Here is a 40,499-nt window from a genome sequence, read left to right on the forward strand (position 1 = left end):
TTCAGGCGGGACAGAAAGGCGTTGGCGGTTTCTCGGGTCTCCCTGTCGTCGGGGTGTTCAAGAACGGCTCGAGCTTCGGCGGCAAGGGCAATGGATGAAGGGAGATAATGATAGCGGTCGATAATCGCGGCGAGCGTGCGATCAAAGAGGGCGAGGCGTCGTTCGGCTTGTTGGCCCGCATTGGCCATGGCTCCGTTCAGGGCCAGCTCGAACGCAAGCCAGCCCATTGCAGCCACAAGCGCCAAAGCCATTGCGCCCAAAGCGAAATGGCGACGCTTCACAAGATCACGAACTGCAAAATGCCCCGGCACTCACTCTCCCCTGGCAAGAAATTGCCCCGACCTACCGCGCCAGTTGGCAAGATCTTGCCCTGAGGTGCTAGCACGTTGCAACGAGTGTGCATACCTGCCTTGCGTTTTAGGTCTGGCATGCTGTTTGCAATGGCAAGGGATAGGTGCGGCAGAAGTCCGCGCCATTTCGTCGGGAGGACAATAATGAAGAAACTCGTATCCCTTGCCGCGGGCGTGCTGCTTGCAGGCCTGCCCTTCGCCGGCAGCGCTTTTGCGCAGGATTATCCCACAAAGCCGATCACCGTAGTTGTGCCCTTTGCAGCCGGGGGTCCAACTGATACCGTGGCGCGTCTGGTTGCCGAGGTGATGAGCCAGGATCTGGGGCAGCAGGTCGTGGTGCAGAACGTGGGCGGCGCCGGTGGCACGCTTGGCGCCGGCCAGGTCGCGACAGCCTCAAATGATGGCTATACGCTGTTGCTACACCATATCGGCATGTCGACCGCGCCAACGCTTTATCGCTCCCTGCCCTATGACCCGACGGCCGATTTCGAGCCTGTTGGCCTTATCACCGCCGTGCCCATGACCCTGGTTGCCAAAAAGGATTTCGAGCCCAACACGCTTGAAGAACTGGTGGCTTATGTGAAGGCCAACGGCGAAAACATCACCTATGCCCATGCCGGCATCGGGTCCGCCAGCCAGTTGTGCGGCATGTTGTTCATGGATGCCTTGGACACGCAGATGACCACGGTTCCCTATCAGGGTTCGGGCCCGGCCATGACGGACATCATAGGCGGACAAATCGACTTCATCTGCGACCAGACCACCAATACGACATCGCAGATTCAGGCAGGTGAAGTGAAAGCCTATGCCGTCACCTCGCCTGAGCGCCTCGGCAATCTGCCAGATTTGCCAACCACTGCCGAAAGCGGGCTCGAGCTCGAAATTGGTGTTTGGCACGGGCTTTATGCGCCGGCCGGCACGGACGCGGCCATTGTGGAACGGCTTGAAGCGGCCTTGAAGACCGCTCTTGCAAACGAAACCGTTGTCAGCCGCTTTGCGGAACTGGGCACGGTTCCGGTCAGCGAGGAAGAAGCAACGCCAGAAGCCTTGGCCGAAACACTTTCGAGCCAGATCGAGCTGTGGCGCGGCGTGATCGAAGAGGCCGGCGTTTACGCCGACTAGTCCCGCCTGCTGCGCAATCATTCTCGCCTCCCACGGTTTTCCAGCCGCGGGAGGCTCTCGGCGTGCTTCCACAGGCCGGGGCGAGATGAGCCGACTACACCACCAATCACAGCGAAAGGGGCGCCCGTGGCCGTTTCGAAATTTGAGACCAAGGATCTGGTTTCCGGCTGCATCTTTGTGGCAGCGGGGGCGTATTTCGCGCTTGAATCGCTGACCTATGAGATCGGGACGGCCTTCCGCATGGGGCCGGGCTTCATGCCGCTCATGCTGGGTACAGCCCTGTCGCTTCTGGGCCTCGCGATTGCCGCCAATGGCTGGAACAAGCCGGACAGCGAAGAGGCGCCAGTTTGGCCCTGGCGCGGCTTGATCCTGATCATCGGCGTTATCGTTTTCTTTGGTGCAACGATCCGGGGCCTTGGCTTCGTGCCGGTTGTCCTGGTGTCGAGCTTTGTGGCGGCCATGTCCAGCCGGCTCAATTCACCCGTTTTTGCAGCCATGCTCGCCGTCACCCTGACCGTGATGTGCACGCTGATCTTTGTTGTCGGGCTAGGCATGAGCGTGCCGTGGTTTGGCCCCTGGCTGCCATTGTAGGAACCCATCATGGATATCATTGCTTCGCTTGGCCTTGGGTTCTCCGTCGCGCTCGACCCGACCAACATCCTTTACTGCTTTATCGGCGTGCTGCTGGGCACGGTGGTTGGGTGCCTTCCAGGCATCGGGCCAACGGCAACTATTGCCATGTTGCTGCCCATCACCTTTTCCCTCTCGCCTGCCGGGGCGCTGATCATGCTCGCGGGCATTTATTACGGCGCGCAATATGGCGGCTCGACCACGGCGATCCTGATCAATCTGCCAGGGGAAAGCTCGTCGGCGGTGACCGCAATCGATGGCTACCAGATGGCCAAAAGAGGACGGGCAGGCCCGGCACTCGCCACCGCAGCCCTGGGCTCGTTCTTTGCCGGCACGGTCGCAACGTTGCTGCTGGCGTTTTTCGCTCCGCCCCTTGCCCGAGCGGCGCTTAATTTCGGGGCGCCGGAGTATTTCGCGCTGATCGTTCTTGGCCTGCTGGTCTCGATTGCCCTGGCGCATGGGTCCATCCTCAAGGCGCTGGCCATGATCGTGCTGGGCCTGCTGCTCGGCATGGTGGGACAGGATATCTATACCGGCCAGCCACGCTTTACCCTCGGGTTTCGCGAGCTCTATTCGGGGCTTAACTTCGTGTCAGTCGCCGTAGGCGTATTCGGCGTCGCCGAGATCCTGCGCAATCTGGAGAACGAAAAAGAACGTGACGTGATGGTGAAAGCCGTCAAGAATTTGTGGCTCTCCAAGGACGACATCAGGCGCATCGTGGCTCCGGTGCTACGTGGTACGGCACTGGGATCGTTGCTCGGTGTTCTTCCCGGCGGCGGGCACATTTTGAGTTCGTTTGCGTCTTATTCAGCCGAAAAGCGCTTGAGCAAGACGCCCGAGGAGTTCGGCCAGGGCGCCATTGAGGGGGTGGCGGGTCCGGAATCGGCCAACAATGCCGCGGCGCAAACCTCGTTTATTCCCCTTTTGACGCTCGGCATTCCTGCCCATCCCGTCATGGCGCTGATGGTGGGCGCGTTTATCCTTCAGGGCATTACGCCTGGCCCCAATGTCATCAACGATCAGCCGGCGCTGTTCTGGGGCATTATTGCCTCGATGTGGGTGGGTAATGTTCTTTTGGTTTTGCTCAATCTGCCGCTGATCGGGCTCTGGGTGAAGATGCTCTCCATCCCCTATCGGGCGCTGTTTCCGGCCATTGTGCTGTTTGCCTGTATTGGATGCTATTCCATCAACCAGAACATCTTCGATGTTTATGCGATCGGGGTTTTCGGTGTTCTTGGATATGTGCTGATCCGCTTCGGCTGCGAGCCGGCGCCACTCCTTCTTGGCTTTGTCCTTGGGCCGCTTTTGGAGGAGCATCTGCGGCGAGCAATGATCATCTCGCGCGGTGATCCGTCGGTGTTCGTGACCCGGCCCATTTCGGCGACCCTGCTGGCGCTTGCGCTGGCAGCAGTGATCATTGCTGTGCTGCCCGGCATCCGCCGCAAGCGCAAGGAAGTGTTTGTGGAGGAGGACTGATCCTTCTCTATGCCGGTTTGGATGAGATCCTACGTTACTGGCGCAGGATCTTGCTCATGGGACGGCCCTTGGCGAGTTCGTCTACCAGCTTGTCGAGGTAACGGATTTCGCGCATCGTATCTTCCGCGATCTCCTCGATGCGAACACCGCAGATCACCCCCTTGATCTCCCTGCGCGCTGGGTTGAGGCGAGGCGCCTTGCTGAAGAAATCCTCGAAATTGGTTTGCCGATCCAGCTCGCTTTGGAGCGCTGCGGAATCATAGCCTGTGAGCCAGCCAATGATCTGGTCGACCTCCTCTTTGGTTCGGCCCTTGCGCTCCGCCTTGGCGACATAATGCGGGTAAACGCTGGCGACGCTGGTGGTGTAGATCCGGTGCATGATCGCTCCTCCACTGCAATGCTTGCCAGCCATGAAGCTAGCCCAAGCGCACCTCGCAGCCTAGCGCATAGGTATTTCGCCCGAAATTGACTCCAAGCACGTCCCGGCAGCCTAGTTAACCGGCAGCTTGCGAGGGCCATATGCCGTTTGTTCGTGACCACACCGCACTCTTTTCGTCCGCATGGACCTGGAACCAGCCCGTCAATGGCGCGATAACCGCCCGGCCCGTGTTCCTCACCTATTCCTTTGCCGACGAGCGGCCGCCGCGCAATGACGGGATCGCTTACGACGATCCTGATTATTTCCGGACGCTTGATGGAGGTGAGCGCGCGCTGTTCCGGCAGGCGCTCGATGCCTGGGCTGAGGTCAGTGGGATAACTTTTCTTGAGGCGCCTTCGGGCATGGGGAACATCGAGGTCGGCGTTTATGACCTTGATGATTTTACCGCTGGGCAAGGCAGCTATCCGTTCTCCATGTTCTTCCAGGACGTGAATGGCTACCATCTCTACTCCCCCGGTGATGGGTATAATGGCATTTGGCTCGACAAGGATGGTGGTGTGGATCTCCATGTCATGCTGCATGAGATCGGCCATAGGCTTGGGCTGGAGCATCCGCATGATGGCAGCGAGCCACAATTGGCACCGGATCTAGACACCGGCGCCAACACGGTGATGACCTATAATGGCTCGCCCACTGAACTGGGCGTTTTCGATATCCGAGCCATCCAGGCGCTTTATGGCTCTCCGACTTCCGACGGCACCCAAGTGTCGAGTTGGCACTGGGATGCGAGCAGTTTCACCCTGACCCAGCGCGGCACGTCGCGCGCGGAGCCGCTGATCGGCACGGGTGCGCACGACATAATCTATGGCCTGGGTGGAGCGGACGTTGTGATTGCCGATAGCGGCAATGACCGGATCTACATCAGCGGGCAGAAATTTGCGGTGGCTGGTGGCACGGGGTTCGACATCCTGGATGTGGATTTCGGCCGGGGCGCTATCCGCTCGGTCATGGGGAGCGGGGACAATCGGTATCTGCTGGGTGCCTCCAACAATCCCAATGACATGCATATGACCGAGATCGAGCGTGTCGAGTTTATCGACTGGACCTTGGCATTCGATGTCGATGGATTTGCTGGACAGGCCTACCGGCTTTACCAGGCGGCTTTTGACCGCGCGCCTGATGTGGAAGGGCTGGGCTATTGGATCCGCGAGCTCGATGCGGGCTTGGGCGATCTGGCGTGGATGGCCAACAATTTCATTATATCGGAGGAGTTCCGCGACACTTATGGATCGCCCTCCACGGTGTCGAACCAGGCGTTTCTCGACCTGCTCTATGGCAATGTCCTTGACCGCGCGCCCGACGCGCAGGGGTATAGCTATTGGATGGCGGAACTCGAGCGCGGCTTCGGGCGCGAGCGCGTGCTGGCGAGCTTTTCGGAAAGTGTTGAAAACCAGGGCAATGTGTCAGCCCAGATCTCCGACGGCATCTGGTACGTTTGAACCGGGCGCCATGGCGCCCGGTGCTTATTCCGCGGCTTGGGCAAAGTGTGGGCCGGGTGCCGCATTAGCCAGGGTGCCGAACTTTTCGAAATTGGCGCGAAAGAGGGCAGCAAGGTGGAGGGCCTGCCGGTCATAGGCCTCAGGGTCACGCCAGGTCTGGCGCGGGGTAAGGAGCTTGTCGTCCACCCCTTGCAGGCTCAACGGCACGCTAAAGCCGAAGAGTTCATCGGTGCGCATGGGGGCATCATTCAGTTCTCCATCAAGGGCGGCGCTCAGCAGGCGCCTTGTGGAGGCGATGTCGATGCGTTTGCCAACGCCATAGCCGCCCCCGGTCCAGCCGGTATTGAGCAGCCAGGTTTCGGCACCAGTCTCTTGCAGTTTTTGGGCCAGCATTTGGCCATAGACGCTTGGGTGCAGCGGCATGAATGGGGCGCCGAAGCAGGCGGAAAAGGTTGCCTGCGGCTCGGTTACGCCGCGCTCGGTGCCGGCGATCTTTGCGGTGTATCCCGAAAGAAAATGATAGACGGCCTGTTCGGGCGTGAGCCGGGCGAGTGGCGGTAGAACACCAAAGGCGTCGGCCGTGAGGAAGATGACTGTTTTAGGGGTGCCGCCGATGCTGCCCGGAGCAATGGCGGGCAGAACATGGAGCGGATAAGCGGCGCGAGTGTTTTCGGTTAGCGAAACGTCGTCGAACATAGGCATCTTGCCATCGTCCAGAACCACGTTCTCCAGCACGGTTCCAAATCTTTGGGTCGCGGCAAAGATTTCGGGTTCAGCTTGTGCGTTCAGTTTGACGGTTTTTGCGTAGCAACCGCCTTCGAGGTTGAAGACGCCGCCCGGACCCCAGCCATGCTCATCATCGCCGATCAAGGGGCGTGCCGGATCATTGGACAGCGTCGTCTTGCCCGTGCCTGATAGGCCAAAGAACAGGGATGCCGCGCCATCCTGGCCCAGATTGGCCGAGCAATGCATTGGCAAAATGCCCTGGGCCGGTGCATGGAAGTTGAAGACGGAAAACACCGATTTCTTGATCTCGCCCGCGTAGAGCGTGCCGGCAATGACAACGATGTTGCGGCTCATATCCAGTGCGATGACTGTTTCGGTGCGGCTGCCGTGCCGCTGGGGATCGGCCTTGAACTGGGGCGCGTGCACAATGGTAAGGAGCGTGGGATTACTGCCCCGGGATATTCCCTCCCCCGGCCGGATCAGAAGATTGCGGATGAAGAGGGCATGCCAGGCGCTGGGGGTAAGGACGGTGACCCCGTATTGATGAGCGAGGTCAGCGCCGGCCAGCAGGTCCTGGCGGAACAGGGGGCCGCTTTCCAAAGCCTTTGCCGCATCGGCCAGAAGAAGATCGAACTGTTTCGGCGCAAGAGCCGAGCAATTGTCCCACCACACCTTGTTCTCGGTCAGTGCGTCACGCACGATGAACTTGTCCTTGGGCGAGCGGCCGGTAAACGCCCCGGTTCGTACCGAAAGGGCGCCGTATGCTGTGAGTTCGGATTCATCCGCCTTTAGAGATCGGGCGACAAGCGCCGGCGCTGTCTCGTTAAGCGAAAGCGAGGCAGCCCTTGCACATAATTCTTCCCGGAAGGCCTGGTGATCGAACGCATTCATGGGGCAAGCTCCGCCTGTTGCTGCAGCCATGACGGGCTGCCGATGGGCGGCAAACTTGGCGCCGCTGATGGCGCGCGGCTATCAGGAAATCGGTCTTACGACAGAAGTTGCATGCAGCGGGGGAACAAGCTGGGTCGCCCGTTGTTCTCCCCTCTGCCCTTGGCTGTGCCTTATTTAATGCGTATTTGTCGCTTGCAAGCAGGCGCCCAGCTCAAGCTGGCCCGCGTTTCGATGCGTTTTATAACAAGAAAGGCAGCTCATGCCCAAAATCGCCCTCGTAGATGACGACCGCAATATTCTGACATCCGTGTCGCTGACACTGGAAGCCGAAGGATATCAGGTCGCCACTTACACCGATGGCGCTTCTGGCCTTGAAGGCCTGACCAGCGACAAACCGGACCTTGCCATTCTCGACATCAAGATGCCGCGCATGGACGGCATGGAATTGCTGCGCCGCCTCCGGCAAAAATCCGATGTTCCCGTGATTTTCCTGACGTCTAAGGACGAGGAAATCGATGAACTGTTTGGCCTCAAGATGGGCGCCGACGACTTTATCACCAAGCCGTTCAGCCAGCGCCTGCTGGTGGAGCGTGTCAAGGCGATCCTGCGCCGTTCGGCACCGCGCGACCCTTCCGCGCCTGCCGGTGCAACGGGGGAACCCCAGCCCGGCAAGGCGCTCATCGAGCGCGGCTCGCTTGTGATGGACGAAGAGCGCCACACTTGCACCTGGAAAGGGCAGCGTGTCACCCTCACTGTCACCGAATTCCTGATCCTGCAGGCCCTCGCCTTGCGCCCCGGCGTAGTCAAGTCGCGCAATGCCCTGATGGATGCAGCGTATGACGACCAGGTCTATGTGGATGACCGCACCATCGACTCCCACATCAAGCGGCTGCGCAAGAAGTTCAAGGCTACAGATGATGATTTCGAGATGATCGAAACGCTTTACGGCGTCGGTTATCGCTTCAAGGAACAATAGAAAACCAGTGACCATTACGGATCCCGAGCGGGAGCAGAAAGGCGACGCATCTGGGGAGTGGCAGAAGCCCGGGAGGAAAGCTCCGCCCAAGGCAATGCGGCAACGGCGCCGCCGCCGGCAGATGCTGACGAAGCCCTTTTACCGGGTGGTCGAGGCGATCAATCGCTTCCTCGACCTGACGATATTTTCCAGCCTCACCAAGCGCATCATTGTGCTGAACCTGGCTGGCTTGCTGGTTCTGGTGGTCGGCATTTTGTATCTCAACCAGTGGCGCGCTGGCCTGATCGAGGCGCGCGTGCAATCACTGCGCGTGCAGGGAGAAATCATCGCCGCTGCTGTGGCGGCTTCCGCAACGGTGGATAGCGATGTGATCTCGGTCAATCCTGATCGCCTTCTCCAGTTGCAGGGGGACGGCACAGTATCCCCCCTGTCCTACTACGATCCGAGCCTCGAGTTTCCGATTAATCCTGAACGCGTGGCCCCTTTGCTGCGCAACCTGATTACCCCAACCCGCACCCGTGCCCGCATCTATGACCAGGGCGGGCTATTGATCCTTGATAGCGACAACATCTATGCCCGCGGCGAAGTCATGCGGCAGATGATCGAGACCAAGCAGCAGGACAGCTTCTTTCTGTGGGATTGGTGGAACGCTGTTTTGAGCTGGGTGCCGGGTGACAATTTCCCGCCTTACCAGGAATATGGCGTGGATGAAGGCAATCGCTATCCCGAAGTTGCCTCGGCGCTTTCCGGGGCGGCGGCTGATTTCGTGCGGGTGGATGGGCAGGGCAGGCTCGTGGTCTCTGTGGCCGTGCCGGTGCAGCGTGTCCGATCGGTCGTGGGTGCCATCCTCTTGTCCACCGCACCGGGGGATATCGACGCCATTGTTTCCCAAGAACGCTGGGGCATTTTGCGTATCGCCTTGATCGCTGCCGTGGTGCAGATCGCGCTGTCGCTGGCCCTGGCCGGAACCATTGCCGGCCCTATGCGCCGCCTGTCGGAGGCTGCCGAGCGCGTCCAGACTGCGGGCAATGCTCGTGCGGAAATCCCGGACTTTACCGACCGGCAGGACGAGATCGGCCATCTTTCGGGTGCCTTCCGCCGCATGACCGATAATCTCTATAACCGGATCGAAGCCATTGAGCGCTTTGCCGCCGATGTGGCGCATGAGCTCAAGAACCCGCTGACCTCGCTTCGCAGTGCCGTCGAAACCTTGCCCCTGGCCAAGCGCGCTGAGGACCGGGAGCGGCTCAACGACATCATCCAGCATGATGTGCGCCGGCTTGACCGGCTGATCACCGATATTTCCTCGGCCAGCCGCCTTGATGCCGAACTGGCGCGCGAGAGTGCCGAGCGCGTCGATGTTGAAAAGCTCGCAGAAACCATGGTGTCCATCCAGAAGGACATCGCTGCGGGCCGGGGCGTGCGCGTGCAACTGGAGAAGCGGAGCGGGAAAGGTCCGGCCATCATCATGGGCCATGAGAGCCGCCTGGCGCAGGTGCTCGCCAATCTTATCGACAATGCCGTCTCGTTCTCCCCTGCCAATGGCACGGTCAAGGTGGCTCTTGCGACCGATCCGGAGCACATCACGGTGACCGTGACCGATGAAGGTCCGGGGATCACTGGTGATTTCGGCAAGATCTTCCAGCGCTTCTACACCGACCGCCCGGAAACCGAGAGTTTCGGCGATCATTCGGGGCTGGGCCTGTCGATATCCAAGCAGATCGTTGACGCGCACAAAGGAACGATCAAGGCACACAATCGCGATGACCGGAGCGGCGCGGTGTTCACCGTTGTGTTGCCACGGGCGCGGAAATAAACTGCCGCGATGAGCAAGCCGCTTAATGTGCACGGAACGGGCCTGTTGCTGGGCGACACTGGCGTCCTGCTGCGCGGACCTTCGGGCGCGGGCAAATCGGTGCTGGCGCTGAGCTTGCTGGAGCGCTGGGAAAGCCGGGGCCACGCGGCATTCCTGGTGGCCGATGACCGGATCGATCTGAGCACTGCCTCGGGCGAGCTTCGCATGCAGGCCAATCCAGACTTGGCGGGCCTTATTGAACTGCGTGGCCGTGGGATCGTGCGACGACCGCACCGCAACAACGTCCTCTTGCACCTGGTGATCGACCTTGTGCCCGAACTGGTCCGGATGCTGGAAGAGGACGCTTTCGCTATCGATCTGGCCGGAGTGACAGTCGCGCGAGCGCCGGTGCCGGCCGCAAACGTGGTCAGCCTCGGCCATCAGATGCTGCTGGTAGGAGAAGCGATGGCTGGGCTTGACCAGCCGCGACAAAATGGGGCTTGAAACCCACACTCATGAGGGCAAGACTGCAGGCCTGCCATTCATTTCGGGCAGGTTCAGCCTTGCGTAAGGTTCGCAGAGGATAATACGGCGGTTGGGGCATGATGGCCGGAATGACGGCGGGGCAGCAGCACCGCCCGTTTCGGCATGCTGAGGGATTTGCATGATTGGTCTGGTTTTGGTGACGCATGGCGCGCTTGCCAATGAATTCAAGTCGGCACTGGAGCATGTGGTTGGCCCGCAGGAATATTGCGAGACCATTGCCATCGGCCCCGACGACAACATGGAAATCCGGCGCAACGATATCCTTGCGGCCGTGGACCGGGCCGATAATGGATCCGGTGTCATTATCCTCACCGACATGTTTGGCGGCACGCCCTCCAATCTCGCTATTTCTGTGATGCAGAACCGCGCTGTGGAAGTGATCGCGGGCGTTAACCTGCCCATGCTGGTCAAGCTCGGCCGGGTGCGCAGCGAAATGGAGATCCGCGATGCGGTGAATTTGGCGCAGGAAGCGGGCCGCAAATATATCACCATTGCCAATTCCATCCTTGGGGCCGGCTGATGGACGGCGCCCCGGGCAGCGGACGGGCTGTTGCCCAGCAATTGACGATAGTCAACCGCAAGGGCCTGCATGCGCGCGCCTCGGCACGCTTTGTGCGCACGGCTGAATGCTTCGACGCCAGCATCAACGTCATTAAGGATGGCCAGTCGGTTGCTGGCAATTCCATCATGGGCCTGATGATGCTGGGGGCCGGACCCGGCTCGACCATTCTTGTGCAGGCTAGCGGCAAACAGGCCCGCGAGGCGCTGGAAGCCATTGTTGAACTGGTCAACAATGGTTTTGACGAGGACAGCGACGGCGTTGCTTGAACGGCTGGCGGTTCGTGCGTCGCATTGTTGAGCAAGGGCGGAGATGGGCATGCGGCGGGCTTTGGCGAGTGTAGGCGGCCTGGGGCTGGCGCTGATCCTGAGCCAGTTCCCCGAATATGCGCAGCAATATACCCAGCGCCTGGGTGGAGCCGTGGACGAATTGCGCGTCATCACGACCGATTTTGACCATGCAGCGATTGCCGGAGGCCTCGACAGGGCGCAGGCCCTGGCCCGCTACAATGCCTCCAATGATGATTTTCTGGCTGGGCGCGGCGAGTCGATGACGGCCACTTTCCAGCGCTTCGAGCAGTTGAGCGCGGCACTGAGCCAGATCCAGAATGCCGGCCCGGTGGAGCGTTTGCAGTCCCTGCCGGTCTATTTGGATACCGATATCGGCCGGCGAACGCTGCAAAGCTACAGGCCCGCTGTTCCCGCGACCATGGAAGGCATTCTTTACGCCGGCGGCGGCTTCCTTCTTGGCTATCTCCTCCTCTCCGCTGTCTGGCGCTTTTGTGCCCTGCCCTTCAGGCGGCGTCGTCTTTACCAATACTAGGATATAAACATTTCTTTATGTCCGGTTGATGGATGGGCATGACTTGCGTATAGGTGAGCCAATCTTCACCTCTGCGCCGGAGCCTTCCATGAGCACCAATTCGACCGATTACGCGGTCAGGGACATCTCCCTTGCAGGCTTTGGCCGCAAGGAAATCGAGATTGCCGAAATCGAAATGCCGGGCCTGATGGCCATCCGGGAAGAATATGCCGCAAGGCAGCCGCTTAAGGGCGCGCGCATTGCCGGCTCGCTCCACATGACCATCCAGACAGCCGTGTTGATCGAAACGCTGGTGGCGCTGGGTGCCGAAGTGCGCTGGGTCAGCTGCAATATCTTTTCGACGCAGGACCATGCGGCGGCAGCAATCGCTGATGCGGGTATTCCGGTGTTTGCCCACAAGGGCGAAACGCTGGAAGAATATTGGGCTTTTACCGACCGCATGATGGACTGGCCTGGCCAGACGCCCAACATGATCCTCGATGATGGCGGCGATGCCACCATGTATATCCTGACCGGCGCCAAGGCGGAAAAGGACATCTCGATCCTGAATAATCCCGGCAACGAGGAAGAAGAGATCTTCTTTGCCACGATCCGCAAGCGTCTGGCGCAGTCGCCGAACTTCTTTTCGCGCATCCGCGCCTCCATCCGTGGCGTTTCGGAAGAAACCACAACGGGCGTGATGCGGCTCTATCAGCTCCATGCCAAGGGCGAGCTGCCCTTCCCAGCCATCAACGTCAACGACTCCGTCACCAAGTCCAAGTTCGACAACAAATATGGCACGCGCGAATCCCTGGTGGATGCGATCCGCCGCGGCACGGACGTGATGCTGGCCGGCAAAGTCGCGATCGTGTGCGGCTATGGCGATGTGGGCAAGGGATCGGCTGAATCGCTGCGCGGCGCCGGTGCCCGCGTGCTGGTGACCGAAGTTGATCCGATCTGCGCTCTGCAGGCGGCGATGGAAGGCTTCGAGGTCGTGACCCTGGAGGATGCTGCGCCGCGCGCTGACATCGTTGTCACGGCTACGGGCAATCGCGATGTTCTGACGCTGGATGACATGCGCAATCTCAAGGACATGGCGATTGTCTGCAATATCGGGCACTTCGACAATGAGATCGAGGTTGCGGCCCTGCGCAACTTCAAGTGGACTAATGTGAAGCCGCAGGTGGATCTGATCGAAAAGCCCGATGGCAAGCGGTTGATCCTTCTTTCCGAAGGGCGCCTGGTTAATCTGGGCAACGCCACGGGGCACCCGAGCTTTGTGATGTCGGCATCCTTTGCCAACCAGACGCTGGCGCAGATCGAGCTCTGGACCAATGGCGAAAAGCTGGAAAAGAAAGTCCATGTGCTGCCCAAGCACCTCGACGAAAAAGTTGCCGAACTGCATCTGGCCAAGCTGGGCGCAAAGCTGACCAAGCTGACCAAGGACCAGGCCGACTATATCGGCGTTTCCACCGAAGGCCCGTTCAAGTCGGCTGAATACCGCTACTAAAATCGAGCTTATGCCCGGGAGCCCTCATGATGCGTGCACACGCATTGTGAGGGCTTTTTCGTGCGGCAAAGGCCCCTGCGCGCGGTGCTCCATACAGCGCGGCCGGATGCCCGAACCTGACCCAGCCGGCAGGAGCAAAGTTTCTGCTTCGTTCCGGGTCAATCCCTGTTATGTGCCATTGCCTGCCCAGCACGGCCATTAAGACTCTTTTAGCAGTTTCACCTGGCCGGTATGGTCGGAGCGATTCGGATGCGGGGGGACACGCAACCGGCTCAGGGACAGTCGGATCCTGTTGTGATCTGCGTAAGGCCGTCTCTTGAAAGTTCAAGCGTACAAGCCCTTTGGGGGCTTGGCTCAAAGTGAAACAGACCAAGAGGGCCGCGCATGGCGCCGGATCATTTCCGGAAGCATTGGGGATTCGCAACGATTGCGGCAGCCCCTCTTACCTTGATGACGGCGGTCCCCGCCTTTGCCCAGGACATCAATACGGCAAGCTTCGCCGGTGCAGCTCCCCTGGCGATCGCCGCAGGCGCGGGCGCCTTTGCGCTCCTGGCCATGGCCGTGGTGCGCACCATGCAGTCCAGTGGGAAGCTGGCGCGGATCAGGGCCGCCGAGCAGATTTCCGGCCTCAGGGCCCTGGTTGATGAATACGAAGCGCTGCTTTCGGGCACGCGTGAAGTCACGATCCTTTGGACGCAGAACAGTGGCGGCGCCCCCAAGCTGCTGGGCCAGGCCGCCTCGGTCCTGCCGCTCGGCAAGCAACCCGAAGCGGTTCTTCATTTCCACAATTGGCTGCGCGCGGAAGATGCCGACCGCCTGGCGCGCCTGCTTGAGGATCTGCGCGTTCATGGGCACACATTTGCCGTAAGCCTCACGGCTTTGGACGGACGCTTGATCCGGGCCAATGGCTGGGTGCTGGGCGGCGGCGTGGCCATGCGATTGCGCCCGGCCTTTTTGCAGCCCAGCGCCGAACCCAACCTCGTGGCGGCAGCCGAGCACGGCGACCTCGATAGCGTACGCGCCATTCTGGCGGTTCTGACCAAGCCCGCCTTTGCCCGCGATGCGCAGGATCGGCTGGTTTATGCCAACCAGGCCTATCTGCAGCTCGCCCGGGCTTTGGGCAAGGACGGCACGGATGCGCGGCCGCCCGAATTGCTGGACGGCTCCCGGCTCAAGCAGCATCTGGTGACTTGCGCCTCGAGCGACAAGCCATCCTCGCTGTCGCTGGCCTGGCCGAGCCAGGGCGCTTTCGAGATGGTGGAATTTCCGGTGGCCGGTGGACGCGCGGGCTATCTTCGCCCGGTGGAAGACGAGGCCATCAAACCGCATGATCCGGGCATTGCCCATATCAGCGGCATTATCGATACGCTTGCCACGCCCATCGCGATCTTCAACGCCAAGCGCGAGCTGATCCAGTTCAACCAGGCCTATGCCAATCTCTGGCATCTGGACACCAAATTCCTCCAGCTGGGGCTCGACGAACGGGCGATCCTCGATAAGCTGCGCACCGAGGGCATGCTCCCCAACCAGGTGGACTACCAGACCTGGCGCACCAAGCACCTCGAATCCTATGGGCGCAAAGAGCCCTACGAGAACGAGCCCTGGCATTTGCCGGATGGGCGTACCATCAAGGTGATTTCGGCGCCGGCGAGCCCGGCCGGTGGCGTGATCTATGTGTTTGATGACATCACCGAGCGGCTCAAGCTGGAATCCACCAACAAGGCCTTCAGCAATGTGCAGCGCGAAACCATCAACGCCCTGTCCGAAGCCGTTGCGGTGTTCGGGACCAATGGACGGCTGACGCTCAGCAACCCGCGCTTGTCGGCCCTATGGAAGCTGCCGATGAACGAGCTGGGGCAGAACCCCCATATTGACCAGATTGCGGAAGCCAGCGGGCGCGCCATTCCCCAGGATGGCGCCAGCATCTGGCGGGATCTCAAACGCGGCATCATCGATCTCAACCCTACCCGCTCCGACCAGACCGGCCGCATTAACCGCTCGGACGGGCGGCTGCTGGATTATGCTATCACGCGCCTGCCGGACGGGCAGACGATGATGACATTTCTCGATGTCACTGAAAGCGCTAGCTATTCCAAGGTGCTCAAGGAGCGCAATGACGCGCTGGTCGCGGCCGATCTGCTCAAGGACGCCTTTGTTGAGAACGTGTCCTATGAACTGCGCTCGCCGCTGACCAATATTATCGGTTTTGCCGATCTGCTGGCCACCGAAGGTGGCGCGCTCAATGATCGGCAGCGCGCCTACGTGGATTATATCCGCGCCTCGTCCGTTACGCTGGGCGTGCTTATCGACAATATTCTCGACCTTGCTTCGGTCGATGCCGGCATTGCTGAGCTCAAGCCGGAACTGCAGGACGTGGCAAACCTTGTGGACAAGGCGCGCGCTGGCCTCTCGGCGACCTTCCCCGAGATCTCGGGCGAAAAGCCCATCAATCTCGTCGTGGATATCGAGGATGCGATGCCGCCCTTTATTGCGGATGGCACGCGCATCGTTCAGGTGCTGTACAACCTCTTGTCCAATGCCGCGCGGTTCTCGCCGCCGGGCGGGGAGATCCGGCTCAGCATTTCCCATCGTGCTGATCGCATGCTGTTTGTGATCGAGGATGAGGGGCCGGGGCTGACCGATGAGATGAAGTCGGCCATCCTGACGCGGCTGGACAATCCATCCACCAGTGGGCGGCAGCGCGGCGCGGGGCTGGGGCTGTCCATTGTGCGCACCTTTGTAAACCTTCATGGCGGCACGATCTCGGCGGAACAGCGCGAGCCACGGGGCAGCCGGATCATCGTCAATCTGCCGCGCGACAGCGCCATGGCCGGCGTGGCCGAGTAAATGACCACCCATCTGCCCGACGATGCCGCAACTGCCTCTTTTGGTGCGCAATTGGCAGACGGGTTGCGACCCGGTGATCTGGTTATTCTAGAGGGTGATCTTGGGGCGGGGAAAACCGCGCTGGCCCGGGCGATCATCCGCGCGCTGGCCGGGGAGGAGGCGCTCGAGGTGCCCTCCCCCACTTTTGCCCTCGTGCAGCCCTATGAAACCCCAAAGGGGCCGGTGCTGCATGCCGATCTTTACCGGCTGGGCGATCCGCAGGAGGTGGACGAGCTTGGCTTGCTCGACAATCCCGAGGCGATCGTGCTTGTGGAGTGGGCGGAGCGCTCGCCCGAGATCGTCGCGGCGGCAAGTCTTGCCATCAGCCTCCATATCCCGCCCGGCGGCGCCGGGCGCGATGTAAGCGTCGTGCGCCGCTAGCCCATGCCGGGCACGGCGCGGCGAACGTCCCCCATATCAGGCGCATCGACGTGGCGGTAAAAGGCCTGGACGATGCTGTAACCGCCAAATGCCACCAGACCCAGCGCCGCCAGGCCATAGAGCCAGCGCCCGAACGGCAGGCCATGGACATAGTCGAGGGCTTCGGAAATGCCGCCGGCATTGTCGGGCGAAACGGTGAAAGCGGCATATAAAACAAACCCACCCACAATGGCGAGGAGCGCACCGCGCGCGACAAGGCCAAACTGGCAGACCAGATTAAGCCATTTCTCGCGCTGGGGAGGAATGCGGATACGCTTTTGGTACTCTTTGCTGGCACCCTTCCAGATCTGGATGATGCCAGAAATTATGATGCCGATGGCGGCAATGCCAAGCAGGAACGGGCCGAAAGGCTGCTGCAGGAGCCAGGCGGAGGCTTGTTCCTCGCCATTGCCGCCCCCGCCGCCCGAGCTGCTGCCCAGCGCCATCCGGGCGGCGGTGAGCGCCAGAAAAACGTTGGCGCCAGCGCTGATCAGCGAGCCGACGCGGCCGGCGAAGCCTTTCCAATTGTCCTCGACGCCGTCGGCATTGAGGAGCCCTTGGGCGAGGCGCCACAGGACGTAGCCAAAGAGGCCAAGGGCAACGAGGCCCATCAGAATCCGGCCAAAGGGCAGGCCCAGTATGGTGGAGAGGGCGTCGGAGGAGCCTTGCGGGTTGCTGCCGCCGTAAAAAGCCGAGGTGACGGCAAGACCGCCAAGGAGAATGTAGACGATGCCGCGGGCGAAATAGCCGCCGCGGGCCAGGGTTTCGAACTTGTTGTGCATGGCCAGCGCCTCCGTGTTGCCCAAGCAACGGGCAGCAACAAAGCTTGTTCCCCCTTAGAGGCGGCTAAGCGTTGCGGGATCCTCCAGGCCGCCGTTGAAGCGTTCCAGCGCCTCGCGGAACAAGCGTTCCCCCGGAGCGGCTTGGCTGGAAAGCGTCATCGAGGAAACAAATTTCACATCATCGGGGCTGCCAAAGATCGCACGAAGGCTCCGGTTGGAATGGCGGAGTACCGCTTCCGTGGTTTCCCGCAGGCGCGGACCCAAGATCGGGTCCGCCAGGTAGCGGCGGGCCTCCTCGAGCCCATCCAAGGCAAAGCGCTGGGCCATGGCACTATGGCCCAGCCCCCGGATCTGGGGAAAAATGAACCACATCCAGTGGCTGGTTTTTTGTCCGGCGCGGAGCTCGGCCAGGACTTGCCCATAGACCGGCTCCTGCGCCTCGTGGAAGTGGCGGAACACGCCCTAGTCGTCGCGCTTCTTGTGGTGTTCGCTGGCCTGGTTGGCGCCGCGCTGGATGGAGCGGTCGCCATGGGAAATCTCGTATTCCCCGGCGGGCTGCTCGGTGTCGGCGCGGGCTTCGCTCAGCGGGCGCTGATCGGTATTGACGTCGATGCCCTTGGTATCGACCTGTCCGTTGATCTCAGCCTTCTGGTGCTCGCGGGTCCTGTTGCCTTGGCCCATATCGCTGTGTGGCATGATGGTCGCTCCTTTTTTTGGGGAAGGTGAGCAAGCCAAACGCCACCGTGCCCCAGCGGTTGCCCTATTGTGATCGCCCTGGGGGAACCGCTCCCTTGCGCTTGCGGTTGGCCTTTTGAGGGCAAAAGGAGTTTTACCCCATGAGCAATCATTTCAAGACGGAAAAGCCTAGCGATCTCGACCTCAAGCGCAATCCCGGCATCGGGCAAACGGCCCGCGGGATCGACCAGAAGGAAACCATCTTCGAGGATGTCGACGACGACAACACGGTGGAAGGCGATGTCATGAACGACACGGCCGGCGATGGCAGCGTCAAGCCCAACCATCTCGGGCGTACCAACAAATAGCGCGCGCACGGACGCCGGCTGGCCAATCCTGGCCGCCGGTTGGAGGAACGCATGTGGGCGAGGCGCAGCCTCGTCGCGGTTAGTCCGCATGTAAGTGAGGCCACCCCTCGCCCACATGCCGGGCGCTTGGATGGGCTTGGGAACAGGCGGGCTTATTGAAGGATCGCCCATCACCGCCAGGACCCCTGTTGCTGACGCCCCTTTCCGCTTGCGCGAGAAAGAAAGTCGGGTCCCCGCGATACGAGGCGTAACAGCACCCCGCAGCGGTTTATTCAGCCCAATGCCCACCTAAGGGAACATCGGACCCGTTCCGGCCCGGTCCGGCAGACGGCGACCCGCCTTGCCACCCGGCTCCCCCGCCAATCACTCGTCATGATCGCGCTCCTTGGCGTGGGATGGGCGGATTATGGCGCGGGTTTGCGCCGCGGGGAGAAGGGGAAGAGATTTGTTCAGGTGGGTGAACGGGTTTTGCCCCTGGGGGCGAGCGCAGATGAACGGATCGGGTTAGCAGACTGTTAGCGTTGAGATTGGCTTTCAGGTTTCCGCTTTTCCCTTCTGAGCAGAGCTGCCCCACGCACCAGATCCACCCTTCCCACCGCGGGGAGGGTTAGGTGGGGGGCGGACTGGCGGAGATATCGGGGCTCTCGGCCCCCCACCCTGACCTTCCCCGCGAAGGGGGAGGGTGTCGACTGAGCCTTCTGTGAAGGTCACAGGCGCTACCCGCCACGCTTGTTCACTTTTCGTTCTCCACTTATGCTCGCCGGAGGAGAATCGTAATGCCGTCATCTTATCGTCGCGAGCGGGCCTATCCGGGCCAGGAATATCTTTTGCGCCATGCGGCGGAGAACGACCAGATCATCATCTGCCGCTGCAATCTTTGCCGCAAGCTGGTGCGGTTCTTGGCGAGCGACCTCGTCACCATCCTCAACCCCGAACGCGATGCCCTTGAGCCCCCTTTCGTGTGCTCGGGCTGCGGGGAGACGGAATATATCTATGTGAAGCTCACCTCGGCGCTGCCGGGGGATGTGGGGAATCTGCTCATTCGTCGCCCGGGGCCGGTCCAGATCAAGCGCACCTGGCGGTGGGTGAAGCTGGGGGAGGATTAGGGCGCTACGTGCGTATACACTCGGTGTCATCCCGGCCTTGAGCCGGGATCCAGCTCGAGACTTTGGATTGTGCGATGGTTCGGACCGACCACCTTGCGGCTGTGGCGGGATCTCGGGATGGGCCCCGGGTCGAGCCCGGGGTGACATCGGGAGCGTGGGTGGTGTGGAGCAAGGGCTATGTTGCGGTGTGAAGGGCGGCGTGCTTCACCTTGTTCATGGGGCAGACTTACTTCGTCTACATGATGGCCAATCGCAAGCATGGTGCGCTGTATACCGGCGTCACCAGTGATCTGGTGCGGCGCACTTACGAGCACCGCGAAGGGCTGGCGGACGGATTCACTAAGACGCACGGATGCAAGCATCTGGTCTGGTACGAGGTACATGAGGACATCGAAGCGGCGATCCTGCACGAGAAGCGGCTCAAGAAATGGCAGCGGCACTGGAAGGAAGAACTAATCGAGACCATGAACCCCAATTGGCGGGATATGTGGTGGGAGATCATCGAGGGCGGGCCGACCACTTAGTGGATCACTCCACTCTCCACACACGCGGTGTCATCCCGGCCTTGAGCCGGGATCCATCCTGAGATTACTGGTGTGTTTAGATGGTCCACCCCATCCATCTTGCGCCCGTGGCGGGATCTCGAGATGGGCCCCGGGTCAAGCCGGGGCAACATCGTGGGTGGGGTAGGCGTGAGGACAGTTAGCGACGCCCCTAGTGCGCCTCGTCCCAATTGTGCGCCGCATGGGCATCGACCTGGATCGGCACTTCTAGTCGCACGGCCGGTTCGGCTGCCCCTTCCATCACGCGCTTGATCACCGGGATGGCCTCCATTTCCGTGCCAAGAGGCACTTCGAAGATCAGTTCGTCATGGACCTGGAGCAGCATGTCGGCTTCAATCTTTGCCTTGGCCAATTCGCCTTCCATGCGGATCATGGCGCGGCGGATGATGTCGGCGGCCGTGCCCTGAATGGGGGCGTTGATGGAGGCGCGTTCGACGAAGGCGCGTTCGCTTGGGTTATGGGAATTGGCGTTGGGGAAGTTGATCTTGCGGCCAAAAAGGGTCGTGACGTGGCCGTCCTTTTTCACGCGGCGCTTTTGCTCGTCCATATAGGCGCGAATGCCGGGGAAGCGTTCGAAATAGGTTTTTATGTAGTCGCCCGCTTCGCCGCGCCCGATGCCGAGCTGGTTGGCAAGGCCGAAGGATGAAATGCCGTAGATGATGCCGAAATTGATGGCCTTGGCGCGGCGGCGCACATCGGAGGGCATGCCTTCCACGGGCACGCCGAACATTTCCGACGCCGTCATGGCATGGATGTCGAGCCCTTCCTCAAAGGCGTCCTTGAGGGCCTGAATGTCAGCGATGTGGGCAAGGACGCGCAGCTCGATCTGGGAATAGTCGGCCGAGATCAGGATTTTTCCGGGTGCTGCAACAAAGGCGGTGCGGATCTTGCGGCCGTCTTCGGTGCGGATGGGAATGTTTTGCAGGTTCGGATCGTTGGAGGACAGGCGCCCGGTGAGCACCGAGTGCTGCGAATAGGTGGTGTGGACGCGCCCCGTCCGCTGGTTGATGTATTCGGGGAGCGCATCGGTATAGGTGCCGCGCAGCTTGTTGAGCTGGCGCCAATCAACAATGGTGCGCGCCAGCGGTACGCCTTTGGCGGCAAGGTCTTCCAGCACATCGGCGCCGGTGGACCAGGCGCCGGTCTTGGTCTTGGTGCCGCCTTCGAGGCCCATGCGATCAAAGAGGATTTCACCCAGCTGCTTGGGGGAGCCGAGATTGAAGTTGGAACCGGCAAGCTCATAGGCCTGCGCCTCGAGCGCTGCGGCGCGCTGGGCGAAATCGCCGGAGAGGCGCGAAAGAATGCCGCGATCGACCGAGACGCCGCGCCCTTCCATGCGGGCAAGGACCGGGATCAGCGGGCGCTCGATGGTTTCATAGAGCGTGGTCATGTTTTCCGCGACCAGGCGAGGTTTAAGGATCCGCCAGAGGCGGATGGTCATGTCGCTGTCTTCGGCGGCATAGCGGGCGGCGGCATCGATGGGCACCTGGGCGAAGGTTTTTTGAGTTTTCCCCGAGCCGATGAGGTCCTTGATCGGGGTGCCGGGAACGCCCAGCCAATGATCGGCCAGCTCAGACATGGTGTTGAACTGCGGGCCATCGAGCGAATAGCTCAGAAGCAGCGTGTCATCGATGGCCTCTACGGGGATGTCGTAGCGCGCAAGGATGCCGAGATCGTATTTGGCATTGTGAAAGATCTTGAGGATCGAGCGATCGGCGAACATGGGGCGCACCATGTCGAGTGCCTCGCGGATGGGCATCTGCCCTTCGGCCATGCCGCCGCCGAACATGTCGCCCGTACCTTCGGTGTGGCCCAGGGGCAGGTAGGCGCCGGTGCCGGGCGCGACGGAAAAGGAAATGCCGACAAGATCGGCCGTCTGGTTGTCGAGGCCGGTGGTTTCGGTGTCGGTGGCGACATAGCCCGTCATGGTGATGCGATCGAGCCAGTTCTGGAGGTGCTCCGCGTCGCGGATGATCTCGTAGGCGTCGGGGTTGAAGGGGATGGCCTTGATGGTCTGGTGCACCTGGGCGGCGTGTTCCACCGTTGCGGCATTGGCGCGTCCGGTGGCCTCCTGGCGGGCCGCGCGGGCTTCGGCACGGGCCTCGTTGTTGAAGCCAATGGCAGGTACGGGCTTGGCGGCGTATTCCGGATCGGGCTCGAAATCATCGGGGTTGGCGTCGAGCAGGCCGGCAAGGCGCTTGGTGATGGTGGCAAATTCCATGGCCTTGAGGAACGGAAAGAGGTTCCTGGGGTCCATTGGCTGGCGCGCCAGTGCCTCAAGATCGAGTTCGACGGGCACGTCCTGGGACAGGGTCACGAGCTTTTTGCTGATACGAGCGAGCTCGGCATTGGCGCGCAGCTTTTCGCGGCGGGCGTTCTGCTTGATGTCATCGACGTGCTCGAGCAGGTTTTCCACCGTGCCATAGGTGTTGATGAGCTCGGCCGCCGTTTTGACGCCGATGCCGGGTACGCCCGGAACATTGTCGACGCTGTCGCCGCACAGGGCCTGGACCTCGATCACCTTGTCGGGCGTAACGCCGAATTTGCTGAACACTTCATCCACGCCAATCCAGCGCAGGGGCGGCTGGCCGGGGCGCGGAATGGTGTCGAGCATGCGGATGGAGCCATCGGGCTCAACCAGCTGCATCAGATCCTTGTCGGACGAAACAATGGTCGCCTTGCCGCCGGCCTTGCGGGCCATGCAGGCATAGGTTGCGATAATGTCGTCGGCTTCCCACCCTTCCATTTCGATGGAGGGAATGGAAAAGGCACGCGTGGCGGCGCGGGTCAGCGGGAATTGGGGGATCAGCTCGGACGGCGCGGAGGGGCGCTGAGCCTTGTATTCGCTATAGAGATCATCGCGAAAGGTCTTGCCCGCAAAATCGAAAATCACGGCCATGTGGGTGGGCGCGTCCTCGCCCTTGAGATCTTCCGTCAGCTTGAAGAGCATGTTGCAAAAACCCTGCACGCAGCCAACGGGCAGACCGTCGGATTTGCGGTTGAGCTGGGGCAGAGCATGGAAGGCGCGGAAAATGTAGGCCGAGCCATCGACAAGCAGCAAATGCATGGGGAGACGATTCCTTTAAGCGGCGCTTGGGGAGTTTAGGGGAGATTGCCCAAAGCCAAAAGCCCCGCGCCTCTCCGGAACCGCTTTTGCGCTTGCTGCGTTGCCGGGTACTAGGGCAAATGGTGCCTGTAATCCGATTTGGTTTTTAAGGCGTCATGTCCGATATTGCAGGGGAAAGCAAAGCGCGGCTGGGAATTACTGGCCTTGACGATATTCTTGCAGGAGGCCTCGCCCGCGGGCACCTCTATCTCCTTGAAGGCAGCCCCGGTACCGGCAAGACCACGATCGCGCTGCAGTTCCTGGTAGAAGGCGCCCAACAGGGCGAAAAGGGGCTTTATGTCACCCTTTCCGAGACCGAGGAGGAGCTGCGGCTGACAGCGCGCTCGCATGGCTGGGAGATCAACGACCAGTTCGCCGTGTTCGAGCTGACGCCGCCTGAAAGCCTGCTCGATAGCGAACAGCAGCAGTCGCTGCTTTATTCATCCGACCTAGAGCTGGGCGAAGCCACAAAGGCCATGTTCGAGATGGTGGATGATCTGCGCCCCGACCGGGTGGTGATCGACAGCCTTTCGGAAATCCGGCTGCTGGCCCAATCGTCCCTGCGCTATCGCCGGCAGATCCTGCTGCTCAAGCATTATTTCGCACGCAATGGCGCGACCGTGCTGATGCTGGACGATCTGACCAGCGACGCCAATGACAAGACGGTGCACTCGGTAGCCCATGGTGTGATCCGGCTTGAAGAGTTGGCACCTGTGTTCGGGGCGGAGCGGCGGCGGTTGCGGGTGCTGAAATACCGGGCTCAGGCTTATCGTGGTGGCTATCATGACTTCGCCATCAAGCGTGGCGGCATCGACGTATTCCCGCGCCTCGTGTCTTCGGAACACCGAACCCGGTTCAGCCGCGAGCCGCTCAGCAGCAATATTCCCGAGCTTGACGCCCTGCTGGGCGGGGGCATCGATAGGGGATCAAGTGCCCTGCTGCTCGGGCCAGCAGGCGCAGGTAAAACCATTTTGACCTTGCATTTTGCCCGCGCCGCCATCGAGCGGGGTGAAAAAGCTGCGATTTTCGTGTTCGACGAAGAACTGGGGCTCCTGTTTGCCCGGGCCAAGGGACTGGGGATCGACCTCGAAAAGATGCGCGACGAGGGGAACCTCCTGATCGAGCAGGTGGATGCCGCCGAGCTGTCGCCTGGGGAATTTGCCCATATGGTGCGCGACCGGGTGGACCGGGCGCAGGTCAAGACAGTGGCGATCGACAGCCTCAATGGCTACCAGGCTTCGATGCCCGAGGAACAATCGCTGTTGCTCCACATCCATGAATTGCTGCAATATCTCAACCGGCAGGGCGCCACGACCTTTGTGACGGTGGCCCAGCATGGCCTGGTTGGGGAGGTGCAATCGCCGGTGGACATCACCTATCTGGCAGACAGCGTGCTCCTCTTGCGCTTTTTCGAGGCTGAAGGGCGGGTACGGCGCGCCATGTCGGTGATCAAGAAACGATCGGGCTTCCACGAGAACACGATTCGCGAATACCAGATCAGCAGTCATGGCTTGTCTATTGGGCAGCCGCTCACCAATTTCCAGGGCATATTGCGTGGCATGCCGGTGTATAGCGGTTCGGGCCGGAACCTACTCAGCGACTACGCCGACAGGCCGATCGCCGGGGACCAAGCGACTTGATCAACTCGGAGCGCGCACTGATCCTTGCGCCGCGCGGGAGGGACGGGGTTGTTGCCCGCGACCTGCTGCGCAATGCAGGGCGGATGGCGGAAATTTGCGCCAGCCTGCCGGATCTGGTTGCACGGCTGACCGAAGGCGCGGGGCTGGCCATTATCACCAGCGAAGCGCTGCAATATGCCGATCTAAGTGAGCTCAAGGCATGGATCGAAGGGCAGCCCCCATGGTCCGACTTTCCCTTTATTATCCTGAGCAAAGGCACAGGCTCGCCCGAGCAAAGCCCGGTGGTGACCCAGTTGCAGGTGCTGCTCGGCAATGTGATCGTGCTGGAGCGCCCGTTTCATCCCACATCGCTGCTTAACGTGGTCGACAACGCTCTGCGCGGCCGCCGCCGGCAATACCAGGCGCGGCAATATTCCGAAGCGGTCCGCGAAGGCGAGCAGCGGTTGCAAACGGCGCTGCTGGCGGGGCGCATGGGTTCGTGGGAGCTCGACATTCCCGAACAGGTGTTGAGCGGGTCTGACCAGTTCCGCGCCTGCTTTGGCCGCGCGGCGGACGACCCGTTCGTGTTTGCCGACCTTATCGAAAGCGTATCGCTCAACGACCAGCAGCGCGTGCAGCGGGCCTTTGACGATGCTATCCGGACCGGGGCCGACCTGGTGCTGGAATTTCGCGCCCGCTGGCCCGATGGGCGCGAGCACTGGATCGACGCGCGAGCGCGCGTCCTGCCCGACCGGTTCGGCAAGCCGCAGACCCTGGTGGGGGTTGCATCCGACATTACCCAGCGCAAGGCTGCAGAAGCCGAGCGCGAAAAGCTACTAGCCGCTGTTGCGGCCGAGCGCGAAAGAACCCAGCAGGCGCTGCGCGGCGAACGTGCGCTTTCGGGCCTGCTTCTTACCAGCGTGCCGGCAGGCATCGTCGCCTATGACACATCCATGCGCGTCACGATCTGGAACCCGGTGATGGAGCGCATCTTTGGCTTGCCGGCTCCCGCCGTGCTTGGCCGATCGCTGGCGCGCGTTATTGGCGAGGACCAGGGGCAAAGGATCGAGGACCGGTTGCGCGATGCCCTTGAGGGCGTATCAGGCCCGATCGAGGAAATTGAGCTCACGACCCTGGGGCAAGGCAATGTGGTGCTGGAAAGCCAGCATGCGCCTTTGCGCGGGGGCGATGGGGAAATTGTCGGTGGCGCCGCGTTTTTCCGGGAAATGACCGAGCGGCGCCGCGCCGAAGAGCAATTGCGCCAGGCCCAGAAAATGGAAACCATTGGGCAGCTGACCGGAGGGGTGGCGCATGATTTCAACAATCTGCTTGCCGCCATCCAGGGCAATCTGGAACTTTTGCGCAAGCGCCTGCCCGATGACCCGCAGATTCGGCGCTTCATTGATGGCGCACTGCAGGGAACCCAGCGCGGTGCTTCGCTGACCTCACGGCTCCTGGCCTTTGCGCGCCGGCAGGATCTCAAGCCCGAGCCGACCGATCTTGCCGCCCTGCTGGACGGCATGCGGGGCCTGATGGAGCGCTCCATCGGGCCGCTGATTGCCATCGACATGGCCTTGGCACCCAATTTGCCACCGGCCAAGGTCGATCCCAACCAGCTCGAACTCGCCATTTTGAACCTTGCGGTCAATGCGCGCGACGCCATGCCGGAAGGCGGGCGCCTCAGCGTGTCGCTCGACCAGTTCGATGGCGCCAAGAGCGGGTTGGAGCTTCAAGGGCAGTTCCTGCGCCTTGAGGTGACCGACACGGGCACGGGCATGGACGCCAAAACGCTCAAGAGCGCAATTGAGCCATTTTTCTCGACTAAGGAGCTTGGCAAGGGGACGGGGCTGGGCTTATCGATGGTGCATGGCCTGGCAGTCCAGCTGGGCGGCGCGCTGCAGCTCAAAAGTGAATTGGGCCAGGGCACGACGGCCGAGCTTTGGCTGCCCGTTTCTGCCGCCCCTATCAAGGAGGTCCAGCACATGGAACCTGAACAGGCAAGCGCTCCTCAGGCTTCGGTTATCCTTGTGGTGGATGACGATGCGCTCATCAACATGAGCACGGTCGACATGATCGAGGATCTCGGCCACACGGTGCTGGAAGCCTATTCGGGCAAGGAAGCGCTCGAGATTCTGCAAAGCGGCAAGCAGATCGATGCCTTGGTGACCGATTACGCCATGCCCGGCATGACCGGCGTGGAGCTGGCCAACAAGGCGCGCGAGATCAACCCGGAGCTGCCGATTCTGCTCGCAACCGGCTATGCCGATTTGCCCAGCGGCACGACCACGGATCTGCCGCGCCTCAGCAAGCCATATCAGCAAACCGAACTGGCCAACCAGATCGGCAAGCTGCTGAGCCGGTCGGCTGTTTCGAGCTAGTTTTTTGCGGGGGCGCAATGCCCTCTACCATGCTGGCAAAGTGAGCTGTTCTCGCGCGCGTTTCAAAGCCGCCTTGCAGCTCTGGCGATCTCAGGATGCCCTCCGGATCAAGCTCGGGGTCACATCGGGGATGGAACGGGCTGGTGGTTACAGGTCTGTCGCGCACGTCTCACGTTGAGTGCTTTAGCAGAAATGATCCACAAACGCGGTGTCATCCCGGAGGTGATCCGGGATCCAGCCTGAGATCGTGGAACGTGGTGAGAGCCAGCGTTCGGACCACCTTGGCGCGATTTCGGAGAGTGACGTCCAGGAACGACCTGAAGGGTTGCCCCCTGCCCTAGCGCAGCCCCGAAGCTTCCAACAGTCCCGCGCGCTTTGCATCATAATAATAACCACGCGCATAAAACCGCACGGCCTGGTCGGGATTGCCACGGGCCGTCACATAGGCGCCCGCGAGATAGCGCACCGCGTAGCGCAGATTGGTTTCGGGATCCAGCAGGCCCGAGGGGGAGCCGCGATAGCCCATGCCGCTGGCGGTCGCGTGGGAAATCTGCATCAGCCCGTAATAGGGTCCGTTGCGCGCCGCAGGATTGCCCTTGCTTTCGCGCTCGATAACGCGGCGCACCAGGCTTTCGGGTACCTTATAGTGTTGCGCGTAATGGCTGATCAGCGGATCAAGCGAGCTGTTGGCATAGGCCAGGGCAGAAGGGGATGGCGGCACAAGGGCCGCATCGGGGACATGGCCATCTGGCGTCGTCGGGGCAAAGCTTGCCAGAGCGGCCGCAGCCTTTCCCGAAGCAGGCTTGAGCGAGGACATGGAACACCCACCAAGGGCCAGCGCCAGCATCGCTGTCGCGCATAGCAGGAGCGGGGATGTGTTCACACGGGTGGAGCTCGCCATCAAACCATCCTAGCGCATTTATCTCGGCTGCCCCGGTAGGGTGCAATAGCGGCGGCTTGATGGCAAGAGCGTGGCAGCGATCGTGATCGGCTGGTTTAGCAGGGATTGTTGCGTCCTGAGTGCAACACGCTGCTCCCTCCGAATGGCGAATGGCTGGCGCGGAGAAAACTTGCCGAAAGCCGTTGCGCGGATCACGCCGTTTGGCTAGGTTGCGCCTGTTCAGCCGGGGCCAGTTCCCCGCGCATCGGTATGCACCCGTAGCTCAGCTGGATAGAGCGCTGCCCTCCGAAGGCAGAGGCCACACGTTCGAATCGTGTCGGGTGCGCCATAATTTTTAGAAAGACATTTAGAGTTAAGGTGGCCAATTCCTGAGGGTCTGCGGCAGGAACATTCGTTTTCTCTTGATCAAGTTGTGAAGCGAAGTGTGCGTCTGACAGCACAAATGTGCTGACCTGAAGCAGAAACTTGCCAGACGCCAACTTAGTTCGCCAACGCAGAATTACTTGCCGCCCTGAAACTCAGCCGAAAGCGACCATCTTGAGTCATTAGGCTGCTCCGAATTCCGCCACGCGCGGCAATGTTGTCCCAACGCCATTCAAGCGATTGTTAAGTCGCATTATCGGACATTCAGCGCAAATACGCTCGAGCTTTGGTTACTTGGTCGCTCCGCTGCTGCAGGCTACCACAGGGCACAACCTCCTTTCGCATCTGTGTGCCTGCCCCAAAGTTTGCCAGACCTGCCATTAGACCCGCCGCGCGGAACCGCACTTGACGCGCGAAGGTCGGCAAAACACCACCATTGCCTCAGCTCCAGCGGCATGCCTCACCCCCGATCATCTGTCTCCCAAAGCACACAGATAATCAGTAAATCGCCTGCAAAGTCTTTGTGAACTGAACGGGAAGAGTCCTCGTGTTAGCTGGCCATCAAGTGCCTAAACCAGCACGCAAATTGATGATTTCGCCATGCCCGCTCCCCGCCTGCTCCATACTATTCCTTACCTCTTTGCCGTTTTGGTGCTCGCCGGGTGCTCAGGCGGTGGAAGCAACGCAGGTTCTGGCGGAGCGAGCGACAGCGGAACCAGTGCCAGCGCAGTGCCTCCTCCTGCCGTACCGATTGTCGCGCCTGCTCCCGCTCCAGCCCCGCCTCCACAACACAACTGGACAACCAGCGGCGTGACATTTGACTCGACGCGTGCGCAGCAAATCCGCAGTTCGGCTGAGTTTCGGGGGGCGGACGCTAATTGCACCTATGTTGCTTGTGCGTCGTCCGGAGCTCTGGCCGCTAATCAATCTCACGCTTACGAGTTGCATAACCTGCATACCGCCCTGTCCTCGGGCGTCACTGGCGCCAACCAGATCGTAGCGGTGGTGGATGAGGGCTTCCGCACCTCGCATCAGGAATTCGCAGGCAAGACAATCTACCCGTCCGGAAACCTGCCCAGCGCCGATCACGGCGCGCATGTTGCCTCGTTGATCGCAGGCAATTTGGATAGCAAAGGCATGCATGGTGTGGCTCCCGGAGCCGGACTGCACCTCACGGCGCTCAATCCTGCAGGTGGCACCAATCTCGATCTGGCAAATGTCACCACCGGCACCCTGGACGCGGCATCCAAGGGTGCGGTCGCCCAGAACAACTCCTGGGGCTTCCCTGTTTCGGCCACCGACTTTCAAGCACACCTTCAGGCGAACCCCGGGCGGACCGTTGCCCAGGGACTAAATGCGGTCATCGCCAATTACGGTACTGCCAAATGGCAGGGATATCTGGACGCCTCGACAGCTTCCAGGCGGGCGGCGTTGTGGTCTGGGCCTTGTCGAACGATGAGACCGTGACATCAGGAGACCTGATGGCGGCACTGCCGTCCTTTGATCATCGCCTGCAGGGCGCCTGGGTGGCGGCCGCAAACGGTTACTTCGAAGTCGATGGCTCGGGCGACATAACCAAGGCGGTTCGCCTCTCGGCAGCCTGCGGTATGGCCGCAAGCTACTGCCTGGCAGGTGATGGGACGACAACGGCGGCAAATGCAGTCTCTGATACGAGCTACGCTGCAGGCACCGGCACGTCCTATGTCGCCCCACAGATCGCCGGCACTGTGGCCCTGCTCGCTGAAGCCTTCCCGGACCTCACCCCGGAGGAGTGGACCAAACGTCTTCTGGCAAGCGCCGACAACAGCTGGTTCAGGCGGTTGGGTGTTCCTATCAGTGGCAGTATCGACTATGGGAATGGGGTGTCCCATGCCTACTCTTCTGAGTGGGGACATGGGGTGCTCGATATTGCGGCCGCCCTTAGCCTCATCGGCAGCGTCTCTGTGCTCTCGGGCGATAATGTTATCAGCAGTTCCCGCACTGATATTGACGAGAGCGTTGTTGCAACACCCAACAGCTTTGGCGACGGACTGGAGAATGCGCTCGCAGGAGAACAGCTGGCGGTCTTCGATGCGCTAAACCGCTCCTATGCCGTTCAAGGATCCGCATTGGTGACGCCGCAGGTCACGCCGATCTTACCCGGTATGTTGCAGGATGTATCGGACACCAGGTGGGGTGCTCTTCCTTCTCGCCGTGACATCCTGTCTAACTTGCCTGAAGGATCAGCGGAACAGTCCGGCGCCAGCATATCCATGCTCAAGACCCCGACAGGGCTGTTTGAAACAAGCGCAACTGCTGCTCCAAAGGCTGCAGGCTCGGTGTTTTCCTTGGGCGGTGAGAGCCTGGCCCTAACCGCCACTCACCGCAATGGATCAGTGGCCGTAACAGCTGTGGGTTTTGCGGGTGTTGGTCAGGCCGATCCGGCCAATGTTTTGGCGGGAACTGGTGTGAATGTGTCCCTTGGGGACGAGAGCCGAGTCAACCTGGGACTGAGCCTGATGAGCGAGGAGGGAAGCCTTCTTGGGTTGGCTCGAAACGACGCATTCAACTGGGGAGATGGGGCGACGATTGGTACTATCCACCTAAGCGTGGATCATGAGCTTGCATCGGGGCTACAGGTTTTTGGACGTTTGGAGCACGGAATGGCCTCTCGAACTGGCACCGCAAGCGGTCTGGTTTCGTCCCTAAGTGCTGTGCAGTTTTCCAGTTTCGAGTTGGGTGCTCGGATGGAAAGCGTTTTCACCGGAGAGGACGCCCTGCAAGTATCGGTCAATCAGCCCCTGCGCATAGAGAGCGGAACCATGAACATGCAAGTGCCGACTGGAAGAACTGCAGAAGGGCAGATCGAAAACCGTCAGGTCAGTGCGGACCTTGGCCCTTCTGGGCGCGAGCTAGACCTCAGCCTTAATTACGAGATGGCCGTGGGAGAGGGAAAGTTACATCTAGGTGTGCAGTACAGCCTTGACGCTGGTCATGTGCGCGATGCGTCAGCTGCAGGTGTTGCGGTGGGATTTGGTCAACGGTTTTGACCGAACTCAATCGTCTGCATTGTCGAGCTGAAAAGATGCTATCCTAGGAGATAGCATAAGAGTTAGTTCGATTGTGCCGGGGATCCGCTTGCAAAAGTTCTCATGGCGCATCCCGCGCGAAGAAGCGCTTTTAGTATTCTGATGCGGAACAATCAGCGTAACGACCTCGACATCAACTGTCCCCGGTCCATCGCTCCACTACAAAGCATCAGATCATTTCGCTGGCGTGCGCTGTCCTGGCTGATCTATAGCCAAACACTGAGTATGTGTACTGACTTGTCAGCTGCAAGCCCGATTGGAAACCCGTATGGACGAGTACCTGTTATCCCTTATACAGCCAGAGCAGGAGCACATTTGGATTGGGAAAGAGCCGCCCTTTGCTATGCAGGCGCTCAACCTTCTTGAATCTACGAACTGCCGAGTGGCTCCTATTCACCATACGCGCTATCAGGTCGTTTGGTACTATCGCGATCTGCTGAATAGGGCTGGCGAGATGCGGTGGCGCCTTGCGCTGGATGAATGTATCAGAATGCTCGGCGCGCGTGGCATGCTGGTGCTCCGTTTCGAACAGAACCTTTATTTCAGCGTCATAAATCTTAAGCAGTTCCTAGGACGCAGGCGAGGTATCGCCGTCAACATCGAGTATGAAAACATACATGAAGGGGTGTTCACGGTAGTTTTCTCCATCGAGCGGGAAAATGTGGAGCTGTATCGGGACAAAAGCTGGTCCTTCGTTCTTCTCGCCAAAGGAGATCGAACCGATAATGCGGTAGCATTTCTGCAATCGGTTAGAGCGATAGACCCCGACCATAAGCATCAAATCATTGTGGTGGGACCCTTGAGACCGGAATACACTCCTTTTGGCGTGACGTGTCATTCTCGCGAGTACCGCGAGGAACTGGCAGAACTGGGACGCAAGAAAAACGATGCTGTCGCATTGGCCCAACGCGCCAATGTAGCCATCGTTCACGACCGGTACGTGCTGGACCCGCGTTTTCTGATCGGGTTCGACAGCTTTGGGTACGATTTCGACATTGTAGCCGTCAAACAGATCTATGCTAGCGGCGAGGACTTCCCGTTCTATGGCGCCATCGAATCGCGTGATCTGGTCTGGGCGCAACCGGTTCACTGCTCGGACTACGATTCCCTCTTACCGGGGCAATTTGTGAATGGCGGCTTTATGGTCTTCAAGTCGCACATGTCGCGGGCTATCGGCTTCAACAAGCTGATCTTCTGGAACCAGGCCGAGGATCTAGAGCTAACCCAGGAGTTCATGCGCGATAGCTTGCCGCCACGCGTTAACGTGCACAGTCTTGCGGTAACCAGCGCCCCGTCTACCTACACCATAGCGTTTCGCCCTCAGAAGCGCCGGCTCAGAAGGGTTAGTACCAGCCAGCCTATCAAGGGCCTCGTGCTGTCTATGGCTGTTTCGGTGTTCGCCTTGCTTCCGCTGTCCCTGCGCAATCGGGCCGTATCAACCATGCGGAAAAGGGGATGGCTTTATCGTGTCAAACGTCGCCTTCTTGGTTGATCCCGACTTCGCACAGACCCATGTCGGGGTGCGTAATTACATTTTCGCCCTCAAGGCTTTGATCGAGAAGCACGGACACGCCACCCACCTGATCATGATCGATCAGGATCAACAATGGTACAGCATCCATTACGCCAATCATGGCTTTGAAGAGAATAACGGCGGCACTGATATTCGGATTGCCGCCGCGCCGCGTGATATGTTGCGTCAGTTTTACGCCAGAGCTGCGACATCGCGGAGGAGCGACGTGCATAAGGTTGCACTAGGGTCGCGTTTCCCCGCAGGCTTGTTCGATATGTGCATAATCACCGCTCCTTGGGCGGTGCGGTTCGATGAACGCTTGCCGGGCACGCTCCTGCTCGGGCTGGTGCACGATGTCATTCCCAACATCCATGCTCTGGTCAAGCCGACGCACCCGTTTGGCTTTGCCGATGAACATCGCCGGGGCTACGAGTACTATCTGCGCCATTGCGACGCGATCATCACCAATAGTGCGGACACAGCCAAGAGCTTCGAGCAGTTCTTTGGAGGCGGCCGGCGCGTGCAGCCGCTGCCGCCCCTGGTTCCAAAGGCATTTTTGAGCGCACCAGTTCCTCAAGATCAGCGGGGCAATACTGTGCTGCTGGCAGGGCCGCTCGACCCGCGTAAGGGGTTGCAGCAGCTACCGGCGCTACTCAATTCTTTGGATGCGGCATGCGATAGCGTCACGATGTTTGGCGCTATACGGTGCCGCGAGACCGATGCCCACGATTTTTTCCGTGCACTGCGCACCGAGCACCTGATCTGGTATCCGACCATTAGCGCCGCCGAGCTTGTTCGACTGTACGCCCGATCGCGTCTCTTGCTCTTCCCCAGCTTAGAGGAAGGCCTGGGGATCCCAATTATTGAAGCGCAGTGGATGGGAGCGCGCGTCGCCGTGCGGGCAAAAAGCCCCATGCGCGATCTGGCGCTCGAAGGACATGTTCTGCTTGACGAGCGGCCAGATCCAGCCGGCGCGGAGAAAGAGGCGCAACACTACGCCCCCCTCCTGCTGAATGCTTTGCAAGACAAAGCTTTCGATCACGCAAAGCTCGCGGAAACGGCGAGGCGGCGTTTCAATCCAGAAGTTGCTCTTTCGGTGCTAAGCCGCCTGGGTGTCGATCTGCTCAGTCTGGACTAGAGCCCAGATATTTATCTCCCGCCACGCTAGGGAATTTCACAACGGTCAGGACGGCATCAGTCAGGGCGCGAAAGCTCGAAGATGTTCCGGGCAGCAGGTGAATAATACCGCCCTCCTCCCATTCCGAACCGGCCATCTCAATACGCCCGCTCACGACCACGGTTATTTCGGTCGCTATCTTGTGGAAGTGCTCAGCCTCCTGGTCGCCAGCCTTGTAACGCTTCACGCCGACCTCGAAGTCGGGCGTTCGCACCACGCTTGGCTCGAAGTCGCCAATGAACCACCCGTTGATCATTTGGGACAATTGATAGTGATCCATCACCGATCACCCAGATGGCTGGCGTCAAATTGCTGGAGCTGGCGGTCCGACTTTATGGGACGATAGCTCTTGAAGTCGATCTCCGAGACGCCGATGCGACCGTTGTTCAAAATCAGTTCGTTGAACGTTGGGCAAACATAGAACCGGCCGTTCTGCCGCGCATCCTTGCGGATCATGTTCTTGGCCGCCGCAACAAACGCGGCGCCCTTTGCGAAGTAATAGAACCCCGCCGTTGCATGCCTGCTGATCGGGTTCTTTTCAGCCGCCTCAATCACAAGGCCGTCCTCGTTGAGTTTGACAAATGAGTAGCGGGGATGGACCGAGTTGAAGACGATCGTCCCGGCGTCTAGTTGCCGGCTTACGAAATTATCGACAACCGATTTGTAGTCCACCTCGATAAGTTCATCCGCATTCAGGATCAACAAAGGTTGGTCATTGTCGATATGGGCAGAAGCAAGCAGCGCCGTGCACGCAGCGCCTTCCGTCTCACCTTCGACAGATACGATGCTGGACGCAGGCTCAAGCAGTCTGACTACCTGATCCAGATGGTACTCGCGAATGTGGGCTTCCCTTACCGCCACGATCAGTTGGGAGTAGTTTAAGGAGTGGCAGCGCCTCGTGATCAACTCGACGAGCGGCTCACCATCGATTTCGGTTAAGGCAAGCGGATAATTCTCCGCAGGATGAACCCGGTCGCTGCCGGCCATCAGCAATAGTATGTTCAAGCCTGGCTCCCCTGGTTGGCAGCTTCGATGCTGGATTTGATCGCTTGGTAATGAACATCGTCGACGTCGCGCACTACCATGACGTGTGCCCCGGAGGCCCGAGCGGCTTTAACGCCGTTCTCGTTATCCTCGACGATCAGGCAGTCCTGCGGACGGAGCCCGAGGCGAGCAATTGCCGTGTTGTAGATTTCCGGATCGGGCTTGCCGACTTTGACATCTTCATTGCTGAGTTCGAACTCAAGGTACTGACTCAAAGCCGCACGTTTCATCATCGTGCTGATCGTGTCGCGGATCGAATTGGAAGCCACAGCCAGCTTGTAGCCATCACTGCGCAGCAACGAGAGCGCCTGTTCCTGGCGGAACACCGGCTTACACTTAGTATAGACTAGTTCCATGGTGTAGATCTGCTTCATCTCATTAATGAAGCCGTGGAGTTCTCTCGGAAGGGCCTGGGTGGCGCTCAGGATTTCCAGTTTGCGCCGCGTCGGCAATCCATCAAACGTCGTCAGGTGTTCGTGCCGCGGGATATTGAAACCAAACAAGGCCAAGGCGCGGTTTAGCGATTCGTAGTGCCACTCTCGGGCGTCGATAAGAACGCCATCCATGTCAAATATGACGGCTTTGATCATGCCGAGGCTCCAGCAGGTTGCAAGCGTGCAGCAGCAAGTTCCGGCTGGTCAGTGCAGACAATCAGACCCTGCTGCTCCACCAGTTTTGATGTCACAAGCCATTCCAGGAAGGGCTCAAGCTCGTCGTCCCGCTTATGCAGATCGGGACACACGAGGCACACTTGTTTGCCGTCCCCGATGATCCGTTCGATCATAGGGCTTTCGTACCATCGGCCGGGTTGAAACGCGTCGATCCAGACACCGACTACGTTCTGGGCCGTATAGAGCGAGGCGTCTGGTTCGAACTCGCTCAATCGCGTGAAGCACCGAAGGCCGCGCTTCTCGGTCTGAATGAGATCGGGCACGGAATTATCGAACAGAAAGTAGTTTTGGTAAGAAAAGCGGGCCAGCTCGTCCTTGAGGCGGTCCGCCAAACCATCGGCCTTAATGTTCAGCGCCAGGGTCGGGGATCCATTCGCCACTGCCATGCCCAGTACATCCGACAACAGTAACTCGCCGCCGCTGGGCACGTCGTGGCTGATTACCAGTTCGGGACGGCCGTTGCGCAGGCTGTCACGCACATCGGTTTCGGTGCCGTATCCAAGGGAGAACGAGCGCTCAAACGCGATGGCTGCGTTCTTCTCTTCAGCGGTTTTCCAGTAGCCACGATGGCTGATGATCTCGATCATGAAAGATGCCCTGTGACAGTGCGGGAGAGCTCAAGAGCCAGGAACGCGTCAAGATCAGCCGGAATGCCCAGGCCGTGCATGCCTTGGGCGGCAGCCCCGATAGAATAGGTGCCGATCTCCGCCCCAAGTTCGATCAGTTCATTGTAGACGGGGGCCACATAGAACTCGTTGTTGACCCGCAGGTCCTTGGCGATCATCGCGTCAGCGGCGGAAACGAAGTCCCGCCCGCGGGTAAAATTGTAGATGCCGACAGTGGCCTGGTCCGAGATCACCTGCTTTTCGACCACCTGGGAGACGCGCCCGGATTGATCAAACCCTACAAAGCTCCACTTAGGGTCTTTGTCGATCATGGTCATGATCATGCCGTCTGGCGCGGCTGCCGCTTGCAAATACTCATCAATGGCAACGTCGATGTACTGGTCGCAGTTGGCGATCATCAGCGGCTCGTCACTGTCGATCAGATCGCGCGCCAGCAGCACGGTGCAGGCAGCCCCCTCCGTCACGGCTGCAACCGAGCGCACTTCCGCTCCGGGCGCCCAAGCGCAGAGGCGCTTATCGAGAGCGAATTGTTCAATATGCGCCGCCTGGCAGAGAAATATGAACCGGTGATCCATCGAGGGCCGCAGATTGTCGATCACCAACCGAATCATCGGAACGCCATGGATCGGGATCAAAGGCTTTGGGGCTGTGTATCCAGCCTTGGCAAAGCGACTTCCATGCCCCGCCATTGGAACAACGATGTTTAACATCAGAGACAACTTCCTACCCTTAGGGATTTGGCCTTAGATCATTATACTGAGTAATTTGTGCGACGTTTTGAATTGCCAACCGAACTGCTTCGTTTGCTTCACGCACCGAAAGAGGCTAAATGCGCCCCGATGTGCCCGATAGCACGCGGTTCTTTTGTTTTCAAATTGACTGTTTCGCAATGACCAACCAGCATGCCGATGCCCCCTCTCGCGGAGAGGCACTTACGGTGTTTTCCGCTGACTCCATGGGTCGGCTTGCGTACGAAGATCTCGTGGCGGGGCTGCGGCGCCCTGACCTTTGGTGGGGGCTGGCGGTCTTCGACATCCGCCAGCGCTTCAAACGCTCTATGTTGGGTCCGCTTTGGTTGACCCTGAGCATGGGGATCATGGTCCTCTCGCTGGCCCTAGTTTTTGGCACCCTGTTTCAGCAGGACATGACGGAGTTGATGCCCCATATAGCGGTGGGCCTGATTTTCTGGGGGTTGATGACATCCACCATCATCGAGTCTTGCGGCGCCTTCACCGCAGCCGAGGGCTACATCCGCAACGTCCCGATGCCGACGAGCACGCATGTGCTGCGCGTTTTCGCGCGAAACATCATCATCTTTGGCTTCAACCTAGTCATCTATCTTGGTATTTGGCTGCTGTACTTGCGCAGCCTGAACGTGAATTACCTGTTGTTCGTGCCCGGGCTGATCCTGCTGCTGGCTAATGTTGCCTGGTTCTCCACCGCCATGGCCCTCATTTGCACGCGCTACCGCGACATACCCCAGATCATCAGCAGCGCCATCCAGGTCATCTTTTTTCTGACGCCGGTGTTCTGGACCGTTCAAAATCTTCCGGAACGGCCCGCCTTCGTGCATTTCAACCCATTCTTCCACATGCTTGAGGTGGTTCGCTCTCCCTTGCTCGGAGCGGCGCCCCAAGCCGAAAGCTGGCTGGTGTTGATCCTGCTGCTGGTGATCGGCATTCCCTTCACCTTATGGCTGTACCGGCGGGTTTATGCGCGCTTGGCCTACTGGATTTAACCCATGCCCAGCATCACGATCGAAAACCTTGGAGTCGAGTTTCCCATCTATGGGAGCAATTCGCGTTCGCTCAAAAAATTGTTGGTTTCCCAAGCTACCGGCGGCCGCGTCATGGGAGGCGAAAACAAGCCCGTCATCGTCCGCGCGCTCGATGAGGTCAATTTGACCATTACTCATGGTGACCGTGTTGCCCTGACCGGCCACAATGGTTCGGGAAAATCCACCTTGCTGCGCGTACTGGCCGGCATTTACAAGCCTACCAGGGGCTCGGTCACTCTCCGCGGCCGAGTTAGTGCCATTTTGGACCCCCATGCCGGCATCGATCCGGATGCCACTGGTCTTGAGAACATCTTTCTACGTGGACGTATATTGGGATTGAACGATCGGGAAATCAGGGCCAAGCTTGATGAAATTGTTGAGTTCACGGAGCTAGCAAATTTCATAGCCCTACCTATGCGAACCTATTCTGCCGGTATGTTCGCTCGTTTGGCCTTTGCTGTCTCAACAGCAGTTGAGCCAGACATCCTTTTGATCGATGAAGGCATTGGAGCAGGTGATGCCCACTTCATGGATAAAATCAAAGCCCGGCTGCAATCCATAGTAGAACGGAGCCCCATCTTGGTTTTGGCTAGCCACGACCAAAAACTCATCAGTCAGCTTTGCAACCGCGTAGTTACCTTTGAGCATGGACGCATGGTGGCGTCCTAACTCCAAGAACGCTGGATCAAATCTGACTCGAACAGAGGCAGAGAAGGCTCTGAGGAGTTGTGAGGGGCGCGCTAATACGACTTAGGATTGCTTTGTCCTTACGTTTGGACTCATGAGCTAACCCTAGATCTGCTCAATCCGTTCTCCCTTAGGGCACCTGAAGGCAGTTGGGCAGCAGCTATTGATCCGGCACGTGCGTTTAGGCTCTACATCTGGGAGAAGGACGCAAGATAGACGGTTGCCCATTTGCACAAACGAAGGCGCCATCAAACTTATAGAAAGCTAAGCATGCAACGACGTTCTTCCTCGTCTGAACTGAAGAGAGGCAATGTGCCATGCCAGGAATAGCTGGCGGTAGTGGTACAAGGGAGCGATGGCATGCTGTTGAACCAGTGAGGGTGGTGCTCGCCCTTTGCATTGTCACACTTCACTTAAAATGGGAGTTTTTGCCCCACGCCTACCTAGCGGTCGAGTTTTTCTTTGTCCTTTCAGGGTTTCTCTTGGCATCCACACCGCCTGCGACCAATCAAGACTTGTTGCGGGCTAGAATAGCGAGAACATTTTGGAGCGTTTTCCCGCTCTATCTTGTATCGGTAGCGCTCAGCGTCGCCTTTAAGGCTCCAGCTTTCCCTCCGTTAGCCGACCAACTATTTGCATATGCTATGCTGCAGTCGCTTGGGCTCAACGACGCGGTCATCAATTCACCAAGTTGGTTCCTGGTTTGCTGGTTTTGGGCATCAATCACCATTCAAGCGACACGCACCTTTGCTTCAACAGTCACATTCATATTGATCGCGGCCACAGTCACTATCGTCGGTTATGCCAGTCTGCACGGAGGTACCGAGAGTACTGGCCTAAACTACTCTTTTGAGGCTCGAATCGGGCCCCTTACAGTTGGCATTATCAGGGCGTTTGCTGGACTTTGCGCCGGCGTATGCACACACGCTCTGCTAAATTGGATAAGGAGATTAGAACTCAACAGGGCAATGGCTACGATCATTGAGGTTATGGTTCTGGCGCTTGTTGTCTACCTGTTTAGCGTAAGGCTACCGACACCAAGAAATGATTTCGCATTTGTCTTGCTGGCATGCGGAGCACTTACACTACTGATTATTCAAAGGGGGTGGCTCAGCCACGCTCTTTATCTCGCAGGGAAGAGCGGCGGCTTGGCTTGGGCAGAAACTTCTGTGTTCCTATTTCTTTTTCATTATCCAGTACTTACGGTTTTTGAAAGGCTACTAGGTGAACGCGCTGAGTGGGAGGGTATCAACCTAGCGTTTATTTGGTGTTCAGTGGTAGTAACAGCCTACCTTGTTGGATTTCTTAGTAGTCAGATCATACGCTACTTGCAAACACGCTCTGAATGGCCTTAACTTACGACACGGCAAGCTCGCAAGACTGTGGAGCGCACCCTATTTTGACCGGACATGTGGCATAGCTGATAAGGCATAGGCATACGCCTATGAGTACGACTATGTCCAAGAGTGCCGATGAGCCGTTTCGACGGGTCGAAGTGATTACTTCCGT

Annotated in this window: 37 protein-coding genes, 1 tRNA gene and 1 pseudogene (1 of these 39 only partly in view); 26 read left to right on the top strand and 13 right to left on the bottom strand. The window is 59.6% G+C overall.

All coding sequences use genetic code 11. The annotated features are described in order from the left end of the window. Window positions 1-311 carry the 5' end (the start) of an ATP-binding protein gene (locus tag DDE77_RS04465; protein ID WP_157959668.1) on the bottom strand. Its footprint begins 1,549 nt before the window's first position, so 311 of the gene's 1,860 nt are visible here — the first part of the coding sequence; it begins with the start codon at window positions 309-311; its stop codon lies off the left edge, out of view. Window positions 312-494: 183 nt separating this feature from the next. Here DDE77_RS04465 and DDE77_RS04470 point away from each other — a divergent pair, with 183 nt between their 5' ends. The 3 genes from DDE77_RS04470 (at window position 495) to DDE77_RS04480 (ending at window position 3,578) form a co-directional block, all read left to right on the top strand. Next, window positions 495-1,472, top strand: a complete 978-nt coding sequence (locus DDE77_RS04470) for a tripartite tricarboxylate transporter substrate-binding protein (RefSeq protein ID WP_108396218.1) — start codon at window positions 495-497, stop codon at window positions 1,470-1,472. 126 nt (window positions 1,473-1,598) lie between these two features. Then, window positions 1,599-2,063, top strand: a complete 465-nt coding sequence (locus DDE77_RS04475) for a tripartite tricarboxylate transporter TctB family protein (RefSeq protein ID WP_157959669.1) — start codon at window positions 1,599-1,601, stop codon at window positions 2,061-2,063. Window positions 2,064-2,072: 9 nt separating this feature from the next. Beyond that, window positions 2,073-3,578: a tripartite tricarboxylate transporter permease gene (locus DDE77_RS04480; RefSeq protein ID WP_108396220.1), complete on the top strand. Its 1,506-nt coding sequence runs from the start codon at window positions 2,073-2,075 to the stop codon at window positions 3,576-3,578. A 34-nt stretch (window positions 3,579-3,612) separates the two neighbouring features. On the opposite strand, the gene DDE77_RS04485 is transcribed toward DDE77_RS04480, so the two are convergent. Continuing rightward, on the bottom strand, window positions 3,613-3,957 hold the full coding sequence (locus DDE77_RS04485) for a DUF2200 domain-containing protein (RefSeq protein ID WP_108396221.1): 345 nt from the start codon (window positions 3,955-3,957) through the stop codon (window positions 3,613-3,615). 140 nt (window positions 3,958-4,097) lie between these two features. Between DDE77_RS04485 and DDE77_RS04490 the strand changes: the two genes are divergently transcribed. Then, on the top strand, window positions 4,098-5,456 hold the full coding sequence (locus DDE77_RS04490; RefSeq protein ID WP_108396222.1) for a DUF4214 domain-containing protein: 1,359 nt from the start codon (window positions 4,098-4,100) through the stop codon (window positions 5,454-5,456). A gap of 24 nt (window positions 5,457-5,480) precedes the next feature. Here DDE77_RS04490 and pckA read toward each other — a convergent pair whose 3' ends face one another. Next, window positions 5,481-7,073: a phosphoenolpyruvate carboxykinase (ATP) gene (gene pckA, locus DDE77_RS04495; RefSeq protein WP_108396223.1), complete on the bottom strand. Its 1,593-nt coding sequence runs from the start codon at window positions 7,071-7,073 to the stop codon at window positions 5,481-5,483. Window positions 7,074-7,332: 259 nt separating this feature from the next. On the opposite strand from pckA, the gene DDE77_RS04500 reads away from it, so the two are divergent. The 9 genes from DDE77_RS04500 (at window position 7,333) to tsaE (ending at window position 16,527) form a co-directional block, all read left to right on the top strand. Continuing rightward, the gene (locus tag DDE77_RS04500) at window positions 7,333-8,049 is read left to right on the top strand and encodes a response regulator transcription factor (RefSeq protein WP_108396224.1); all 717 of its coding nucleotides are present in this window, start codon (window positions 7,333-7,335) and stop codon (window positions 8,047-8,049) included. Between the two features lie 94 nt (window positions 8,050-8,143). Next, window positions 8,144-9,865: a stimulus-sensing domain-containing protein gene (locus DDE77_RS04505; RefSeq protein ID WP_108396225.1), complete on the top strand. Its 1,722-nt coding sequence runs from the start codon at window positions 8,144-8,146 to the stop codon at window positions 9,863-9,865. 9 nt (window positions 9,866-9,874) lie between these two features. Next, window positions 9,875-10,348 carry an HPr kinase/phosphorylase gene (locus DDE77_RS04510; RefSeq protein WP_108396226.1) on the top strand — a complete coding sequence of 158 codons (474 nt, stop codon included), beginning with the start codon at window positions 9,875-9,877 and terminating at the stop codon, window positions 10,346-10,348. Window positions 10,349-10,508: 160 nt separating this feature from the next. Then, window positions 10,509-10,910, top strand: a complete 402-nt coding sequence (locus tag DDE77_RS04515) for a PTS sugar transporter subunit IIA (RefSeq protein WP_108396227.1) — start codon at window positions 10,509-10,511, stop codon at window positions 10,908-10,910. Beyond that, entirely contained in the window at window positions 10,910-11,218 is a 309-nt protein-coding gene (locus DDE77_RS04520; RefSeq protein ID WP_108396228.1) for an HPr family phosphocarrier protein, read from the top strand. Before DDE77_RS04515 ends, DDE77_RS04520 begins: the two co-directional genes overlap by 1 nt. Window positions 11,219-11,267: 49 nt before the next feature. Next, a complete protein-coding gene (locus DDE77_RS04525) occupies window positions 11,268-11,771 on the top strand; it encodes a DUF2937 family protein (RefSeq protein WP_157959670.1) in 504 nt (167 codons plus the stop codon). 88 nt (window positions 11,772-11,859) lie between these two features. After that, window positions 11,860-13,260 (top strand): adenosylhomocysteinase, encoded by a 1,401-nt coding sequence (gene ahcY, locus DDE77_RS04530; protein WP_108396298.1) that lies wholly within the window; start codon window positions 11,860-11,862, stop codon window positions 13,258-13,260. A gap of 384 nt (window positions 13,261-13,644) precedes the next feature. Further along, window positions 13,645-16,107 carry a sensor histidine kinase gene (locus DDE77_RS04535; protein WP_108396230.1) on the top strand — a complete coding sequence of 821 codons (2,463 nt, stop codon included), beginning with the start codon at window positions 13,645-13,647 and terminating at the stop codon, window positions 16,105-16,107. After that, window positions 16,108-16,527 carry a tRNA (adenosine(37)-N6)-threonylcarbamoyltransferase complex ATPase subunit type 1 TsaE gene (gene tsaE / locus DDE77_RS04540; RefSeq protein WP_108396231.1) on the top strand — a complete coding sequence of 140 codons (420 nt, stop codon included), beginning with the start codon at window positions 16,108-16,110 and terminating at the stop codon, window positions 16,525-16,527. Here the strand turns inward: tsaE and DDE77_RS04545 are convergent. Genes DDE77_RS04545 through DDE77_RS04555 form a run of 3 tightly spaced genes read right to left on the bottom strand, consistent with a single transcriptional unit; the run spans window position 16,524 to window position 18,044 of the window. After that, window positions 16,524-17,348: a DUF1206 domain-containing protein gene (locus tag DDE77_RS04545; protein WP_157959671.1), complete on the bottom strand. Its 825-nt coding sequence runs from the start codon at window positions 17,346-17,348 to the stop codon at window positions 16,524-16,526. The two genes, tsaE and DDE77_RS04545, sit on opposite strands and share 4 nt — an antisense overlap. 54 nt (window positions 17,349-17,402) lie before the next feature. Continuing rightward, window positions 17,403-17,807: a DUF1810 domain-containing protein gene (locus tag DDE77_RS04550; RefSeq protein ID WP_108396233.1), complete on the bottom strand. Its 405-nt coding sequence runs from the start codon at window positions 17,805-17,807 to the stop codon at window positions 17,403-17,405. A 3-nt stretch (window positions 17,808-17,810) separates the two neighbouring features. Next, on the bottom strand, window positions 17,811-18,044 hold the full coding sequence (locus DDE77_RS04555) for a hypothetical protein (protein ID WP_108396234.1): 234 nt from the start codon (window positions 18,042-18,044) through the stop codon (window positions 17,811-17,813). A gap of 140 nt (window positions 18,045-18,184) precedes the next feature. Between DDE77_RS04555 and DDE77_RS04560 the strand changes: the two genes are divergently transcribed. From DDE77_RS04560 to DDE77_RS04570, 3 genes are all read left to right on the top strand, one after another. Beyond that, a complete protein-coding gene (locus tag DDE77_RS04560) occupies window positions 18,185-18,391 on the top strand; it encodes a hypothetical protein (protein WP_108396235.1) in 207 nt (68 codons plus the stop codon). A 776-nt stretch (window positions 18,392-19,167) separates the two neighbouring features. Further along, complete coding sequence (locus DDE77_RS04565; protein ID WP_108396236.1) at window positions 19,168-19,497, top strand: hypothetical protein; 330 nt, start codon at window positions 19,168-19,170, stop codon at window positions 19,495-19,497. A 215-nt stretch (window positions 19,498-19,712) separates the two neighbouring features. Next, a complete protein-coding gene (locus tag DDE77_RS04570) occupies window positions 19,713-20,021 on the top strand; it encodes a GIY-YIG nuclease family protein (RefSeq protein ID WP_108396237.1) in 309 nt (102 codons plus the stop codon). Window positions 20,022-20,211: 190 nt separating this feature from the next. On the opposite strand, the gene polA is transcribed toward DDE77_RS04570, so the two are convergent. Beyond that, on the bottom strand, window positions 20,212-23,127 hold the full coding sequence (polA, locus tag DDE77_RS04575) for a DNA polymerase I (protein WP_108396238.1): 2,916 nt from the start codon (window positions 23,125-23,127) through the stop codon (window positions 20,212-20,214). Between the two features lie 155 nt (window positions 23,128-23,282). Between polA and DDE77_RS04580 the strand changes: the two genes are divergently transcribed. Then, window positions 23,283-24,806 (top strand): ATPase domain-containing protein, encoded by a 1,524-nt coding sequence (locus DDE77_RS04580; protein WP_108396239.1) that lies wholly within the window; start codon window positions 23,283-23,285, stop codon window positions 24,804-24,806. Further along, window positions 24,803-27,163: a hybrid sensor histidine kinase/response regulator gene (locus tag DDE77_RS04585; protein ID WP_108396240.1), complete on the top strand. Its 2,361-nt coding sequence runs from the start codon at window positions 24,803-24,805 to the stop codon at window positions 27,161-27,163. Before DDE77_RS04580 ends, DDE77_RS04585 begins: the two co-directional genes overlap by 4 nt. A gap of 337 nt (window positions 27,164-27,500) precedes the next feature. Here DDE77_RS04585 and DDE77_RS20200 read toward each other — a convergent pair. Then, window positions 27,501-27,962 (bottom strand): annotated as a pseudogene (locus DDE77_RS20200) (transglycosylase SLT domain-containing protein); the annotation flags it as partial. A gap of 353 nt (window positions 27,963-28,315) precedes the next feature. Here DDE77_RS20200 and DDE77_RS04595 point away from each other — a divergent pair. From DDE77_RS04595 to DDE77_RS04615, 5 genes are all read left to right on the top strand, one after another. Continuing rightward, window positions 28,316-28,392, top strand: a tRNA-Arg gene (locus DDE77_RS04595). Window positions 28,393-29,237: 845 nt separating this feature from the next. Continuing rightward, window positions 29,238-29,894 (top strand): S8 family serine peptidase, encoded by a 657-nt coding sequence (locus DDE77_RS20045; protein ID WP_157959672.1) that lies wholly within the window; start codon window positions 29,238-29,240, stop codon window positions 29,892-29,894. After that, entirely contained in the window at window positions 29,813-31,456 is a 1,644-nt protein-coding gene (locus DDE77_RS04605; RefSeq protein ID WP_108396242.1) for a S8 family serine peptidase, read from the top strand. Before DDE77_RS20045 ends, DDE77_RS04605 begins: the two co-directional genes overlap by 82 nt. 307 nt (window positions 31,457-31,763) lie before the next feature. Beyond that, entirely contained in the window at window positions 31,764-32,987 is a 1,224-nt protein-coding gene (locus DDE77_RS04610; RefSeq protein ID WP_108396243.1) for a hypothetical protein, read from the top strand. Then, window positions 32,962-34,146 carry a glycosyltransferase gene (locus tag DDE77_RS04615; RefSeq protein WP_157959673.1) on the top strand — a complete coding sequence of 395 codons (1,185 nt, stop codon included), beginning with the start codon at window positions 32,962-32,964 and terminating at the stop codon, window positions 34,144-34,146. The genes DDE77_RS04610 and DDE77_RS04615 overlap by 26 nt, the downstream gene beginning before the upstream one ends. On the opposite strand, the gene DDE77_RS04620 is transcribed toward DDE77_RS04615, so the two are convergent. The 5 genes from DDE77_RS04620 to DDE77_RS04640 are packed head-to-tail and all read right to left on the bottom strand — an operon-like array spanning window position 34,133 to window position 37,236. After that, on the bottom strand, window positions 34,133-34,441 hold the full coding sequence (locus DDE77_RS04620) for a hypothetical protein (RefSeq protein WP_245895085.1): 309 nt from the start codon (window positions 34,439-34,441) through the stop codon (window positions 34,133-34,135). The two genes, DDE77_RS04615 and DDE77_RS04620, sit on opposite strands and share 14 nt — an antisense overlap. Before the next feature lie 23 nt (window positions 34,442-34,464). Next, window positions 34,465-35,172 carry a glycosyltransferase family 2 protein gene (locus DDE77_RS04625; protein ID WP_245895086.1) on the bottom strand — a complete coding sequence of 236 codons (708 nt, stop codon included), beginning with the start codon at window positions 35,170-35,172 and terminating at the stop codon, window positions 34,465-34,467. A gap of 14 nt (window positions 35,173-35,186) precedes the next feature. After that, complete coding sequence (locus tag DDE77_RS04630; protein ID WP_108396247.1) at window positions 35,187-35,819, bottom strand: HAD family hydrolase; 633 nt, start codon at window positions 35,817-35,819, stop codon at window positions 35,187-35,189. Further along, a complete protein-coding gene (locus DDE77_RS04635; RefSeq protein ID WP_210204338.1) occupies window positions 35,816-36,487 on the bottom strand; it encodes a PI-PLC domain-containing protein in 672 nt (223 codons plus the stop codon). The genes DDE77_RS04630 and DDE77_RS04635 overlap by 4 nt, the downstream gene beginning before the upstream one ends. Further along, entirely contained in the window at window positions 36,484-37,236 is a 753-nt protein-coding gene (locus DDE77_RS04640; protein ID WP_108396248.1) for a glycosyltransferase family 2 protein, read from the bottom strand. Before DDE77_RS04640 ends, DDE77_RS04635 begins: the two co-directional genes overlap by 4 nt. A gap of 179 nt (window positions 37,237-37,415) precedes the next feature. Between DDE77_RS04640 and DDE77_RS04645 the strand changes: the two genes are divergently transcribed. The 3 genes from DDE77_RS04645 (at window position 37,416) to DDE77_RS20205 (ending at window position 40,345) form a co-directional block, all read left to right on the top strand. After that, window positions 37,416-38,264 carry an ABC transporter permease gene (locus DDE77_RS04645; RefSeq protein ID WP_157959674.1) on the top strand — a complete coding sequence of 283 codons (849 nt, stop codon included), beginning with the start codon at window positions 37,416-37,418 and terminating at the stop codon, window positions 38,262-38,264. Window positions 38,265-38,267: 3 nt separating this feature from the next. Then, window positions 38,268-38,972 carry an ABC transporter ATP-binding protein gene (locus DDE77_RS04650; RefSeq protein WP_108396250.1) on the top strand — a complete coding sequence of 235 codons (705 nt, stop codon included), beginning with the start codon at window positions 38,268-38,270 and terminating at the stop codon, window positions 38,970-38,972. Between the two features lie 335 nt (window positions 38,973-39,307). Continuing rightward, window positions 39,308-40,345 carry an acyltransferase family protein gene (locus DDE77_RS20205; RefSeq protein WP_108396251.1) on the top strand — a complete coding sequence of 346 codons (1,038 nt, stop codon included), beginning with the start codon at window positions 39,308-39,310 and terminating at the stop codon, window positions 40,343-40,345. The last annotated feature ends 154 nt before the right edge of the window (window positions 40,346-40,499 follow it).

The organism is Devosia submarina (assembly GCF_003056345.1).
Lineage (GTDB): Bacteria > Pseudomonadota > Alphaproteobacteria > Rhizobiales > Devosiaceae > Devosia > Devosia submarina.

Excerpts from the sequence above, each read along its gene's own strand:
- DDE77_RS04490 (WP_108396222.1), top strand. The coding sequence starts at position 4,098 with ATGCCGTTTGTTCGTGACCACACCGCACTCTTTTCGTCCGCATGGACC.
- DDE77_RS04480 (WP_108396220.1), top strand. The coding sequence starts at position 2,073 with ATGGATATCATTGCTTCGCTTGGCCTTGGGTTCTCCGTCGCGCTCGAC.
- DDE77_RS20205 (WP_108396251.1), top strand. The coding sequence starts at position 39,308 with ATGCCAGGAATAGCTGGCGGTAGTGGTACAAGGGAGCGATGGCATGCT.
- DDE77_RS04620 (WP_245895085.1), bottom strand. The coding sequence starts at position 34,441 with ATGATCAACGGGTGGTTCATTGGCGACTTCGAGCCAAGCGTGGTGCGA.
- DDE77_RS04560 (WP_108396235.1), top strand. The coding sequence starts at position 18,185 with ATGAGCAATCATTTCAAGACGGAAAAGCCTAGCGATCTCGACCTCAAG.
- DDE77_RS04525 (WP_157959670.1), top strand. The coding sequence starts at position 11,268 with ATGCGGCGGGCTTTGGCGAGTGTAGGCGGCCTGGGGCTGGCGCTGATC.
- DDE77_RS04625 (WP_245895086.1), bottom strand. The coding sequence starts at position 35,172 with ATGGCCGGCAGCGACCGGGTTCATCCTGCGGAGAATTATCCGCTTGCC.
- DDE77_RS04630 (WP_108396247.1), bottom strand. The coding sequence starts at position 35,819 with ATGATCAAAGCCGTCATATTTGACATGGATGGCGTTCTTATCGACGCC.
- DDE77_RS04570 (WP_108396237.1), top strand. The coding sequence starts at position 19,713 with ATGGGGCAGACTTACTTCGTCTACATGATGGCCAATCGCAAGCATGGT.
- DDE77_RS04555 (WP_108396234.1), bottom strand. The coding sequence starts at position 18,044 with ATGCCACACAGCGATATGGGCCAAGGCAACAGGACCCGCGAGCACCAG.
- DDE77_RS04645 (WP_157959674.1), top strand. The coding sequence starts at position 37,416 with ATGACCAACCAGCATGCCGATGCCCCCTCTCGCGGAGAGGCACTTACG.
- polA (WP_108396238.1), bottom strand. The coding sequence starts at position 23,127 with ATGCATTTGCTGCTTGTCGATGGCTCGGCCTACATTTTCCGCGCCTTC.
- DDE77_RS04520 (WP_108396228.1), top strand. The coding sequence starts at position 10,910 with ATGGACGGCGCCCCGGGCAGCGGACGGGCTGTTGCCCAGCAATTGACG.
- DDE77_RS04640 (WP_108396248.1), bottom strand. The coding sequence starts at position 37,236 with ATGTTAAACATCGTTGTTCCAATGGCGGGGCATGGAAGTCGCTTTGCC.
- DDE77_RS04535 (WP_108396230.1), top strand. The coding sequence starts at position 13,645 with ATGGCGCCGGATCATTTCCGGAAGCATTGGGGATTCGCAACGATTGCG.
- DDE77_RS04545 (WP_157959671.1), bottom strand. The coding sequence starts at position 17,348 with ATGCACAACAAGTTCGAAACCCTGGCCCGCGGCGGCTATTTCGCCCGC.
- DDE77_RS04650 (WP_108396250.1), top strand. The coding sequence starts at position 38,268 with ATGCCCAGCATCACGATCGAAAACCTTGGAGTCGAGTTTCCCATCTAT.
- tsaE (WP_108396231.1), top strand. The coding sequence starts at position 16,108 with ATGACCACCCATCTGCCCGACGATGCCGCAACTGCCTCTTTTGGTGCG.
- DDE77_RS04485 (WP_108396221.1), bottom strand. The coding sequence starts at position 3,957 with ATGCACCGGATCTACACCACCAGCGTCGCCAGCGTTTACCCGCATTAT.
- DDE77_RS04580 (WP_108396239.1), top strand. The coding sequence starts at position 23,283 with ATGTCCGATATTGCAGGGGAAAGCAAAGCGCGGCTGGGAATTACTGGC.
- DDE77_RS04605 (WP_108396242.1), top strand. The coding sequence starts at position 29,813 with ATGGCAGGGATATCTGGACGCCTCGACAGCTTCCAGGCGGGCGGCGTT.
- DDE77_RS04500 (WP_108396224.1), top strand. The coding sequence starts at position 7,333 with ATGCCCAAAATCGCCCTCGTAGATGACGACCGCAATATTCTGACATCC.
- DDE77_RS04565 (WP_108396236.1), top strand. The coding sequence starts at position 19,168 with ATGCCGTCATCTTATCGTCGCGAGCGGGCCTATCCGGGCCAGGAATAT.
- DDE77_RS04635 (WP_210204338.1), bottom strand. The coding sequence starts at position 36,487 with ATGATCGAGATCATCAGCCATCGTGGCTACTGGAAAACCGCTGAAGAG.
- DDE77_RS04515 (WP_108396227.1), top strand. The coding sequence starts at position 10,509 with ATGATTGGTCTGGTTTTGGTGACGCATGGCGCGCTTGCCAATGAATTC.
- pckA (WP_108396223.1), bottom strand. The coding sequence starts at position 7,073 with ATGAATGCGTTCGATCACCAGGCCTTCCGGGAAGAATTATGTGCAAGG.
- DDE77_RS04510 (WP_108396226.1), top strand. The coding sequence starts at position 9,875 with ATGAGCAAGCCGCTTAATGTGCACGGAACGGGCCTGTTGCTGGGCGAC.
- ahcY (WP_108396298.1), top strand. The coding sequence starts at position 11,860 with ATGAGCACCAATTCGACCGATTACGCGGTCAGGGACATCTCCCTTGCA.
- DDE77_RS04505 (WP_108396225.1), top strand. The coding sequence starts at position 8,144 with ATGCGGCAACGGCGCCGCCGCCGGCAGATGCTGACGAAGCCCTTTTAC.
- DDE77_RS04610 (WP_108396243.1), top strand. The coding sequence starts at position 31,764 with ATGGACGAGTACCTGTTATCCCTTATACAGCCAGAGCAGGAGCACATT.
- DDE77_RS04470 (WP_108396218.1), top strand. The coding sequence starts at position 495 with ATGAAGAAACTCGTATCCCTTGCCGCGGGCGTGCTGCTTGCAGGCCTG.